Source organism: Flavobacterium pectinovorum, assembly GCF_022802975.1.
GTDB classification, from domain to species: domain Bacteria; phylum Bacteroidota; class Bacteroidia; order Flavobacteriales; family Flavobacteriaceae; genus Flavobacterium; species Flavobacterium pectinovorum_B.
The window spans coordinates 1-44,989 of the sequence record NZ_JAFEVZ010000019.1; the positions used below are offsets into that span (position 1 = coordinate 1).

Annotated in this window: 36 protein-coding genes, 1 tRNA gene, 1 other RNA gene and 1 pseudogene; 18 read left to right on the top strand and 21 right to left on the bottom strand. The window is 33.4% G+C overall.

Translation table 11 applies throughout. The annotated features are described in order from the left end of the window. A pseudogene (locus FLV_RS20060) lies at positions 1–111 on the top strand (IS982 family transposase); the annotation flags it as partial. 306 nt (positions 112–417) lie between these two features. Here the strand turns inward: FLV_RS20060 and FLV_RS18960 are convergent. Continuing rightward, entirely contained in the window at positions 418–1,068 is a 651-nt protein-coding gene (locus tag FLV_RS18960; RefSeq protein ID WP_243236289.1) for a sugar-binding protein, read from the bottom strand. A gap of 366 nt (positions 1,069–1,434) precedes the next feature. Here FLV_RS18960 and glmM point away from each other — a divergent pair, with 366 nt between their 5' ends. The 6 genes from glmM to FLV_RS18990 all read left to right on the top strand — a co-directional run bounded on the left by glmM (position 1,435) and on the right by FLV_RS18990 (position 10,600). Then, on the top strand, positions 1,435–2,808 hold the full coding sequence (glmM, locus tag FLV_RS18965) for a phosphoglucosamine mutase (RefSeq protein ID WP_243236290.1): 1,374 nt from the start codon (positions 1,435–1,437) through the stop codon (positions 2,806–2,808). Positions 2,809–3,269: 461 nt separating this feature from the next. Next, on the top strand, positions 3,270–3,947 hold the full coding sequence (locus tag FLV_RS18970) for a response regulator transcription factor (protein WP_243236291.1): 678 nt from the start codon (positions 3,270–3,272) through the stop codon (positions 3,945–3,947). After that, positions 3,940–5,205, top strand: coding sequence for a sensor histidine kinase (locus tag FLV_RS18975; RefSeq protein ID WP_243236292.1), 1,266 nt, complete (start codon positions 3,940–3,942; stop codon positions 5,203–5,205). The genes FLV_RS18970 and FLV_RS18975 overlap by 8 nt, the downstream gene beginning before the upstream one ends. Before the next feature lie 69 nt (positions 5,206–5,274). Continuing rightward, positions 5,275–7,686 (top strand): TonB-dependent receptor domain-containing protein, encoded by a 2,412-nt coding sequence (locus tag FLV_RS18980; RefSeq protein ID WP_243236293.1) that lies wholly within the window; start codon positions 5,275–5,277, stop codon positions 7,684–7,686. A 74-nt stretch (positions 7,687–7,760) separates the two neighbouring features. Next, a complete protein-coding gene (locus FLV_RS18985) occupies positions 7,761–9,719 on the top strand; it encodes an LTA synthase family protein (RefSeq protein ID WP_243236294.1) in 1,959 nt (652 codons plus the stop codon). Between the two features lie 2 nt (positions 9,720–9,721). Then, positions 9,722–10,600 carry a diacylglycerol/lipid kinase family protein gene (locus tag FLV_RS18990; protein ID WP_243236295.1) on the top strand — a complete coding sequence of 293 codons (879 nt, stop codon included), beginning with the start codon at positions 9,722–9,724 and terminating at the stop codon, positions 10,598–10,600. Positions 10,601–10,802: 202 nt separating this feature from the next. Here FLV_RS18990 and FLV_RS18995 read toward each other — a convergent pair whose 3' ends face one another. After that, positions 10,803–11,558 carry a phosphatase PAP2 family protein gene (locus FLV_RS18995; protein WP_243236296.1) on the bottom strand — a complete coding sequence of 252 codons (756 nt, stop codon included), beginning with the start codon at positions 11,556–11,558 and terminating at the stop codon, positions 10,803–10,805. A 610-nt stretch (positions 11,559–12,168) separates the two neighbouring features. Here FLV_RS18995 and FLV_RS19000 point away from each other — a divergent pair. Next, positions 12,169–12,240, top strand: a tRNA-Glu gene (locus FLV_RS19000). A 223-nt stretch (positions 12,241–12,463) separates the two neighbouring features. On the opposite strand, the gene FLV_RS19005 is transcribed toward FLV_RS19000, so the two are convergent. The 5 genes from FLV_RS19005 to FLV_RS19025 form a co-directional block, all read right to left on the bottom strand. Then, positions 12,464–13,303, bottom strand: a complete 840-nt coding sequence (locus FLV_RS19005; RefSeq protein WP_243236297.1) for a DUF4249 domain-containing protein — start codon at positions 13,301–13,303, stop codon at positions 12,464–12,466. Positions 13,304–13,307: 4 nt separating this feature from the next. After that, a complete protein-coding gene (locus FLV_RS19010) occupies positions 13,308–15,926 on the bottom strand; it encodes a TonB-dependent receptor (RefSeq protein WP_243236298.1) in 2,619 nt (872 codons plus the stop codon). Between the two features lie 102 nt (positions 15,927–16,028). Further along, positions 16,029–16,871 carry a FecR family protein gene (locus FLV_RS19015; RefSeq protein ID WP_243236299.1) on the bottom strand — a complete coding sequence of 281 codons (843 nt, stop codon included), beginning with the start codon at positions 16,869–16,871 and terminating at the stop codon, positions 16,029–16,031. Positions 16,872–16,877: 6 nt separating this feature from the next. Further along, the gene (locus FLV_RS19020) at positions 16,878–17,093 is read right to left on the bottom strand and encodes a hypothetical protein (RefSeq protein ID WP_243236300.1); all 216 of its coding nucleotides are present in this window, start codon (positions 17,091–17,093) and stop codon (positions 16,878–16,880) included. A 46-nt stretch (positions 17,094–17,139) separates the two neighbouring features. After that, complete coding sequence (locus tag FLV_RS19025) at positions 17,140–17,661, bottom strand: RNA polymerase sigma factor (RefSeq protein ID WP_243236302.1); 522 nt, start codon at positions 17,659–17,661, stop codon at positions 17,140–17,142. Between the two features lie 1,167 nt (positions 17,662–18,828). Between FLV_RS19025 and FLV_RS19030 the strand changes: the two genes are divergently transcribed. The 3 genes from FLV_RS19030 to FLV_RS19040 all read left to right on the top strand — a co-directional run bounded on the left by FLV_RS19030 (position 18,829) and on the right by FLV_RS19040 (position 25,197). Then, the gene (locus FLV_RS19030; protein WP_243236305.1) at positions 18,829–19,557 is read left to right on the top strand and encodes a TIGR00730 family Rossman fold protein; all 729 of its coding nucleotides are present in this window, start codon (positions 18,829–18,831) and stop codon (positions 19,555–19,557) included. A 289-nt stretch (positions 19,558–19,846) separates the two neighbouring features. Then, entirely contained in the window at positions 19,847–22,597 is a 2,751-nt protein-coding gene (locus FLV_RS19035) for an aminopeptidase (protein ID WP_243236346.1), read from the top strand. Positions 22,598–22,785: 188 nt separating this feature from the next. Continuing rightward, positions 22,786–25,197, top strand: a complete 2,412-nt coding sequence (locus tag FLV_RS19040) for a thiamine pyrophosphate-dependent enzyme (protein WP_243236309.1) — start codon at positions 22,786–22,788, stop codon at positions 25,195–25,197. 146 nt (positions 25,198–25,343) lie between these two features. Here the strand turns inward: FLV_RS19040 and kdsB are convergent, their stop codons facing one another. The 4 genes from kdsB to FLV_RS19060 all read right to left on the bottom strand — a co-directional run bounded on the left by kdsB (position 25,344) and on the right by FLV_RS19060 (position 29,234). Continuing rightward, on the bottom strand, positions 25,344–26,078 hold the full coding sequence (kdsB, locus tag FLV_RS19045) for a 3-deoxy-manno-octulosonate cytidylyltransferase (RefSeq protein ID WP_243236310.1): 735 nt from the start codon (positions 26,076–26,078) through the stop codon (positions 25,344–25,346). Between the two features lie 81 nt (positions 26,079–26,159). Next, on the bottom strand, positions 26,160–26,723 hold the full coding sequence (locus FLV_RS19050; RefSeq protein WP_243236313.1) for a helix-turn-helix domain-containing protein: 564 nt from the start codon (positions 26,721–26,723) through the stop codon (positions 26,160–26,162). A gap of 194 nt (positions 26,724–26,917) precedes the next feature. Next, positions 26,918–27,748, bottom strand: a complete 831-nt coding sequence (ygiD, locus tag FLV_RS19055) for a 4,5-DOPA dioxygenase extradiol (RefSeq protein WP_243236314.1) — start codon at positions 27,746–27,748, stop codon at positions 26,918–26,920. 76 nt (positions 27,749–27,824) lie between these two features. Continuing rightward, positions 27,825–29,234: an ATP-dependent RecD-like DNA helicase gene (locus FLV_RS19060; RefSeq protein ID WP_243236315.1), complete on the bottom strand. Its 1,410-nt coding sequence runs from the start codon at positions 29,232–29,234 to the stop codon at positions 27,825–27,827. Between the two features lie 364 nt (positions 29,235–29,598). Between FLV_RS19060 and FLV_RS19065 the strand changes: the two genes are divergently transcribed. Together FLV_RS19065 and FLV_RS19070 are read left to right on the top strand one after the other, a co-directional pair. Beyond that, positions 29,599–30,420 (top strand): DUF3822 family protein, encoded by an 822-nt coding sequence (locus FLV_RS19065; RefSeq protein WP_243236316.1) that lies wholly within the window; start codon positions 29,599–29,601, stop codon positions 30,418–30,420. Next, positions 30,417–31,022 carry an RsmD family RNA methyltransferase gene (locus tag FLV_RS19070; RefSeq protein ID WP_243236317.1) on the top strand — a complete coding sequence of 202 codons (606 nt, stop codon included), beginning with the start codon at positions 30,417–30,419 and terminating at the stop codon, positions 31,020–31,022. The genes FLV_RS19065 and FLV_RS19070 overlap by 4 nt, the downstream gene beginning before the upstream one ends. A gap of 54 nt (positions 31,023–31,076) precedes the next feature. Here the strand turns inward: FLV_RS19070 and FLV_RS19075 are convergent, their stop codons facing one another. Then, positions 31,077–31,619 carry a DUF3575 domain-containing protein gene (locus FLV_RS19075; RefSeq protein ID WP_243236318.1) on the bottom strand — a complete coding sequence of 181 codons (543 nt, stop codon included), beginning with the start codon at positions 31,617–31,619 and terminating at the stop codon, positions 31,077–31,079. A gap of 122 nt (positions 31,620–31,741) precedes the next feature. Next, positions 31,742–32,069: RNase P RNA component class A (gene rnpB / locus FLV_RS19080), an RNA gene on the bottom strand. Positions 32,070–32,193: 124 nt separating this feature from the next. On the opposite strand from rnpB, the gene FLV_RS19085 reads away from it, so the two are divergent. After that, on the top strand, positions 32,194–32,487 hold the full coding sequence (locus FLV_RS19085) for a hypothetical protein (protein ID WP_243236319.1): 294 nt from the start codon (positions 32,194–32,196) through the stop codon (positions 32,485–32,487). 241 nt (positions 32,488–32,728) lie between these two features. On the opposite strand, the gene FLV_RS19090 is transcribed toward FLV_RS19085, so the two are convergent. Beyond that, positions 32,729–33,178: a nuclear transport factor 2 family protein gene (locus tag FLV_RS19090; protein WP_243236320.1), complete on the bottom strand. Its 450-nt coding sequence runs from the start codon at positions 33,176–33,178 to the stop codon at positions 32,729–32,731. Between the two features lie 10 nt (positions 33,179–33,188). Further along, positions 33,189–33,674 carry a hypothetical protein gene (locus FLV_RS19095; RefSeq protein ID WP_243236321.1) on the bottom strand — a complete coding sequence of 162 codons (486 nt, stop codon included), beginning with the start codon at positions 33,672–33,674 and terminating at the stop codon, positions 33,189–33,191. A gap of 151 nt (positions 33,675–33,825) precedes the next feature. Here FLV_RS19095 and FLV_RS19100 point away from each other — a divergent pair, with 151 nt between their 5' ends. The 3 genes from FLV_RS19100 to FLV_RS19110 all read left to right on the top strand — a co-directional run bounded on the left by FLV_RS19100 (position 33,826) and on the right by FLV_RS19110 (position 36,366). Next, positions 33,826–34,485, top strand: coding sequence for a hypothetical protein (locus tag FLV_RS19100; protein WP_243236322.1), 660 nt, complete (start codon positions 33,826–33,828; stop codon positions 34,483–34,485). Positions 34,486–34,627: 142 nt separating this feature from the next. Beyond that, a complete protein-coding gene (gene dnaX / locus FLV_RS19105; RefSeq protein WP_243236326.1) occupies positions 34,628–35,713 on the top strand; it encodes a DNA polymerase III subunit gamma/tau in 1,086 nt (361 codons plus the stop codon). A 239-nt stretch (positions 35,714–35,952) separates the two neighbouring features. Continuing rightward, the gene (locus FLV_RS19110; protein WP_243236328.1) at positions 35,953–36,366 is read left to right on the top strand and encodes a DNA polymerase III subunit gamma/tau; all 414 of its coding nucleotides are present in this window, start codon (positions 35,953–35,955) and stop codon (positions 36,364–36,366) included. Positions 36,367–36,414: 48 nt separating this feature from the next. Here FLV_RS19110 and FLV_RS19115 read toward each other — a convergent pair whose 3' ends face one another. The 6 genes from FLV_RS19115 to FLV_RS19140 form a co-directional block, all read right to left on the bottom strand. Further along, the gene (locus FLV_RS19115) at positions 36,415–36,993 is read right to left on the bottom strand and encodes an NAD(P)H-dependent oxidoreductase (protein ID WP_243236330.1); all 579 of its coding nucleotides are present in this window, start codon (positions 36,991–36,993) and stop codon (positions 36,415–36,417) included. A 470-nt stretch (positions 36,994–37,463) separates the two neighbouring features. After that, entirely contained in the window at positions 37,464–38,024 is a 561-nt protein-coding gene (locus FLV_RS19120; protein ID WP_243236331.1) for a Crp/Fnr family transcriptional regulator, read from the bottom strand. A 10-nt stretch (positions 38,025–38,034) separates the two neighbouring features. Beyond that, complete coding sequence (locus FLV_RS19125; RefSeq protein WP_243236335.1) at positions 38,035–38,616, bottom strand: TMEM175 family protein; 582 nt, start codon at positions 38,614–38,616, stop codon at positions 38,035–38,037. Between the two features lie 15 nt (positions 38,617–38,631). Continuing rightward, positions 38,632–39,522 carry a Ppx/GppA phosphatase family protein gene (locus tag FLV_RS19130; RefSeq protein ID WP_243236337.1) on the bottom strand — a complete coding sequence of 297 codons (891 nt, stop codon included), beginning with the start codon at positions 39,520–39,522 and terminating at the stop codon, positions 38,632–38,634. A gap of 203 nt (positions 39,523–39,725) precedes the next feature. Beyond that, positions 39,726–41,807 carry a polyphosphate kinase 1 gene (ppk1, locus tag FLV_RS19135; protein WP_243236339.1) on the bottom strand — a complete coding sequence of 694 codons (2,082 nt, stop codon included), beginning with the start codon at positions 41,805–41,807 and terminating at the stop codon, positions 39,726–39,728. A 5-nt stretch (positions 41,808–41,812) separates the two neighbouring features. After that, complete coding sequence (locus tag FLV_RS19140; protein ID WP_243236345.1) at positions 41,813–42,298, bottom strand: SixA phosphatase family protein; 486 nt, start codon at positions 42,296–42,298, stop codon at positions 41,813–41,815. Positions 42,299–42,881: 583 nt separating this feature from the next. Here FLV_RS19140 and FLV_RS19145 point away from each other — a divergent pair. Further along, on the top strand, positions 42,882–44,989 hold a 2,108-nt coding region (locus FLV_RS19145), incomplete at its 3' end, for an Ig-like domain-containing protein (RefSeq protein WP_317235682.1).

The following is a 44,989-nucleotide window of genomic DNA, read 5'->3' on the forward strand; positions in this document are numbered from 1 at the left end:
GACATCAAGAAAATGTTTCCAAGAACAATACACGCAGTTACAATTCAAGGTTTTCTAATAAAGCTAACTTTATTTGTATTTGGGCTACAATTAAATAAATCCATTAACTAGCAACTTGAATTAATTAGTTTTTGATGATCATTTTTCGTCAGTTCGAGGTTTAATTTTTTTAGAAAAAAAGCAATATAAAATGACGTTGCAACCTCTCGTCAGTTCGAGTGAATTTTCTGAAAATGCAATAGCTTTTTCAGAAAATTTGTATCGAGAACTATTTTTTAATAAAAACGTCATAGGTAGTGATCCCGATTTTCATCGGGATTGTATCGAGAACAGAAAAATTATCATTAAAAACGGTTCTCGATACATTTTTTGTTCCGTTTCTCTGCACAAAAAAAACTCGAACTGACGTTTTTATTATTAGTCCTTTAGATGGAATACCCCAAAAGAAGATGCTGTATGAAAATTTGGGGTTTCCGTTTCAGGATTAACCCAGGTAATCCAGACAGGTTCAAAATTGACATTATCTTTAGAATTGTATTTTGCCCTAAAAACACCTGCTTCTATTTTATTTCCTTTAATCAAATTTAATTTGTTTAAAGAATCCAGACTGATAGCTCCTTCTACAGTAAAACTGCTATCATTTTTTGATGATTTGATCCTAATATCATCCTTTGGCCAATTCCAGTTAAAATCGAAATTTTTATTTGGATACGCTATAAAATCCATTATTCTTGCCTGAGTATCTATTTCTAAACAGTAGTAGGGATTTAATGCATCATCTGGTCTGAAAAAAAGTTCAACTCGGTCTGAGTTATTAATACTGTCTGCTGTATCATCTGTTGTATCAATATGAATTTCTGAGTCAAAAACAGTAAAGCAAAAAAAGAAATTAGCTCCATCATATAATGCCCTAAATTCAATTTTTGAAGGTTCCTCTGAATCCCATGGCGAAATAAACCGGCTTAAAACTTCTGATTTCCTCCAGACATCACTCTCCCCTTTTCCGGTGATTTTTAATTCTTCTTTATTAATCAGATTGACTTTATAAATATTATTTTCATTTTCCATAATGCGCAATTTATTCTAGAATATTTGTCCGGATTTATTTTTTACAAATATAGTGTGCTCGAGAACATTTTTAATACAATTGCTTGTTTTTTTTATAGTGTATCGCTACTTTTGTCACATAAAAGCTTATAAAAATCAATAATTAAAAAAACAAATAATTTATTATCAGTTATTTACATTTAATTATTTGGTTTCAAATTTTATTTCAAACTCTTGTTTTTGTTTATAAAATTTAAAATTTGCTCTCATGTTTAAATTCAGCTTTAAACCATGAAAAATATTAAAAACAGGATCATCTTATCATCGAAACAACTACACCAATAATCAGCAAAAACACAATTATTTTAATACAAAAAAATATTAATTATGACTTTAATAAAATCCATCTCGGGAATAAGAGGAACCATTGGCGGAGCTGCAGGAAATGGCTTTACACCAAACGACATTGTATCTTTTACAGCCGCTTTTGGGTATTGGCTAAAAACAAAAGACACTGCAACTAAAAAAATAGTAATTGGCCGTGATGCCCGAATTTCGGGAGAAACAGTTTCTAAAATTGTAAGCGGTACTTTGCATCTGATGGGACTGGATGTTGTTGATTTAGGATTATCCACAACACCAACAGTAGAAATGGCGGTGGTTGCCGAAAAAGCTTTGGGTGGAATTATTTTAACCGCCAGTCATAATCCTAAGGAATGGAATGCCTTAAAATTATTGAACGAAAAAGGCGAATTTATTTCTGCCAAAGACATAACTGTTATTTTAGAAAGCATTGAAGCTGAAAATTACCAATATACCGATGTAGACAATTTGGGAAGTTACAGCCTAAATAATGATTATTTTAACTATCATATTGAAGCAATTAAAGCCTTGCCTTTGATTAACACTGAAGCCATCAGTAAAAGAAAATTTAAAATTGCTGTTGATGCGGTCAATTCGACCGGAGGAATTGCAGTTCCTTTATTACTGAATAATCTCGGGATTGATCAGATTGAACTTTTACATTGTGAACCAACAGGTAAATTTGCCCACAATCCTGAACCGTTAACAGAAAACTTAGGAGATTTAATCAAAAAAATGAAGGAAGGCAATTTTGATATTGGCATTGCCGTAGATCCTGATGTTGACAGGTTGGTTGTAATCTGTGAAAACGGAGAACCTTTTAATGAGGAATATACTTTAGTGGCCGTTTCAGATTATGTGTTATCACACCAAAAAGGAAATACGGTTTCTAACTTATCCTCTACCCGTGCACTAAAAGATATTACAGAAGCAAGAGGTGGAAAATATTACAGCGCTGCCGTAGGAGAAGTAAATGTTGTCGAAAAAATGAAGGAAGTGAATGCCATAATTGGCGGAGAAGGAAACGGTGGCGTAATCTATCCTGAACTGCATTATGGCAGGGATGCATTAGTTGGAATCGGATTTTTATTAAGCTATATGGCTGAATCAGGTCTTTCATTGTCAGCATTGAAAGAACAATTTCCATTGTATTTTATGTACAAACACAAAATCGATCTTCCGGACAATTTATCTATGGAAACCATTTTGAAAAAAGTATTAGATAGATACTCCAATTACACAATCAACACAATAGACGGTATCAAAATCGAAATGGATAACAGCTGGGTTCATCTGAGAAAATCCAACACAGAAGCCATTTTACGTGTTTATTCGGAAGCTGGTACTTATGAGCAGGCAAAAGCAATTGCATTAGAAATTAGCAATTTAGCAATTTAAATGGTGGTTTAAATTAATCACAAACTCCTAACTTATTCAACTGTGACTTCTTAGATTCTATAAAAGTATTTAAGTTTGGATTTTAAGTCTCAGTAACTGAATGTTTTTAGAACCCTGAAAATTAATTTATTTGTACATTCAATATCTTCAAATCATCCATAAAATGGTTGGAGAATTCAACCTTACTCACAAATTAACAAATCAAAAGTCTTGGAAATTTAAATTTCTAAGACTTTTTTTTAAAACAAAAACAAACAATATTTTCAAATATTTGGTTCCGAATTGTCTTAGGGCAAAAAAATTAATAAAACACTTCGATATTTAAAAATTCAAATCAGGTAAATCTTCAAAATTCTAATTTCCTGAATATCTGAATTTTTCTAAAAAAATTATTCCCGGAACATTTTAAGGTTTAAACAAATATTCAGATTTTCTTCAAAATTCATTTGTAAATTAGCCTTATGAAAATCTTAATTATCGAAGATGAGCAAGAAATTGCTCAAAGCATTAAAAATTATTTTAAAACAAACGGAGTTCAGTGTGAAACCGCCGAAAACTACGATTTGGCTTTAAATAAAATTGACAACTACGATTATGACTGCATCTTGTTAGATCTTATGCTGCCCGATGGGGATGGTTTTGATATATTAAGAGAACTAAAAAGAAAAAACAAAACCGAAGGCGTAATTGTTATATCTGCCAAAGAAACTTTAGAAACCCGTATTGAAGGTTTTAATCTTGGCGCAGATGATTATCTTACCAAGCCGTTTCATTTAGCCGAACTTTTGGTACGAATGCAGGCATTGATTCGACGTAAAAATTTCAAAGGCAACAACAGCATTATTTTCAATGAAATTGTAATTGATATTTTCTCTAAAACCGTTACCGTAAACAATCAGAAATTAGACATTACCAAAAAAGAAATTGATTTATTATTATTTTTAATAGGTAACAAAGATAAAGTTTTATCAAAAGCTGCAATCGCGGAACATCTATCAGGAGATATGGCCGATATGCTCGATAATCATGATTTTATATATGCGCATATTAAAAATCTTAAAAAGAAATTAAGCCAGGCCGGCGGCGGAGATTATATTAAAACTGTATATGGACTAGGATATAAATGGGAAAATGAATAATAAAAAACTGCTTCATAAAACCACCAACAGCTTTCTTACCTATGCTGTTATCATATTGCTGACAGCGGCACCTGCATTTTATTATACCTGTCAATGGCTTTACATTTATGAAACTGATGAAGTACTGCTTTTTCATAAGGGTGATTTTGTTAAAGATAGCCACCAAAATTACACTGCCAATGATATTGCCGCATGGAATAAATACAACCCCAATATCAGGATTGTTGCTGATATGGGAGTAAAAAAAGACTCAATCGTTGGCAAAATGATCTTTGAACCTGTAGCCAATGAAAAAGAACCCTTTAGAGTTTTATACGCCCCTGTCGAAATCAACGGAAAAAAATATACCTACATAGAAAAACGCAATCTGGTAGAAATGGAAGGAATGGTTTTTAGTGTAGCCATTATGTTTCTGTTTATCATTATCATTTTATTGATTGGAATCATTTGGATTTCAAAAAGATTAACTAAAAAATTATGGAAACCTTTTTATAATACACTAAATCAAATTCACGATTTTGAAATTGATAAAAATAAACCACCACATTTTATCTCCACAGATATAGATGAATTTGACCGACTTAATAAAAGTCTTGAACAGCTTATTGAAAAAAATACAGCCATATATAAAAGCCAAAGAGAATTTATAGAAAATGCCGCCCATGAACTACAAACACCATTAGCGCTTTTTCAGACTAAAATAGATACTTTATTACAGTTAGAATTAAACAAGGAACAATCTCATCTTGTCGACTCATTAAGCAAAGATGTTTCGAGATTAAACCGGCTAAATAAAAACCTATTACTGCTTTCTAAAATTGACAATGAAACTTATCTTGAAAAAAATACCATTTTGCTTAACGATTATATCAAAAAGCATCTGGATTTTTTTACCGAACAGGCCAAAGCAAAAAACCTTACGATTATAACCGAATTTATTTCAAATCTTTCTATTAACGGGAATCCTGCTTTGACAGAAGTATTAATTAATAATTTGTTTCTTAATGCCATCCGTCACAATGAAAAAAATGGAAAAATAATCATCAGCACACATGATAACGTGCTTACTTTTCTCAATACAGGTCAGCCAAAACCATTGGTAATTGACAAGTTATTTAATCGCTTTTCAAAACTAAATCCTTCCTCTCAGGGTAACGGATTAGGTTTGGCAATTATTAAAAAAATTGCTGATTTGAACGACTGGGAAATCAGTTACTCCTTTTATAATGATTTGCACTGTTTTAGTGTCAAATTTTAAAAATTCAGACTTCCTACAGAATCACTTTTAAACTTTGTACTGCATTTTATTTATTAAAAACACCGTACAATGAAATTAAAAATGATTCTAATGCTTTCACTTCTTACAATGAAAGCTTTCATCATAACAGCACAAAACCATTCAGCAGCAGTCTCGGGACTTGTAAAAGACAAAAACACAAAACAGACTGTTTTATATGCCAATATTGTTTTAAAATCTGCCACAAATCAAAAATTTATTTCAGGAACAGTTACCAATGAAGAAGGTCGTTTTACGCTTCCTAATACCGCTTCCGGAAACTATTTACTTGAAATTACTTTTACTGGTTATAAAACAAAAACACAAAAAGTATTTGTAGGTACATTGTCTGAATATCTGGATTTAAATACTATCGAAATTGAAGAAGATATTAATGCGCTATCAGAAGTTATAGTAAATTCAAAAGCTGCTGAGGTAAGTTCAAAAATGGATAAAAAAGTATTTTCTGTTGCTGATAATATTACCCAGAGCGGCGGATCGGTTTTGCAATCTATGCAGAGTCTTCCGGGAGTTACTTTAAATGACGGGAAAGTTCAGTTAAGAGGAAATGATAAAGTCATGATCCTGATTGACGGAAAGCAAACTGCCTTAACCGGTTTTGGAAATCAATCCGGTTTGGATAATATTCCGGCATCTGCTATCGAAAAAATCGAAATCATTAACAATCCTTCTTCCAAATTTGATGCTAACGGAAATGCCGGAATCATCAATATTATTTATAAAAAAAACAAACAGGAAGGACTGAATGGTAAAGTGGGAATCAGTTCAGGATACGGCGCACTTTGGGAGCGAAAATCAAACCTCCCAACAATTCGTCCTCAATACCAGATGACACCAAAAATGAATCCGTCATTTTCATTAAACTATCGCAAAAACAAAATAAATACTTATGTTCAGGCAGATTATCTTTATACAGAAACACTCAATAAAAATGAGTTTGTAACACGTACTTATGACGATGGAACCATCATTAACCAACAAACAGTACGCAATCGTAATACCCATTTTACGACTCTAAAAACCGGAGTAGACTGGAATTACAACGACCATAATACATTTGCTTTTTCCGGACTTTTTGGAAGCGAAAAAATTATCGATAACGGAGATGAGCCGTTCTTTAATCAGGATTATTCTGATCGTCTGCGCCTTTGGCAGTTTCTCGAAGATGAGCTTAAAACAACCGTTATGGCAAGTGCTTCTTATGAACACAAGTTTAAGGAAGCTGGTCATAAATTAAATGCCGGAATCAATTATACCTATCACAGAGAAGATGAAAAATATTTCTTCACGAATATTATGCCTTCTTTTACCGGAAAAGATTCTTTTAAATTACTTTCAGACGAAAAAGTAATTGATGTGAATTTTGATTATGTCGAACCTTTAAAATATGGCCGTTTTGAAGCTGGTTTTAAATTCAGAAACAGAGAAATTCCAACCAACATGCAATTCTTTCCCGGACAAAACTCCCCTATTGATGCCAATGCCGGAGGATGGGCCAATTACAAGGAAATAATCCCTGCTTTGTATTCTAATTACATCTACGAAACCAATAAAATCGAAGCAGAAGTTGGACTTCGTTATGAGTATGTCAAATTACAATATGATGTAAATCCAAATCATCCTACTTATAAAAGTAATGGTTATCATTATACTGAACCTTTTCCAAGTGTTCGTTTTGGATATAAAATAGACGACCAAAATAAAATAACAGCCTTTTATAACCGAAGAGTTGACAGACCAAGTGAAGTTGATATTCGTATTTTTCCGAAGTATGATGATGCCGAAATCATAAAAGTTGGAAATCCCGGACTTCGGCCTCAATTTACCAGTGCTTTTGAAGTGGGCTATAAAAAAAATCTTGAAAAGGGATATTTTACCTCTTCCTTTTATTACAGAGTCATAAACGGAACCATTATACGTATCGCTACGACTGTTCCCGGCAGTACACTTATTTATAATGTATTTCAAAATGCAGACGAAAGCAGTTCTTTCGGAATTGAAGCTGTTTATTCTAAAGAAATTACTTCTTGGTATTCTTTCAATATAAATGGGAATCTGTATAAAAACACCATAGATGCTTTTACAGTAACCAATTTATATCCAACTCCAAGTACTTATCATGGAGAAGAACAAGAGATTGTATCCGGAAACTTAAAATGGAACAATACGCTCCAGCTGAACAAAAATCTAAAAGGACAATTATCGATACTACATCTGGCTCCGGACATTATTCCGCAGGGAAAAGTAAATTCGAGATTTTCAGTTGATTTGGGATTAAAAAAGACTGTTCAAAAAGGAAAAGGTGAAGTGTTTTTAAATGCTACAGATATTTTTAATACATTAGTATTACAAAAAAAAATAAAAGGAATAGAATTTAACTACAAAACTAAAGATTATTATGAAACACAGGTAATTAGATTTGGCTACAACTATAAATTTTAATTTTCTTAATAAAGCCAAAATTCAGATTTAATTCAGAATTAGATTATAAAATTTGCGAACTTATTTTAATTATTATGATTACATTACCTCCAAAATTCGGCAGATATTCGTTGTTGTTTCACTTTATAATATGGTTTTTACTCCTGTCGCAATTCTTAAGATTATGCTTTTTTGTCTGGCAATATGACGAAGTTTCCTGGAATATAATTGATTTATTCAGAACATTTTTTACCGGTTTATTCTTTGACATTGGAACCATTACTTTTATTTCTCTAGCAGGAATAGTATATCATGTAATCATACCCAACAGATGGATTGGCTCTTTATTTGATAAAATATTTGTTTGCTTTTTTACAGCACTGACCACCTTTATATTGGTGTTTACATTTTTTGCAGAACTAACTTTCTGGGACGAATTTAAAAACCGATTTAATTTTATTGCTGTTGATTATCTAATTTACACCCATGAGGTAGCCGCTAATATTCAGCAGTCTTATCCTTTGCCTTTATTGATTTCCGGTGTATTGTTTCTGACTTTTTTCTTTCTTTTTATATTTTATAAAAGAAATGCCTTCAAGGATACTTTTACTTATAAAACTTGTCCAAAAGCAAGAATAAAAATTCTTTCTGTTGCAGCTGCCATTGCACTTTTTTTCGGATTTTTTATCCATAACTATCAGGCAGAATGGTCTTCAAACCGTTATAATTCTGAAATTTCAAAATCAGGTATTTATTCTTTCTTTGCTGCCTTTAGAAACAACCAGATGAAATATGTTGATTTCTATACTTCTATTGATAAAGAGAAAGCCTTTGGTATTATTAAAAGTAAATTGGCAGATTCCAACTCAAAATTCAATTCAAAAGGATATTCTATTCACAGAACCATTACGGATAGTACAGCATCCTTAAAAAACAAAAATGTTGTTTTTATACTTGTGGAAAGTCTCAGCGGAAGCTTTCTTAAAGAATTTGGAAATAAAGAAAATATCACCCCTTTTATGGACAGTTTGGCGCAGAAAAGTATTTTTTTCAATAATCTTTATGCTACAGGAACAAGGACTGTTAGAGGTATGGAAGCCGTGACGCTTTGCATTCCGCCAACACCAGGACAATCTATTGTAAAAAGACCTGAAAATCAAAATCTCTATACGGTATGCAGCGTTTTTAAATCACGAAATTATGATTGTAATTTCTTTTATGGAGGCGATGGGTACTTTGACAATATGAATGCTTATTTTGGCGGAAATGGTTTTAACATCTATGACCGCGGGCGTGGAAGCGTTTTAAGCGATCAGATCAAAACAATCCGAAATAATATTAATGACGATGAAGTGACTTTTGAAAATGCATGGGGAATTTGTGATGAAGACATCTTTAACAAAATGCTTAAAGTAGCCGATTTACAATATCAGTCTAAGAAGCCTTTCTTTAATTTTGTAATGACTACTTCTAACCACAGACCCTATACCTATCCTTCAGGAAAAATTGATATTCCTTCTGGAAAGAGCCGTCAGGGAGCTGTAAAATATACCGATTTTGCTTTAAGGGAATTATTCAAAAAAGCAAGTCAGAAGCCTTGGTTTAAAAACACTGTTTTTGTTATCATTGCTGATCATTGTGCGAGCAGTGCCGGAAAAGACGAAATTGATGTTGCTAATTATCATATTCCGGCTTTTATTGTAAACTTACCACAAGAATACAATCAAAAAATAAACAAACAATGTTCTCAGATTGATCTTTGGCCTACTCTGTTTTCGCTTTTCCATTGGAATTACCAATCTGATTTTTTTGGAAAAAATGTATTGGATCCAAAATTTGAAGAACGCACTTTTATGGGAACGTATCGTAAGCTAGTAATGATGAAAAAAGAAAAAGTAATGATTCTCTCAGATCAGAAAAAGCAGGCATTTTACACTTGGAACAAAAAGGATAACAGACTAAAATCAATACCGATGAATCAGCCATTTCTGGAAGAGACTATTTCATGGTATCAGACTGCCGATTACCTTTTTACAAATAAACTTTTAAAATAATAATGACATATATTCATTTTATTATTAATCCCATCTCAGGAAGCGGAAAGCATAATTTATCAGCCTCTTATATTCTTCAGCATTTTCCTTCCGGAGAATTCAAAGTTGAAGTAAATTATACCAAACACAAATCGCATGCTGTTGAATTGACAAAAGCGGCGATAGCCAATAAACCTGACTATATTATTGCCTGTGGTGGAGATGGTACTATTAATGAAGTGGCGTCCTGCTTAGTAAATACAACTATTATTTTGGGAATAATTCCTGTAGGATCAGGAAATGGTTTGGCATCAAATCTAAATATCCCAAGAGATTTTAAAAAAGCAATTGCTATTATTAAACAGGGAAAAACAACTTCTATTGATGTTGGAAAAATAAACCAACAATATTTTTTCAGTAATATGGGAATTGGTATTGATGCTTTAATCATAAAAAAATACGAACGCTCCGGCAACAGAACATTATCTTCTTATGTAAAAGCAGCGCTATCATCAAGTTTTGAATTCAAAGTTCAGCCTGCGATTGTTTCTTTTGGAGATCAAGTACTGAAAGTTAACCCTTTTATGCTGTTTGTATCCAACTCAAATGAGATGGGTTATAACATGAGCCTGACACCAAAAGCAAGCCTTAGCGATGGCGTACTGGATATGGTTATTATACCTGAACTGACGTTTATTGAGAAATTACTTTTGGGATTTAATGTGCTTCGAAATTCAATCGAAAAATTCAAGAAAGCAAAACACTATTTAGTAGATGAACTACACATTGAAATGCCTTTAAAAACATTTACAGATATCCAGATTGACGGAGAGCAGCACAATATAAAATCTAATATAATAACGATTAGTATAATTCCAACTGGATTAAAAGTATTGACTTAATTTTTTTAGAATTTTTAATCTCTAAATAATCCCTTCTGTTGAAGAATTATGGCCCATCGCCTAAAACAGTGGATTTCAAAAAAGACAATTTTCTTAGTGAAACATAAAAAAATCCGCTAAATCCGTAGCTGCCGAAAATTGATTTTCCATTAATTATGATGAAGAACCAGAATTATTTAGAGATTTTATTTTTGAAGATAATTTAAAACTGCACCACCAAGCCACATCCCGCCTGTTTTCCATTATAAAACGGCATAAGCATAGAAGATACTCTGTTTTCTTTTGATGGAAAAATTTTATTTTTTACATAAGGAAAAATCCAGTAAGCAGCCTTAGTGCTTAATATTCCGATACCGGCAGCCGCAACCACATCAGTGAGCCAGTGTCTGTTATTGTACATTCGGAATAATCCGGTTCCTGTGGCTACAAGATACCCGCTTATTCCGTACCAAATTGACTGGTCTTTGTATTCCTGGTATAAAAATTCAGCACCTGCAAACGCATTAGCCGTATGTCCTGATGGGAATGAATTATTAGATGTTCCATCAGGTCTTTCTACTTTGGTAATACTTTTTAAGGCAAAAACCGCTGTACTCATCATTAAATAAGAGCTGGCCAGAATGATGGATCTGTCTTTTAAGTTGTTTTTCCCTTTAATTCCTAAGGCATTCAGTGCATAAACAGAAGCTGCAGGTGTATATTGAGAAAAATCATCAATCGTGATTTTGTGGTCAATATCTTCCTTAACTTCTTCCCTAATATCAGCGTTATAACTTTTTAACTGATCGCTTTCCAAACCTATAAAACCATAGCCAATTAAAACTCCCGGTATTATAAGCTGTTTATAATTAAATTTTAAATTATGCACAGTATCCTGTACAACAACACTGTCATTTACCGCACTTTGTGAATACATCATTGTACCGCCTAAAAAAAATAAGAAGAGTGTTTTTAACATCGTGGAGAAAATTAGAAATTAGTAAAACATTCAATAAAAATAAACGTAGTTTTTCTCCATAGTGAATATGTAATTTGCTTAGAAATTTTAAACAAAGTTGAGTCTCAATTTTGAATAAATTCTGTATTTCGAAGTTTAGAATGAAATTATTTTGAAGTTTTAAAGAATATATGACAAAATTCAACCTGCCCTTAACTCGTTGGATGAAATTGATTAAAAAAAAGATTTGATTATAAAAAGTATAAAATCTGAAGTAAATCATCATTTATAACTTAAGAATTTGATGTCATCCTGAGCGGAGTCGAAGGCTTTTGAAAACGAAAGAGCTTCAACTAAGTTTATCCTGAGCGAAGACGAATGGACTAAGCCTGACATTTATTTTTAATTTCTGCCAACGGTTTACTCTTAAATAACTTTGTTAAAAACACTTCTTTTTAATTTGAAATTAAGCCGAAACTCGATGCGATTGCCACAGAATTATGAACAAACAAGCCTCATTGAAGTTAACTATCTATAAATGTGATGTTTTAAAAATAATTGATTTTTTTTTCAAAAAATCTTTTGTGTATTGCAAAATTAATTGCACTTTTGCACCCGAATTAACAAAGCAGGTCCGTTCGTCTATCGGTTAGGACGCCAGGTTTTCATCCTGGTAAGGGGGGTTCGATTCCCCCACGGACTACTACAAAGAGAACTTATTTGAGTTCTCTTTTTTTATACCCTAAAATCAAGGTTTTACAATACTCTTATATATTTTAGTAGAAGACAAAAACAGGAATATTAACATACACTATCTCCTTCAGAAAATAATGTAGTCAAATGTTAGAACACATTATAAAAGCATACATCTGCCAATAAAATATTTTAATGGCAGATGTAATAACAAATCAAATTTCGACTGAATTCTATTTCATCGTATACGAAACACTATTAGCTTCACAAAGCCTAAAATATCCTAACGCAAAATCTTTTGTATCGTTAGTGTTGACAATATTCCCTCTAATATTACCAGGTGTTGTACCAAAAGGATTTGCACTTGATGCTTCAAAAATTAGATTCATATAGTTATAAACGTTTTTTGAAATTCCACGATGCACGATTTGAACCGTTTTTCCCGGTTTTAAATCTGTATCTGAAAATTCGTCCGTTATTTCGTTTCCGTTATACAAATCATCATTTGACATTAAAGTGTAAGGAATTTTCAAAAAATCGGTTGTAAAATACGAAAGGTAAAAATTTTGCTGATCAGCCGGATCGTCATAAAAGATGGAGAGTACCAATAAGTCCGGACCTGATATGTCTGGTCTGTATTCTTGTTCTATTCTCTTAATTGGTGTTACAGGAGTCATTTTTTCTACAGCAGTAAAACTTTTTCCTTCAGCCTCAACAAAAAGAGTGTACTCCATATTTAGTACCGGGACGAAATCATTACAAACATAAAAACCCGGTTCTGTTTCTGTAAAAGTAAAAACAGTACCTTCACTGTTTTCAACACGTACCTGCGCTCCCGAAACTTTTGGTGTACTGGTATTATAATAAGGAGCCATTTTGCTTATTTTTATGGTTTGTACCTTTCCGTCGGTATCTTTATTCCAAATGATTTCAGCATCAATTACTATTTTAGCTTCGCCTGTTTCAAGATCAAGATTTACCACCTCTTCACAAGAGGATAGCAATAAAATAAAAAGAAAACTGCATAAGAGTAGTACTTTACTTTTAAAATTATTTTTTGCTGCTTTATTCATATTTTTAAAATTTAAAATTATAAGAAACCCCTGGAACTAATCCGTAAATTGATAGTTTTTTGGTTTCATTTTGTCCTGTATCCTCATTTGTGGCAAATGTTATCGAAGCAGCATTTTTTCTATTGTAAATATTGTAAATGCTAAATACCCAATAGCTTTGCCATCCCTTCTTTTTATCTGGTTTAGGCGTATAAGTTGCGGCTAAATCTAAGTGATGGTAAAGAGGAAGCCGATTTCCATTTCGTAATGAAAAATTCGGTACGTTTAACCCAGCAAAGTCATAATATCCATTAGCATAGGTAACAGGCTGACCAGATTGTAATGAAAAATTAGCATTATATGACCACTTTGCGCTTCGTTCATAAGTAGCCACAACGTTTAAGTTATGTAATTTATCATACCCTGATAAATACCAATTGCCGTTTGCAATTCCTGGCTCTTCAGGAGTTCTTCCCGGAGTTTTTTGCTCTGCTCTTGACAAAGTATAAGAAACCCAGCCATTAAAGCGGCCAGTATTTTTTCTGAACAATAATTCCATACCATACGATCTGGCTTTACCACTCAGGATTACCTGCTCTATATTATTATTAGCCAGCAAATTGGCTCCGTCAACATAATCAATACGATTTTGATTTTTTTTATAAAACAATTCACCTTCAAAAGAATAATCACGATCTTTTATATTCTGAAAATATCCTATCGCATATTGATCCAGTAATTGTGGTTTCATAAAAGGACCGCTGGGTGTCCAGAGATTCATTGGCAAAGGCGATTGCGTGTTGGATAACATATGAATGTATTGTGCCATTCTGTTATAACTTGCTTTTACAGATGCTTCTTCGGTAAAAGCGTATGACAACGCAGCCCTTGGTTCAAAATTGTCAAATTTACTTATGGTTTCGCCACTTTTATAAGATATGGTTCCCGTTGGAGTACCTTCCTCATAGATATTGTATTTTGGATTGTATACTACTGATTGCCCATCAGTATAAGTACTTATTTCTTCGCTACCCAAGCGATAGAATAAACTGTAGCGAAGTCCGTATCGCAGATTCAATTTCTCGGTAATCTGATGTTCAAAGTCCAGGTAAGCAGCAGATTCAAAAGAATATTTTTTATCCAACTGTTGGTAATTATACTGTGAATCTGAACTGGTAGGCTGCACTGTTCCGGGATTAAAATTATAATAAGTACCTTCAAGTCCGTAATTCAGTTTAAAGTTTTGAGTAACCGACTGATTCCAATTGTATTTTAAACCATAAGTTTGAACAGTGTTCTTCCATTTGAACTCCTGAAAATCCAGGTTAAGGTTAAACTTGTAATCACTGTAGAAAACGGATAAGTTGGTATTTAAATCATCTGAGAATTTATGCTTCCAGTTAACAATTCCCATCGTATTTCCAAATTGAATGTCTACCAGATTATTTAGGCGAATAACGTCATTTCCTAAATAACCAGAAAAACTAACTGTATTGTTTTCATTAAGGCGATAATTAAATTTAGCATTTAGATCATAAAAACTAATACCAGCCTTGAGATCGGTTAATTTTAAAAACATATTTACATATGTTGTACGACCACCAATTATAAAAGAACCTTTGCCTTTTTTTATAGGTCCCTGTACCAAAAGGCGACTTGAAATTAAGCCTATTCCTCCATTTACCTTATAATTTTCAAGATCTCCTGTTTGTTGGTTTACATCAAGAACAGAAGAAACCCTTCCTCCAAATTTAGAAGGAATACCTCCTTTGTATAAATCTAAACTACTCATCATGTCGGCATTAAAAACAGAGAAAAAACCAAACATATGCGAATCTCCAAAAACGGGTGCACCGTCCAGTAAAATCAGGTTCTGATCAGCTGCTCCACCACGGACATTAAAGCCAGACGAAGCTTCGCCTGCATTGGTAACACCGGGCAGTGTCAGTAGTGATTTTAAGGGATCCGGCTCGCCCATTGCAGCCGGAATCTTCTTAATATCTTCCATGTTAAGCTTATTAACACTCATCTGAGTATTTCTCACATCAACTGCTTTGGTGTTGGTAATAATTACCTGTTCCAGCTGCTGGCTATCGGCATCCATAACAAAGTTTATTCTTTCATCATCAGAAATTGTTATTAGTTTTTCTCCATTTTTAAAACCAACATAACTAACGATAATTGTATAAGTCCCTTTATTCAATTCTATTGAAAACTTTCCGTCTGCGTCAGTCGTAACACCTCTTTCCAGTTCTTTGATAAAAATATTGGCACCAATAACAGGCTCTTTGTTCTCGTCTAAAACCTGACCGGTTAACTTACTTTTTTTTTTGGCTGTAGCTGCTTTAGCGTTTTTCTGCTTTACGAAAATATTATTTCCGACAATTGAAAACTGAATCGAAGTGTTCTTGTTAAGCTCATTGATAAGTGCTTTTATTTCGATATTTTTATAAGTGTTATTTTGATTAAAATACTTTTGACTTGTATTAATCTGATCCGTAAAGGCAAACTTAAAATCTGTTTGACCCTCAATTTGCTTAAACACTTCTTTTAGTGTCATGTTTTGATCTACAGTTACAGTCACATTTTGAGAGAATATACATAAACTGAATAAAAAAAAGCATGCTGAAATTATATGCTTCATGAAATTTTGTATTTTTGAATTATTATTAAACGGGATAGTGCTATACTACCCTGACTCTGAGAAGGATGTTTAGTTTCGCGGCTAGTGCATCCTTTTTCTTTTCTATCGAAAAGTAATCTGTTTTAAAGCTTCATTTATTTCAAAGTTTAGGTTATACATTTCTGATATTAATTGCACAATTGTTTTTAAATCTTCTTTTTTATTGATTCGGATTGTAATACGCTGATGATCGTATTCCTTTGGGATAGTCATTTTGTACCCATAATTAGCCATAATATAATCACTAACAACACTCAGTTTTTCATTTTCAAAATCAGTAAACCTGTTAAATTCGGCTACCTCGGCAATGTTGTTTCCGTACATAAATTTTTCACCCGGTTTTAGTATCCATTTTTTATCCTGGGCTTTTACATTCATTTGGACACTTCCTTCGTAAAGAGCAACGGTCACTCCTTTTTGTACATTTCCCTGAACCGTAAAACTAGTCCCTAACACAGTAGTTGTCGTTTCATTGCAAAAAACCTGAAAAGGATGTTTTTTGTCTTTTTTTACCTTAAAACAAGCTTCACCATCAATTTCAATTTTTCTGTTGTTTTCAAAATTATTGGCATAAGTAATTTTAGATTTCGGACTTAATTCTACTTTAGAACTGTCTGGCAAGAAAACAGTTTTTACTGTTAAAGTTCTATTTTCAATTACATTTGAAGTAAGATAAAATTTATCCTGTAATGGGCTTCTGTTAAAATAAATACCAGTTCCTATCAGCATAAAAATAAGAACAGCTGCGGCTGATACGTAGCGCCAAATTTTAAACTTTGGCTTTTTAACAGCAAAGGTTTTAGTTTGAAATTGTTTCCACGAAGCTTCTTTTTCGCTGTCTGAATGCAAAAGTGGAATTTCGTTCCATAATTTTTCAAATTCCTTGTCCAGTTTTTCTTTATCCATGACCTTTTATGGGTTAAGTTTTTTACAATAAAATCCTTGTTTAGAAAAAACACCGTACACCATTTCCTGAATATCTCTGTTGGTTTCGATCTTAAGAATTCTTTCGCGGTTTTTAAAATCAAAATTGATGATACAATCAGAAATGATGAATTGCAAAAGAGTTACAAGCAGGCTTGCATCTTTCTTTGTTCTCACATTCGTTTTATACGCTTCGATATGCATTTTTTGTTCTCGTTTTTATATATAACAAACGAGGATAAAAAAGTTCCTAATCGTTTTCGACTTTTTTTCGAATAAATTTACTGGCGAGGTAAATATGATTGGCAATTGTCTTTTCGGAAAGATCCGTAATTGCTGCAATCTCCTTATAGCTAAGATTTTCCAGTTTATGTAAAGTAAAAATTTTTTGCTGCTGCTCAGGAAGCTGATTTATGAAATTTTGTAGTTTTTCCTGTCTTTCTTCAAAAATTCCTGTTTCCGTATCTTCCTGTTCAGGCTGAAATTGTGAAGGATCGAGCTGTATAATTTTATTTTCGCGGTTAACATGATTAATTATGATGTTCTTGCATATTGTAAACAATTGTTTATCAAACAAAACATCTTCATTAAGCAATTCTTTTTTATTATAAAGTCTTAAAAAAGTTTCCTGAACAAAATCCTGGGGCGTGAGAACTGTAAAATTAAATCGTTTAGCAATGTTTATCAGTTTATCATAATAATTTAAATAAGCCTGCTTAAACGAATCCTCATCGCCTTTTTTTAAACTTAAAATAAACTTTCTGTTGTCCATAACGTAAACATGATAATAAAACCTAACTCAATGTCTAAAATAATATTGCACGCTACTATTTAAGGTTCCTGTAATTTTTCTAAAGCAGCTTAAAACACAATACAAAGAACAGAAAATTATTCTGAAATATTTATACGAAAATTATTTTTCGGATATTGAAAATACAAGACTTACAAGTAATACTTCAGGCGAGCTATAGCTTTTCTTAGATAAAACTTATTTTTTATTAAAAATTAAAAATAAAAATCTTACATTTTAATATTTTTTTTTAAAATTTAATCCTAAATTTGAAACTGTTTTCAAAAACTAAAAAGTATGTTCAAACGTATATACAAGAAAACGATAATCTTTAATGAGAGAAATTCAATTCACTGGAAACGTTTTTGGAAAAACATTGAATCCTATCTTATTACTGATTGTCGTTTATTCTTTTTCATTCAAAATCAACTCAAAAAAATCTCCTTAATCTAAAATCTAAACTTGTAATAACAATAAATTTCCAATTTAGAATTAATAACCCAAAATGATATTTATATTTACTTAATACGTTTGGTGAAATTAAAAATAAGTGTCAGGATAAGCCACTTCGGCTTCGCTCAGGATAAACTTAGTTGAAGCCCTTTCGTGTTCAAAACCCTTCTAATCCGCTCAGGATGACATCAATTCCTTAAGTTGCAAATGATGTTTCACTCCTGATTTTTATACTTTTATAATCAAATCCATTTTTTTAATCAATTAAACAAAATGCATAATAGCGCATTTTAAATTGATACCTTTATAATTCAAAATTTAACCATCTAAATAATATAGGTGTTTTTCTACACTTCCTTTTTTCTAAACCTTTTATTCGTCTCCTACGTAATATCTGACAGTAGGCTTTTTTTAAACGAAATTGACTTTTAAGAAAAAAAACTCTTGAAAAAACAATCAAAAATATCAGTTTATTTTTTTCATAAAACCATAAAAACAAAACAGTTAGAAAGAACAGATTTATATTTAAAGGAATAAACACTCGATTTTTATAACAATTTTAAAAAAAAGAGTTAATTTAGTACAACAGCTTTGTCAATGTTCTGAAACATGTCAAAGCTGTTGTTTTCTAATATAACACCGTAAAAAATCTAAACTTTTACATTGAAATAATAAAATTTAAAATAAAAAAGCAAAATGAGATTAGAAGATTTTGATAATGATGAGGATAAAGTAATTCAGGATCGTTTGAAACAAAAAACGTGGAATGAAATCAGAACCAATGACAGTTGGGCAATTTTTAAAATCATGGCCGAATTTGTAAACGGATACGAAAGCATGGGGCGTATTGGTCCGTGTGTATCTATTTTTGGATCAGCAAGGACAAAACCGGATGACAAATATTACTTACTGGCCGAAAAAATTGCCTATAAAATTAGTAAAGCAGGTTACGGCGTCATTACAGGCGGAGGCCCCGGAATTATGGAAGCCGGAAATAAAGGTGCGCATTTAGGCGGAGGAACTTCTGTTGGTTTAAATATCGAATTACCATTTGAGCAGCATTTCAATCCGTATATCGATCATGATAAAAACCTGAATTTTGATTACTTCTTTGTCCGAAAAGTAATGTTTGTAAAATATTCGCAAGGATTCGTAGTAATGCCGGGAGGATTTGGAACTTTAGACGAAATGTTTGAAGCCATTACCCTGATTCAGACTAAAAAAATTGGCAAATTCCCAATTATATTAGTAGGTGTTGAATTTTGGTCAGGATTAATCGAATGGGTAAAAACAGTTCTGGTTGAGAAAATGCAAACGGTAAGCCCTGATGACTTAAACTTATTCAAGATCGTAGACACTGAGGATGAAGTGGTTGACGCTCTTGACAAATTCTACAAGAAATACGATTTAAGTCCGAACTTTTAATATTTTTCTACCATATAAGTAATATAAGTTCATTTAAATGTGAACCTTGTAAAGTAAAAAAACTTATATTTTCTTAAATCACTTATATGGTGAAATTACAAAAAATGAGAGCTGTTTTTTAAACAGCTTTTTTTATACTATTTTTACAATAAAACCAATATAGTCATATATCCGTAACTTAAGTCATATCTTAAATTTAAAGCCATCATTGAAATCGTTTTTTAAAATTATTCTCTTCGTTTTTGTTTTAATGTGCTCATTAAAACAATATGCACAACATCAGTCTAAGATGGAGGTGGCGGTTAATGCTGAACTAAAAACCCTGCATGTAAAACAGGATATTATTTATCACAATACTTCAAACGATTCTTTGGATTCTATTGTTTTAAATGACTGGAATAATGCTTTCTCTGATAAAAACACACCACTGGCACTTCGCTTTTCAGATGAATTTTACAAAGGTTTTCATCTGGCCAAACCCGAAGAACGCGGAAATACAACAGTTCTTGAACTCACAGATGCTCAGTTTATGGCTCTGGAATGGCAAAGAACCAGTGACAATCCTGATTTTATTGTAATCAAACTAAAAAACAAACTACCACCTAACAGTAAAATTGATTTACATCTTACTTATATTTCTAAAATTCCAAGCGATAAATTTACTCGTTACGGTTATACTCAAAATGGCGGAATGACTTTAAGAAACTGGTTCTTGAGTCCTGCCCGTTTTGAAAATCATCATTTTATAAAACACCATAATTACAATCTGGATGATATTGCAAATGCTGTAACTGATTATGAATTACAAATTAAAATTCCAAATTCATATACCATTACCACAGATTTGGATTCTGTTTCTAAAGACACTTCTTCTCCAGCATTCAGCACTTATCTTTTTTCAGGAAGCAGCAGAACCGATTTTAATGTATTTATTGAAAAACAAAACACCTTCAACAGTTATAATAACGGAGAACTGGAAGTGCTTTCAAACTTAAAAAACAAAAGGCTGAACGAGATACAAAAAGCCTTAATTATCAACAGGGTAATCACTTTTTCTAATGATTTCATTGGAAAATACCCGCATAAAAAAATTACCGTTTCTCAGGCAGATTATGACCGGAATCCTTTTTACGGTCTTAATCAGCTGCCATCGTTTATCAGTCCGTTTTCGGATGAGTTCCTGTTTGAAATTACTTTCTTAAAAACCTATTTAAACAATTATCTTCAATATAGCCTTCGCCTGGATCCGCGAAAAGACAACTGGATTTATGACGGAATCCAGATCTATACGATGATGAAATTCATGGAAGAAAACCATAAAGATCAAAAGATGCTGGGCAGGCTTTCGGAAATGAAACTCTTTAAAAGTTTCAACATTACCAATCTGACATTTAACGAACAATACAGCTATTACTATATGCTGATGGCCCGAAAAAACCTGGATCAGCCTTTGGGAGAACCCAAAAACGCACTTATAAAATTTAACGAACAGATTGCCAGTAAATATCGAGCAGGTTTAAGTCTGAGTTATCTGGATAATTATTTGAACCATAATATCATGCCCGAAAGTGTTCAGGAATTTTATAAGCTAAACAAAACACAACAAACTGACCGAAATGATTTTGAAGAAATAATAACTAAAAACAGTCCGAAAAAAATTGACTGGTTTTTTAAAACGATTATTGATTCCAGAGATATTATCGATTACAAATTTTCTGATGTTTCAAAAACCAAAGACAGCATACAGTTTTCTATAAAAAACAAAACAGAAACTTTTGTCCCTGTTTCTGTTTACGGACTCAAAAAGAACAACATCGTTTTTAAACAATGGATTGAGCCTAAAAACAATGATTCTGTATATATTTTCGAAAGAAAAAATGCGGATAAAATTGTTTTGAATTACGATAACGAAGTTCCGGAATACAATCAGCGCAACAACTGGAAATCATTAAAAAGTCTGGTAATTACAAATCGCCCTGTCAAATTTAATTTTGCTAAAGATTTAGAAGATCCATATTACAATCAAATATTATATGTCCCAACTGTTGCTTATAATTATTATGACGGGTTTGCTCCCGGCATTCGTTTTCATAACAAAACAATATTAGACAAACCGTTTACATTTGATATCAACCCTTCTTATTCTATTAAGGCCGGAACCTTTTCGAGCTCATCCGCTTTTTCCTTAAATCATTATTTTCGTGACAGCAGACTATATAACATCAGATATTCTATAAGTCAGAATTATTTTCATTATGCACCGGATGCCACCTATTTCAGACTAAACCCGATGGTACAGTTTCGAATTCGGGAAGAAGATTTTCGAGACAACCGAAAACAATTTATCATTGCACGTCAGGTAATTGTAAATCGGGAAGCAAGTACATACATAACCGACAATTCCAGTCCAAATTATTCTGTGTTTAATCTTCGGTACATGAATACCAAAACCGAATTGATTAACCATTTTAATTTTATGACTGATGTGCAGTTTTCAGGAGATTTTGGAAAACTGGCCGGAGAAATTGAATACAGAAGGCTGTTTGAAAATAATCGTAAATTAAATTTGAGATTATTTATTGGAAGTTTTTTATACAACACAACAGATTCAGATTATTTTAGCTTTGGTTTAGATCGTCCTACCGATTATTTATTTGACTACAATTTTTACGGAAGATCAGAAAGTACAGGTTTTTTCAGCCAGCAATACGTGATTGCTGAAGGAGGATTTAAATCTATGCTTGAACCAAGATATGCCAATCAATGGATGACTACTTTTAATGCAAGTTATTCGATATGGAACTGGATTGAAGCCTATGGGGATCTTGGTTTTACCAAAAACAAACATCAAAAGGAACATTTTGTATATGACAGCGGTATCCGATTAAATCTTGTACCGGACTATTTTGAAGTTTATTTTCCTGTTTATTCGAATAACGGATGGGAATTTTCTCAAAATAAATACAATGAAAAAGTTAGATTTGTTATCACATTGTCTCCCAAAACATTAGTCAATCTTTTCACCCGAAAATGGTTCTAATCATTCGTTTTTTAAACAAAAACATAAACTATTACCAATAAAATGTCATTTTTAATAAAAATTACTCAAAAAAAATACGTAGTTTTTAGATTTTAACTACAAATAATTAAATTATATTTATTTTAATGAATTATGATTATTGGTAGATTTTGAGTAATTTCGCAACCTAAACATGACCCTTCCAGATTATGATTACAGAAAAAAGCAATACTACATTAACCTTCGAGGATTTTAAAACTGAAGTATTAAATGACTATAAAATTGCAGTTACCAGTCGGGAATGCAGTCTTTTAGGGCGTAAAGAAGTATTGACAGGAAAAGCCAAATTTGGAATATTTGGTGACGGAAAAGAAGTACCGCAGCTTGCCATGGCAAAAGCTTTCAAAAACGGCGATTTCCGTTCAGGATACTATCGTGACCAGACTTTTATGATGGCTATTGGCGAATTTACACCTAAACAATTTTTCGCAGGTTTATACGGTCATACCGATTTGGACTTTGACCCAATGTCAGCCGGAAGACAAATGGGCGGACACTTTGTAACACACAGTTTAAACGAAGATGGTTCCTGGAAAGACTTAACAAAACAAAAAAATTCAAGTTCAGATATTTCACCTACCGCAGGACAAATGCCAAGATTACTGGGATTAGCTCAGGCATCAAAAATTTACAGAAATGTTGACGGAATCGAAATTAAAGATAAATTTTCTGTAAACGGAAATGAAGTTGCGTGGGGAACCATAGGGAACGCAAGCACTTCTGAAGGTTTGTTTTTTGAAACCATCAATGCTGCCGGAGTTTTACAAGTTCCGATGGTGATGAGCGTTTGGGATGATGAATACGGAATTTCGGTACACGCCAGACATCAGACCACTAAAGAAAATATATCTGAAATACTAAAAGGATACCAACGCGATGAGGATGCTGAAGGATATGAAATTTTCAGAGTAAAAGGCTGGGATTATGCCGAACTGGTTTCAACTTATGAAAGAGCCGGTGCTATTGCACGTGAACAGCATGTTCCGGTTTTAATTCACGTAAACGAGCTGACACAGCCTCAGGGACATTCAACATCCGGATCCCACGAACGCTATAAAAACGGAGAAAGACTTGCCTGGGAAAAAAATTACGATTGTATCCGCCAGATGCGTTTGTGGATGATCGCTATTAATATTGCCTCGCCTGAAGAACTGGATGAAATTGATGCTCAATTGAAAAAAGAAGTTCTGGAAGCTAAAAAAGAAGCCTGGAACCTTTTTATCAATCCAATTATTGAAGATCAAAAAAATCTTTTGGCTTTATTGGAGCAAATTGCAGAAGCAAGTATCAACCATAAAGACAGAATCAGAAAATATATATCCGAATTAAGTGCCATAAAAGCTCCTTTAAAAAAGGAAATGCTTTCTATAGCCCGAAAAATATTACGCTTTATTGAAGTTCCAAACAGTAAATTGTTATTGTCTCAATGGATTACGAATTATATCGGAATTACGCAGAAAAAATTCAGCAGTAACCTACATTCAGAATCTGTACAAAATGTTTTTTCAGTTGAAAAAGTACTTCCTGAATATGCCGAGAATGCCAAAGCCGACTTAGATGGTCGAATGATCCTTCGTGATAACTTTGACGCTTTGTTTACCAAATATCCTGAAACTTTGATTTTTGGTGAAGATGTTGGAAACATTGGCGATGTAAATCAGGGACTTGAAGGTATGCAGGAAAAATACGGTGAACTTCGTGTTGCCGATGTCGGGATTCGTGAAGCCACTATTATTGGTCAGGGAATTGGTATGGCTTTGAGAGGCCTGCGTCCAATTGCAGAAATTCAGTATTTAGACTATTTATTGTACGCCATTCAGATCATGAGTGATGATTTGGCTACATTACAATACAGAACCGTTGGAAAACAAAAAGCACCGTTAATCATCAGAACCCGTGGACACCGTCTGGAAGGTATCTGGCACTCCGGTTCTCCAATGGGAATGATTATCAACGCAATTCGTGGCATTCACGTTTTGGTTCCGAGAGATATGACTCAGGCAGCAGGTTTTTACAATACGCTTTTAGAATGTGATGAACCGGCTTTAGTCATCGAATGTTTGAATGGCTACCGTTTAAAAGAAAAAACACCTTTAAACTTTGGTGAATTTAAAACACCAATTGGAGTGGTTGAAACCTTAAAAGAAGGTGCTGATATTACTTTAGTTTCTTACGGATCAACTCTAAGACTCGTTCAACAGGCAGCTACCGAACTTTTAGATTTAGGAATTGATTGTGAGGTAATTGATATTCAGTCATTGCTTCCGTTTGATGTGAATAAAGATATTGTAAAAAGTATCGCCAAAACAAACCGTCTTTTAGTAATTGACGAAGACGTTCCGGGAGGAGCTTCTGCATTCATTTTACAGCAAATTCTGGAAGAACAGGATGCTTACAAATATTTAGACAGCAAACCGCAGACTCTTGCCGCAAAAGCACACAGACCTGCTTACGGAACTGATGGAGATTATTTCTCAAAACCTTCAGCAGAAGATATTTTTGAGAAAGTGTATGATATGATGCATGAAGTTAATCCGGCTAAGTTTCCAAGCTTATACTAAGATTAGTTTTTTAGATATTAAGAAACGCTCCTATTTTGGAGCGTTTTTGTTTTCTACACATAAAGGGGACATTACGAGGAACGAAGCAATCGCACTACTAATTGCGACAGACTCAGCAAGTGTGATTGCTTCGTTCCTCGCAATGACTATCGTGAAGCCAAAACACTCCTCGCCTTCTCCAAATCCTCAGCCGTATCAATCCCGATTCCAACATGGGTTGTTTCTACCATTTTTATTTTTTTACCAAATTCCAAATAACGAAGCTGTTCCAGTTTTTCAGAAGCTTCCAGGGATTTCATTGGAAGGTTGTAAAAGTCTAATAACGCCTGTTTCCTAAATGCATAAATTCCGATATGCTGAAAATAGCGCACACCAGTATCTTTATCTCTTGGATACGGAATTACAGAACGTGAAAAATACAACGCAAACTGCGACTGGTCTACCACCACTTTTACATTATTCGGATTATTAATTTCGTCTTCATTTGTGATTTCACGCATTAGCGAAGCCAAATCAATCTTTTTCTCTTCATCATTTTTAAAAACAGACAAAACCTGCTCTAAGGGTCCGGCTTCTGTAAAAGGCTCATCTCCCTGAACATTAACCACGATATCAACGTCAAGATTTGCGACAGCTTCTGCAATTCGGTCACTTCCTGATTCATGCTCTTTGATGCTCATAATGGCTTTTCCTCCATTCGAAACAATTTCATCAAATATCAAATCAGAATCGGTTACGACAAATACATCATTAAACAATTTTGTAGAAACTGCCGCTTCATACGTTCTTAAAATTACAGTTTTACCTCCAAGATCCTGCATCAGTTTTGCAGGAAAACGGGTTGATGCATATCGTGCCGGAATTACAGCTATTATTTTCATTTAAATTTATTTTTTTATCGTCAAGCAAATGTAAGTATTCAAAACTTAGATAAAAATATAATTATCCTATGATGTCTTAAATTACTTTACGATTTTAATTAGGTTTGGATACAGACTTTCGGTCTTTCCCTGATTCATTTTAACTGCAAAAAGTATTGGCAAAATCACATTCAGTACATAGAGGGCAATAAATGCATAAAACAAAATTTCATATTGACCGTAATGCAAAATTTTACATAAGGCGAAAGCAGTTATCGTAACAAAAGCAAATACTGTCCAGATTATTTGAAAATTCAGGAGATTTGCTCCAATTTCTTTCAGCCCTATAATTTTATCTTTTTTGGTTAGCCATAGAATTAAAGGCAGAATAATGTTCCCTAACGGAATGACTAAAAATGCGATTACTGAAAGATGAAAAATAACCAGATAACTTTTATCAGACTGTTTTCCGTAATCTAAAATATCTTCAGCATTTAAATCCAAAACTTCGCAAATCAGGTTCAGTGTTTTTCCTCTTGGTTCACTTTCATTGTTTTCAATACGCTGAATTGTTCTTAAATTTACTTTTGAAGATTCTGCCAGTTCTTCCTGAGACAAACCTTTTTTCTTTCTTACTTCTCTAATTTTTTCTCCAATTGCGTTCATAATTAATTTTGATTTATTGTTTCGACAAAACTACTTATGAAGCTGCCTTTTGATAACGGTTTATTTACGGCATTTTAACGACATTCTTGTCAATGCGTTGATTTTGTTCAGGTTTTAATTTCTTCCTTTGGGTATTCTTATGCAATTCATACCACAGAGATTCACAAAGATTTCATGAAGAGTCTCAAAGTTTATTACATGATTTTTACAGAAGTCATACTCAGTGAACCGGCTAATAACTTATCATTGAATAAATCTAATTCATCTGTTTTGTCTTTTAACCCTAAAGTATAAAGCAACGGAAGATAATGTTCCGGAGTTGGAACTGCCAACTGAACTGCTTTATTCATTTTCTCGAAGTCTATTAAGGGCTGGAAATTGCCGTCCAACAGATAATTATTAACCGTCTCTCGTGCTTCGATTGCCCAGTCGTAACCGTAATTATCTTTATCAAAATTCCTGAAATCTACCAATCTTAAGTTGTGAACGATATTTCCGCTCCCGATGATCAGAACGCCTTTATAGCGGAGCGACTGCAGTTTCTTTGCCAGTTCAAAATGGTACTGACCCGATTTGGTGTAATCAATACTCAACTGAATTACCGGAACATCTGCATTTGGATATAAATGTTTAATGACACTCCATGCACCATGATCCAAACCCCAGTGTTCGTCTAAATCTACCAAAACAGGATCTAATATTTTTTGCGTTTCCAAAGCCAGTTCAGGACTTCCTTTTGCAGGATATTGCACATCAAAAAGTGCCTGCGGAAAACCTCCAAAATCATGGATTGTTCTTGGCATTTGCATTGAAGTCACTTTTGTGCCTTTTGTAAACCAATGCGCCGAAATACATAAAATAGCATTAGGCTGAGGCAGCGTTTTAGCCAGATTACGAAAACCGGTCACAAACTGATTTTCTTCAATGGCATTCATCGGGCTGCCATGTCCAAGAAACAGAACCGGCATTTTATCGGTATTCGAAAACGCAGATGAAATCGAATGTAAGTCGTTTAGTGTTGTCATTGCAAAAATTATTAAACACTAATTTCACAAATTACTTTGTAAAATCCATTCGAGCTAATTCGTGAAATTGGTGTTTTTATTCTTCAAAACTCTCGTCTTTAAAACCTATCAAATATAGCTTATTTTTAGCACGTGTCATTGCCGTATAAAGCCATCTGATATAATCGCGGTCAATACCGTTTGGCAGATATGGCTGTTCTATAAAAACGGTATTCCATTGTCCTCCCTGTGATTTGTGGCAAGTTATGGCGTAAGAGAATTTAACCTGCAAACCATTAAAATATTCGTTATTTTTTACCTTTTGAAATTTCTTATATTTCGTAGTTTCATCTTCATAATCTTTCATCACTTCTTCATACAAACGATTAGATTCTTCGTACGTTAAAGACGGAGATTCACTTTTTATGGTATCCAACAGCAAAACCGTTTCAAATGGTTTCTGATCCGGATAATCGACCATTCTTATTTTTACTTTCGCAAAAGTAAAGCCGTATAATTCTTTAATTCCGAAAAGTTCTAAAACTTCAATAATATCTCCGTTGGCAATAAATCCGGCTTCATCAGTTTCTTTTAGCCAAAAATAATTGTTCTTTACCACCATCAGAAAATCTCCGACTGAAAGTTCGCTTTCTTTAAACAATATTCTGGTTCGAATCTGTTCATTGTATTGGTTTGCCCTTTTATTCGAACGCACAATAAAAGCCGTATCCTCAATACTATAATTGCTGTAAGCCGTATTTATAGCATCCTGAATATCATAACCATCGGTCAGGCGAACAATGTCTTTGAATTTTTTTACATTAAACCTAAATTCGGTTATAAACGATTCTTTCAGCAATTCACGCAATTCGGTAGCATTAAATAAAATACCTGAATTTTCTTCCTGACGCATTACTTCGTCCAGTTCGATATGTTCAATTTCTTTATCATAATGAATTCCCAAAGTCTGAATATCCAGCGCCGGGCTAATATCTAAATTTACGGGCGGCAGCTGAGCAGTATCTCCCAAAAGAATCATTTTACAATTGGTTCCGGAATACACATAATGAATCAAATCGTCCAAAAGAGAAGCACTATCCAAAGTACTATCTGAAATCATCGAAGCCTCATCGACGATAAAAATGGTATTTTTATGTTTATTGACCTGTTTAGTAAAAGCTATTCCTCCACCCGATGACTTCTTTGGAAAATATATTTTCTTATGAATCGTAAAAGCCGGTGTATTCGAATAATTGGCAATTACTTTTGCGGCACGACCCGTTGGCGCCAGCAAAACAAACTTTTTATTAATATCTCCAAGATTATTTACAATGGTCGAAATCACAGTTGTTTTTCCCGTTCCGGCATACCCTTTTAATACAAAGATCGTATCGTTTTGAGGTTCGGTTAAAAAAATGGCAATTTTTTGAAAAAAAATATCCTGTTTGTAAGTGGGTGCAAAGGGAAATCTTTTTTGCAAAACGCCATAAAATAATGCTGAATTCATAGGGTATAATTGAGAGACAAAGTTCGGCTTTTTAAATGGCAATTACAATGGCAATTACAATGGCAAAAATCAATGACAATGGTAATGGCAATTTCAATACTCAATTTAAGATCAATGGTAGCTTTAAATGTAAAACAATTAATATCCTAATCTCAAATTATTACAATTGAAGTCATTTACAAGGTATTTATTTGATTAGCATTACATTTTCAATTGATTTTTTCTAAACATAGATTTTGCCATTGACATTCAAATTGAAATTGACTTTTGATATTGTCATTGATATTGTTATTTATTTGTAAGTTTGTGTTCGAATTAAATTCTTTCCTGACGCTACAACAGGTAATGAATTGTAAATCAAAATATGGCATTGCAAAACACTAATATCACATCAAAAATTTACAAAAAACTTTCTATTCAGGTTTCGCTGACAGGGTTTTCTTTTTGTTGTTTCGATACGCTGAACAACAGGATTACTTCGTTCAGTGAAGTTCAGTTTGACACTTCAAAAAAGACAACTAAAATAGAAAATCATTTCGCAGAAGCTTTTAAAAAATATCCGGAATTAAAAGATACTTATGATGAAATCATGGTTATTCATAATAACAATCTTTCAACTTTTGTTCCTACGGCTCTTTTCGATGAAAATTATCTTGGCAGTTATTTACAATACACCACAAAAGTTTTTGAAACAGATTTTTTTACCTATGATGAGATTTCCAATTACGAGATGAATGCTGTTTATATTCCGTATATAAACATCAACAACTTTCTAATTGACAATGTAGGAACTTTTGATTATAAACATGTTAACAGCATTTTGGTCGAAAAAATCCTTGAAGCTTCAAAAAATAATGACGCCAAAAAAATGATTGTCAATTTTAATCCGGAGTATTTTGAAATAATCGTAGTTGAAAATCAAAAACTGCTATTATTTAATTCTTTTGAATATCAAACCCCGGAAGATTTTATTTATTATTTACTTTTTACAGCCGAGCAATTGAGTTTAAATCCGGAAGTTTTTCCACTCGAATTATTAGGTACAATTAATAAAAATGACCCGTTTTATGCCATTGCGTACAAATACATTCGCAATGTATCCTTTTTGGATGTAAGCACTTTACAGCAAAAAAACAGCTTCACAACTGCCGAGAATCAAAAACATTATATCTTATTTCAATCATGAGAATCATTTCTGGAAAATACAAAGGACGCCGCATTTTTCCGCCAAAAAACCTTCCTGTAAGACCTACGACCGACATGAGTAAAGAAGCATTATTTAATGTTTTGAACAATCATTTTAGTTTTGACGGCTTAAAGGTTTTAGACCTGTTTTCAGGTACAGGAAATATCAGTTATGAATTCGCTTCACGCGGAAGTGCCCCAATTACCTCTGTTGATGGCGATTTTGGGTGTGTAAAATTTATCAAACAGATTTCATCAGAATATGATTTTGATATCGCAGCAACTAAAAGCGACGTTTATAAATTTCTTGAAAACTGCAAAACCTCTTACGATATTATTTTTGCAGATCCTCCTTATGGATTAGATCAGACAGCATTTGAAAAAATTGTGCTGACCGTTTTCGAAAAAGAATTACTTCATGAAGACGGAATGATGATTATAGAACACTCAAAGTACACCAAAATGGATCATTTGAGTAATTTCTCTTTTCAGAAAAGTTATGGTGGTTCCTTTTTTAGTTTCTTCGAATTGAATTCGACTGATGACGATGAAGAGCTTCCTGGCGATTTGCCAACAAAAATTACTGACGAAGACGAAGGTTAATATTCCAAATACACAAAACCCCTTGTGTTTCAAGGGGTTTTGTGTATTTATAAATCACTTCCCAATAACCCATCCCAAAGTAAAGTTTCCAACAGGAACAAATTCAGTTTCATATTTATCAAAACTAACACCAGGACCAATATTAAATTCAAGATTGAAACGGCCTTTATAGGTACGCTGCAATCCCCAGAGTGCTCCAACTGTAAATGAAGGCACTGCTTCTCTGTAATCCTTATTTGTAGAAATAGATTCAAAATTATAAATGGCATTAAAAGCTAAATAATTTCCTGAATTACGCGCAGTTCTTTTACCTTTTGCCGCTCTTTTTTCAAGATTATAATAATGACGAAATTGCTCATTTATATTAGGAAAAAAAGCAAAATTGGAATTATTGGAATTAGATGAAAACCCTAATCCAATACTCACCTCTGAATACAATGTGTTTTTTGTATCAAAACCATGTTCGTAAACAAAACCTGGCAGCAATAAATTGATTTTAAATTGATTTTTTGCTACAGCAACCGGAGCTTCATCCTGTGCCTGAACAACGTTTGTAAAAAGAACTGAAAACAGTACAAACAAATAAGCTTTTCTCATTTTGATTTTAATTAATTGGCGCAAAAATAGTATTTTAAAACCTAAAAAATACTATTATTTTCTTACAATTAAACTTGTAATTATCTCCCTTAAAATCATAATGTGAGAACACTTAAAAATATAAAAAAAGCAGACCTGTAAGCCGGATTCTGTTCTTGTCCCGTTCTGCAACGGAACAATACCTTATCATTTATCTAGATTTCGAATTACTCCGAAACTCAAGCTACCTACCCTTCAACAACGGACGAGAAGCCCTTAAATGCTGATATACTTGGTATTTCACCGCATAGAGTTTACCTGGTTTCACTACAGCATTACCTGTACATACTTTCTGTTGCACTTGTCCTTGCGCCATTTCTAACGCCGACGGGTGTTACCCGCTATGCTTCTCTGTGGTGTCCGGACTTTCCTCCCTCCGCAAAAGCGAACGACGATAAGGCGGTCTGCAGCGCAAAAGTAGCGATTTATAAGCGAAGAAACGAGGGTTTAAATTTCAGATTTTTAAAAAACTTTCTTAACGTTTTAATTTTAAATTGGTTATCTTTAAAATCCTTAATTTTTAAATTCATTTATTATGGCTAAAATGTATCATTACGCAACTGTTTCAAAAGCTTTAGATCAATTGAATGAAAAAGGATTTACCTGTGATTTTAATCGTAACTCGGACATGATTAAAAAGAATCCTGAGAAATTTGAAATTGTTCATGTGTATCGATACGAAGGGGATTCAGACCCGGGCGATGAGGCAGTTGTTTACGGAATTAAATCAAATTCAGGTAAAAAAGGGGTTTACGTAGCAGGTTTTTCTGCCGATTCAGATCAGGAAACCGCAAAGTTTTTATTTGATTTAAGCATTAGGGGAAGATAATTTTCAGCAGCCGGGAACCTGCTGTACACTGTATCTTTTGCGGCGAACACCGCCACAAAAGGATGCCGTTTCCATCAGGGCTAGGGCTTTAGGTTTCAAAAGAAAGTTATGCTTTTCAAAATCAAAAGAAACAACAAAAATTTTATAACCTATGTCATTTCTTTAAACGTAATCAAAATAGGTACTTTTAAAGAAATGACATAAAATACAAATCTTAACATCTTTGCGTTAAATTTCCAACTTATTCATGCTGTGACACATCATTATACTGCCAAAGCACATTTATAATTTTCCATTCGCCATTTTCTTTCACAATATGCATATAATCAATCCAGGCATCAGCCAGTAATTTAATCGAAGCCGTTTTAGCCGAAACATCCAGTAATTTAACTTCTTTTCTTGGGCTTTTCGGAAACTTGTCTCCTTTTACGTTATACGTTTCAGCAAGGATCACCATGTTTTCGGCAAAGTATTCTGAAACATAATCTTTCTTCGCTGCCTTACTTCTAAAAACTGATCTTTTCACCATTCTCGGATGCAGTGCGCCTTCCATCAATTTGGGATTTGGAATGTGCTGTGCTTCGATGTAGGCCAAAGCTACTCGCTTTATGGCAGCTGAATCTTGCGCAGTTTGGGCATGAAATTTAAACGAACAAAATACGATTACCATAAAAACCGAGTACTTTTTCATAAAGTAAATTTTAAGAGTTAATAACTGGTTTCAAAACGACCAATAATGCTTCCAGCTCCTTCATTGGCATTTTTATAACCGATTCGATCTGAGATTCTTTAGAAGTAATAACCAAAACACCTTCATTATCTTCCTCATATCCTGCTGGTTTAAAAGAATATTCCGGAACTATTATTGTCATTTCTTTTTTTCCATCTTTAAACCATCCATAATTTGCCTCATAAATAATCTTATTTTCTAATATTTCAATAGTTTCTTCACCATAAGTATTCCATAACGAAACCCGAAGCAGATAAAATCCTATCAGAGAAAATATTCCTATTGCAACAAAATAACCAAATTGTAATCCATTTCCAGTCAAAATTCCAACAAGAGTTCCTAATACAGGAAATACAAAAAAAGAAAAAGCTAATCCGAACATTACTGCTCGAACTAAGATTGGAGATTTTTTTACTTTTAGATTTAGGATATTATTTTTAAAATTATATTGTTGCATAAACGTTTAATCAAATTTTAGGAAATTAATTTTTCCATTTTGTTTCAATATTGGCAGTTAATTATAGTGCTAATTAATACGAAAATAATACTTTTTTATGTACAAAATAAAGCAAGTAAAAATGATTATTATTGTAGTAAAATTTTCTTTTATGAAATTAAAATACATTTTCGCTTTAATTTTCTTTTTCAATTATAGTAATTCCTTTTCATGCGATTGCAAAATCCTGGATAAAGAAACGATGATAAATAAAGCATTGAAATACTCTGATATTGTTTTTTACGGAGAAGTGATAAAATTTAATCCAATAACTGGAACTTATTCTTTTAAAATTATAGAATTATTTAAGGGAGAAACTAATGCTGTACTTGTTAAAGGAACAAACTCTACTAGCTGCTCAATTACACCAACAAAAAAAGATCTTTGGATTGTATATGCCAATTTTAATAACGATAAAACAATTAGCATAAGTCAATGTTCGCCAAGCATGGGATTAGAATCCCATACAGGTTCATATCCTCCTCCACCTCAAAAGGAGGAATATTTTAATATAAAAAATAAAGACATTAAATCCTTATATAGAAAAGTGATCGAATTAGAATATGAAAAAGAAAATCTAACAAATTGGATTAATCAGTTAGAAAGATTACGAATCTACAAATCTGATCAAAATACAATTTCTGAAAAAGAAAAAGCAGATCTAAAAATAGAAACCTATGCTAAATACATTATTATTTCTTTGATTATAACTACCGTCTTGCTCTTAGTTTTAATTTTCGTTGTTTTGATGAAGAAAAAATCAAAATCATGATTTAATTTTTGTTAATTTCCTGAGGGTAAAATAGTAAAACTAACAGCTGTTTAAACACTTCAAATCCTATTTCAGTTTTATTAATTTCAGATTTGTGATTTGGTAATTTTCGGCCTATATTTGCTATCGAATAAAACAGAATATGGAACAATTTGTAGTATCGGCCCGTAAATACCGCCCGCAGACCTTTAAGGATGTTGTGGGTCAAAAAGCCATTACCAACACGTTGCTAAATGCCATAGAAAGCAATCACCTTGCTTCTGCCCTTTTATTTACCGGACCGCGTGGAGTTGGAAAAACAACCTGTGCGCGTATTCTGGCCCGTAAAATAAACCAGCCCGGATATGACGATCCAAATGAAGATTTTGCTTTTAACGTTTTTGAGTTAGATGCCGCATCCAACAACTCGGTAGATGACATTCGAAGTCTGATTGATCAGGTTCGAATTCCGCCGCAAACCGGACAATACAAAGTTTATATTATTGACGAGGTTCACATGTTGTCTTCGGCTGCTTTTAATGCTTTTTTGAAAACATTGGAAGAACCACCAAAACATGCAATTTTCATTTTAGCAACAACAGAAAAGCACAAAATCATTCCAACGATTTTATCACGCTGTCAGATTTTTGATTTCAAAAGAATTACAGTAAAAGATGCCAAAGAACATTTGGCTGAAGTTGCAGCAAGTCAGGGAATCAATTTTGAAGACGATGCATTGCATATTATTGCTCAAAAAGCAGATGGTGCCATGCGTGATGCTTTATCCATTTTTGACCGTGTGGTTTCGTATTGCGGAACCAACTTAACACGCCAGGCCGTAACCGAAAACCTAAACGTTTTAGATTACGAAACCTACATCAGCATTACCGACTTACTTTTAGAAAATAAGATTCCGGATCTTTTAATCGCTTACAACGAAATTCTTTCAAAAGGTTTTGACGGGCATCATTTTATTGCCGGTTTAGCTTCACATTTCAGGGATTTATTGGTTAGTAAAACACCTGCAACTTTAAGTTTGCTTGAAGTGGGAGAACAAGCACAACAAATGTATGGTGTACAGGCTCAAAAATGTTCTCAGGATTTTTTATTAAAAGGAATTGACATTGCCAACGATTGCGATTTAAAATATAAATTAAGCCAAAATCAGCGTCTTTTGGTCGAACTATGTTTGATGCAATTAGCCTCTATCAACTTTGATGGAGAAAAAAAAAAGCTGAGCAATTCATAATTCCGCCTGTTTACTTTAAAAATAGTGGGTACTCTATAGTCGAAAGTCCAAAGTCTAAAGTTCAAAGTTATCCCGTAGAAGTTGAAAATTCAAAAACTATAACGGAAGGCGTAACACCGCAAAAAGAAGAAACAGATACAACTTCACAAGCTCAAACTCCTGTTGCTCCAAAACCTGAAGCAAGTAATGAACCTAAAGTTTCTGCTTTTTCTTTAGCAAGTATCCGCAAGAAAAAAGAATTGGAAGCCAATGCTAAATCTTATGTAAAACCTACATCAGTTTTGCTTACAGAAGAATTTACTGAAACCGACATGCTTTTGTACTGGAACAAATATGCGCAACGCTTAGGAGAAAAAGGTTTCAAAATCATGGAATCGTTATTATTGATAAACGACCCAAAATTAAACGGAACAGTAATTACTCTTGAATTGCCAAATGAAGGTTCTAAATTAGATTTTGAAAGCCAGATTAACGGAATTTTAGGATATTTAAAAGGTCATTTACACAATCACGACATCACTATTGAAGTAATTGTAAATGAAACCATAGAAACTAAAAGAAGTTTTAACGATCAGGACCGATACAATCGTTTATTAGAAATCAACCCAAATATTGAACTTTTACGTTCTACATTTGGATTGGATATACCTTAGTACGGTTATATTTAATTATTATTTTTTATTCTCTCATTCCGCAAATAGCTATTTATTTCTTAATCCGAAATCGTAAACTTTCTGCAACCATTTTTCTCTTTGTGCTTTATCAGCGGTTTTTACAATTCCGACATAACTTACTTTTACCGGTTTTACACCACAGAATTCTAACGTACATTTTTTTAATTGATTCACACTTGGTCTTCCATAAGCCAATCGGTAATACCAGCCGGGCTGATCTAAAGTTGTAATAATATGTGCGGTTTTTCCTTTTAGGAGTTTATCCCACCAAACTGAATTTTCACGGTATTCAAATGCCATTCCCGGCAGAAACAAACGATCGATAAAACCTTTTGTAATCGCAGGCAGACCTCCCCACCAAACAGGATGGATCCAAACCAAATGATTGGCTGTTTGAATTTTATTCCAGGCGTTTACCAAATCCGGTTCTAAATCGGTTCGCTTTTGATATCCAAATTGTAAATTCGGATTAAATTGTAGTTCAGAGATTGTAATGATATCAACTGCAGTACCAGATTCGATTACTCCTTTTTTATACGTCTCTGCAATCGCAAAATTGAAACTTTCAGGATTTGGATGTCCGTTTATAATCAGTATTTTTTTCATATTGGTCTTTTTGTTAAAAATACGATTGAAGTTTTATCTTTTACCGGACAAATGTCCTGAAAAAAATGTAAATTGGGTATTCTGGCTATTTTTATTCTCTCTCAGATTATGCAGATCAGGCAGATTCGAACTCATAAGCCTTCGACTCCGCTCAGGATGGCATCGATTCCTTAAATTGTCTAACATGTTTTACTTATAACCTAAGTTCGATTAATCCAATACAAAATTATTTACAAATTAATGATGTTGATTAATATTCCTTCAAGGTCTTTTTCGAGACCTTGAAGGTATTCGATCATTAGCATTAATACCTACAAGGTTTTGAAAACCTTGCAGGATAAACAATACAAGGTGTTTTTTTGAATAATCGATCTCAGGTTTATAATTTTTTAAATCAATTTTCTTAAACCAGTTACGTTTATATCAATAAAATAAAATCTGTAAAATCTGCGAGAAACAAAACTTTAAAATCAGACAACAGCTTTACGAATACGGCTTAAATGTCTGGGAGTAATTCCTAAATAAGAAGCTAAATATTGAAGCGGAATTAACTGCAGGTATTTTTGGTGATTCTGAAAAAGTTCTTCGTAGCGTTGTGCGCCTGATAATTTTTGAAATGAAATCATTCTTTTATTCAGGTTTACGAATTCTATTTCCGTTAATTTTCTTCCGGTTTCCTGCCAGTTATAACCTGACTGGTACAGCTTTTCCAAACTTTCCCGACTTAAAACCTGAACTTCTGTATCTGTTAATGCCTGAATGTTTTCTTCTGCTATTTCTTTGGTTATAAAACTGGCAAATGACGCCATAAATTCATTTTCAAAAGCAAAACAATTTGTAATCTCATCTCCTTTATGATTAAAGAAAAAAGAACGCAGAATTCCTTTTTCGATAAAAACAATTTCATTGCAGACCTCATTTTCCATCAATAAAAAATCTCCTTTTTTTAGTTTTCGAAATGTAATTAAACCATCTAAAAGATTTAACTCCTCCGGAGAAAGATTCTGAATAGACTGAAAAACTGCTTTCATCAAATTCTAATTAATTTTTTGAAGCAAAAACTTTTTCAATCCTTTTATCCGGAATAAGCCATAACATTGCTACAATGAAATAAGCAGCACCTGAAATCCATTCACTGTAAAAAGAAAAAACGACTCCAAGAATATATAAAACAGCAGAAACTATTCCTTTGACTTCATAACCTATTGCTTTTGCCAGCACTGAATTTTTTCCTTCAGCAATGATTATAACCCGCTCCAGAATATAATAAGCTATCGCACACAAAAACAAAATAGTGCCATATAAGGCCATAGCGTTTTTTGCAAAATTATGTTCTCCCATCCATCCTGTAACCACCGGAATTAACGAAAGCCAAAAAAGCAGATACATATTTGCCCAAAGAATTTTTCCGTTTACTTTAGACAAGCCATGAAATAAGTAATTATGATTATTCCAATAAATCCCCACGTAAATAAAACTAAGTATGTAACTCAAAAATTTAGGGATAAGCGGTTTTAAGTCGGCAAACTCATGTCCGTGAGGCACTTTAATTTCTAAAACCATAATGGTGATAATAATAGCTAAAACGCCATCACTGAAAGCTTCAAGTCTTGTTTTATTCATCTAGTAAATCCTAAATTAAATTTTACCGTAATACATTGCTTTTACGATTCCGTCAGAAAGTCCAATTTTTGGAACATATATCTGGCGTGCCCCACTCCATTTCATCGCATTCAGATAAATACGGGTTGCATGGATGATTACATCGGCACGGTCAGAATTCAGCCCTAATTCGGCAATCCTCTGCTCGTAGGTCAAAGAATTTAAAAAAGCATATTGTGAATTGATATAAATATACGAAAGCGGTTTTTCCTGTTGTTTTCCGGACATCTTAAATAATTTATTGATGTTTCCTCCGGAACCAATAAGCGTCACTTCTTCATAATCTTTGGTATTGGCTTTGATCCATTTTTCAATTTCATCCCAAACCACATCATGAACCATATTATTCAGCAAACGAACCGTTCCTGCTTTGAATGATCTTGAGTTAATCATTTTCCCATCAGAGAAGAGAGTAAATTCGGTACTTCCACCACCAACGTCTACAAAAAGATACGTTTGATCTGTTCTAAGCAAATGATGCAAATCTGTTGAAGCAATAATTGCCGCTTCTTTTTTTCCATCGATAATTTCAATTTTTATGTCTGCTTTTTTCTTAATCAAATCCACAACCTCCTTCGCATTGTATGCCTCACGCATAGCCGAAGTTGCAAAAGCCATATACCTTTCTACTTTATGAACTTTCATTAAAAGGTTGAATGCTTTCATTGCATCCACCATTCTTTCTATATTTTCTGTCGAAATTTCACCAACTGTAAAGGCATCCTGCCCCAAACGTATTGGCACACGAACAAGTGAACTTTTATTAAATTGCGGATCTTTGCCTTCTTGCTCAACAACATTGGATATCAAGAGCCTCATGGCATTTGAACCGATATCTATTGCTGCGTATTTTTTTATTTTAATCATGCTCACTTTATGATTTGAAATTTAAAATTTTGTATTGAAGTGATTTAGACTTTTTGCGTTTAAGCGAAAATTAAGGATTTTGTGCCCAATTTCAGTCTTTTTTAAGATGCATAGCAGGGCTACGGAACGAAAAAAAGACTGAAATTGGGTGCAAAAGACAATTTTTTTAGCAAATGGAAAAAGTCTAAATCACTTCATTGTTATTAATTTGTTTTTTGAACCGCTACTTCGGCTATTTCGACTTTATGCTGATAATATTTATAAGTCTCAAATTGCGCCCTGAAAGGAGCATGATGATTTCTTGGTTTATACTTATTGTCTAATTTATAAGAATGATATCTCACCTTTACATTCCCTTTCCAGGCAATATTAAAATTATCTATTAACTCTTTTTTAATGGACAAATCATAAATTGGACAGGTAACTTCTACTCTTCCATCAAGATTTCTGGTCATAAAATCTGCTGAAGAAATATACACTTCGGTTAAACCGGCGTTTCCAAAAATATAAACCCTTGAATGCTCCAGATAATTATCAACAATACTAATTGCTTCAATGTTCTCACTCATGCCCGGAATTCCCGGAATCAAAGAACAAATTCCTCTTACCTGAAGCTGAATCTTAACTCCCGCGTTACTTGCCTCATACAACTTATCGATCATTTTAAAGTCGGACAAGCTATTCATTTTAAGTTTTATATGTGTTTTTCTACCTGCCAAAGCATGTAAAATTTCGCGGTCAATGAGTTTAATAAACTTAGAGCGTGTATAATGTGGTGACACAATTAAATGTTTGTATCTGTGCACTCTGTAATTGATATCAAAAAATTCGAATATTTTTGAAATGTCTTTTAAGATTCCCTGATTGCAGGTAAAAAGTGTTACATCTGTATAAATTTTAGCTGTGGCTTCATTAAAATTTCCAGTCGAAATAAAGCCGTAGCGGCGTGTTTTTTCGTCTTCAACCCTTTCAATAACACAAATTTTACTATGTACTTTTAGTCCTTTAATTCCAAAAATAAGTTCGATCCCTTCTGTTTGCATTTGCTCTGCATACGAAATATTACTGGCCTCATCAAAACGTGCCTGAAGTTCGATTTGAACCGTTACTTTTTTACCATTTTTGGCAGCGTTAATCAAAGAACTGATAATTTGCGAATTCTTAGCCAGACGATATAACGTAATTTTTATACTGGTCACTTTTGGATCTAAAGCAGCTTCACGCAAAAACTTTGTCAGGTACGAAAACGACTGATAAGGAGCATGCAGTAAATAATCTTTTTTACTGATTTTCTCCAAAATACTTCCTCCTAAACTTAAGCCCGGAATTGGTAATGGTTCATTAGGTTTATAAAGTAAATCATATCTTCCTAAATTAGGAAAACTCATATAATCACGACGATTATGATATCTTCCACCCGGAATTATACTATCCGTTTCTACGATTTTCATTTTATCCAAAAAGAAATGTAGCGTATCATCCTCAATCTGACTGTCGTAAATGAAACGAACAGGCTCTCCAATACGTCTGTCTTTAACCGAAGTTGCAATTTTTTCGAGCATGCTTTTACTCAAATCACTGTCTATATCCAACTGTGCATCACGCGTGATTTTAATCATGTGGGCGGAAACACTTTTACAATCGAAAATGTTAAAAATATTTTTAAGATTATACCTAATAACATCGTCAATTAAAATGACGTATTGCTTATCATCATTTGAAGGCAATACAACGAACCTGTTAATGGTCTTTGGAATTTCAATGACAGCATAACGAATTTCGTCATTTTCATTCATTTCCAGACGAACAGCCAAATAGCCTAAAGTATCTTTAAGAACAGGAAATTCTGCCAGATCATTTAATATAATAGTAACAAGTTCAGGGCTTAATTTTTGAGTAAAAAAGTCTTTTAAATAATTTTCCTGCTCCTTTTTAATTTCATCTTCTGTGATGATAAAAATATTCTCAGCCTCTAATTCAGCTTCAATATTACTTAAAATACGCAAACTTTCAGACTGTTGCTGAATCACGATTTCGGTAATATCTTTAATCAGCTGTTGAGCAGAAACACCACCCAAATATTTTTCGCCTGAAATTCCGGAAAGGCTCAATCTTCGAATTGCGGCATAACGAACCCTGAAAAATTCGTCTAAATTATTTGAAAAAATTCCAACAAAACGAAGTCTGTCTAATAATGGAACCGTATTATCTGCCGCTTCCTGAAGTACTCTTGCATTAAACGCTAACCAACTTTTTTCTCTGTCTATATATTTCTGTTCGTGCACGTTGTTTATTTTAAATCTTTGGGGAAAATTGTTTTATGGGTTTTGCCTTTATGTATGGTATCCCAGCTTTCTGTATCAAATTGCAGTGATACGAAACCAGAAGTTGGGACATTTTCTATAAAAACATCCCCAAATTTATTAACAAAATTTGTAATAGCCTCGTTATGCCCAAAAAGAATAACGCTTTCTAAACTATTATCACATGATTTGATAACTTTTTCAAGATGCCTGTCATCAAAAGTGTACAATTCGTCTTTGAATAAAATACTTTCTAATGGATATGACAAATTTTGGGCAAAAATTATAGCGGTTTCTGAAGCTCGTGCAGCTGTACTGCTCCAGATTATATAGGTTTTTGGAAGAAATTTTGAAATGGCACCTGAAACGCTGTGGGCATCTAAAATACCTCTTTTCATTAAAGGTCTGTCAAAATCTTTTAAAGGGGCTTCCCAACTAGATTTTGCATGTCGTATTAAAATTAAATTTTTCATAAAACGATATTTTTTTTAGGATAAATACCCAAGACAGGAATTCAATCCTAATTTACAAAAGAAATTCCAATAGCCTATGTTTTTTTTATTCTGTTAACACTTCGGAATAATTTTTAACAAAAAGTAAAAAAATAAAATACAAATCAATTAGAAAAAAGCGCTGTTCATCTATTAAACATATCACTTAATCGATAGTATTCAAATACAAAAAAACAACACTCAAAACATTGAATAACAACGTGTTAAAATTACATTTAACTTAAAAAACATATTCAAAAAATGTGAAAAATATTTTTTTACCTGTTATAATTTCATTAAAAAGAAATAATTTAAGATAGTTATTTAACAAAAAAATAGCACTTAAACGATTTTTCAGGTTAGTTACGGATAAAAAAAACATAATTAAACCAATCTATATAATTTTGATTCATAGATTTTATGTTAAAATTTTGAGATAATCAAAACTCTACATTCTTTCAAATTCATAAATCTCAATAGTCTCTTAACTGAATAACCCCAAAAATTCATTAAAAGACAAGAAGTCCAAAAACATTTTAATCCTAACTTAATAAAATTAGAGATTATGGAAATCATTACTTATTTTTTTAAAAATATTAATATTAAAAGCGTTTTGATAACGTTCCTTTTAATATTTATTACAAGTGGCTACTCTCAAGGTACATATGATGGAGATTACTGCCCAGGTCCCAATACAGCTGGTGATGAATATGCAACTGGCACTGTTTATAGCAAAGTGCTATTAGCCAGTCCTTCTTCAACGTGCCAAATTGGAACGATTCACGCTAAAGTTGACACTCAAAATCAAGTATTGAGATTAGGGATGGACATTGGTAATGGTGGTTCAGCACTTTTTAGACTGTATTTAGATACCAATAATAATCCTTTAACCGGATTAACATCAGACTCCTTTGGAGGTACCATTAGTGTAGCTGGTGCTGAATATATCTTAGAAATCAATTCTAACGGAAATGGTTTTACTTTATATACAGGAAATGGAAGTGTTAAAACTCAAACTAACGTTATCCCTCCTGGTCTTGCTGTACAGGCTGGTAATGCCAATTGTAATTCTGGTAATACATTTTTAGAGTTTAATATTCCTTTTGGAAGTTTGGGAATTAATATTTGTGATCCAAATAACCCTGGTGTAATCAATATTACAAAATTAGCATCTGTTAGCGGTAACTCTCCTAGTTCAAATCAATGTCTTAATACTCCACTTACATTTGGAATTCCACTAAAAGGAACCGTTGGACCAAACACCACTATTTGTTCAGGAGCTAGTAGCGCTTTAACAATAACCGGTCTCAATGCTAATTCTACTGTAAGTAAGTGGCAATCATCTGTTGCTCCATTTTCAGTGTGGGTAGATATCCCTAATACTGCGGGTTTAACAGCCTATAATACAGCTAATTTAACAGAAACTACATTATTTAGAGCAATATTTTCAAATTCAGGTTTATGTTCTGGAAATGATATTGCCACAAGTCAAGCAACCGTAACGGTAAATGCTCCTATTGGTTGTTCCATTACTGGTGCTTCTGGTCCTGTATGTTTGTCTTCTTCTAATGTTTATATGGCTCCAGCCAATATGACTACTTACGCGTGGTCTTTGCCTTCAGCAACTGCAAATGGTGCTACAATCACATCTGCTACAAATGCACAAAGCGTAACTGTTTTAGCTGGCTCTACTTGCAATACAACATTTAAATTATTATTAACAACTACTTCAAATGGATGCAGTTCTACTTGTGAAAAAATAGTTACTGTTAACGACACAACAGCACCAACATGGACAACTACTGCTAATGCCTTGAATGTGACTTTACAATGCAGTGATCTTTCCGGTTTAGCAACCGCTCAGGCTCAGGCTCCTGTAGCAACTGATAATTGTGGCGGAGCTGTAACCTACACCAAAATAAGCGGAAACTTTGCACAAGGCTCTTGTGTAAACTCTGGAACTTATACTAACACCTGGGAAGCCAAAGACGTTTGTAACAACACCTCAAGTGTTTTCACTCAGGTAATCACCATTCAGGACGACACAGCGCCAATGTGGACAACTACTGCTAACGCTTTGAATGTTACTTTACAATGCAGTGATCTTTCCGGTTTGGCAACCGCTCAGGCTCAGGCTCCTGTAGCAACTGATAATTGTGGCGGAGCTGTAACCTACACCAAAATAAGCGGAAACTTTGCACAAGGCTCTTGTGTAAACTCTGGAACTTATACCAACACCTGGGAAGCCAAAGACGTTTGTAACAACACCTCAAGTGTTTTCACTCAGGTAATCACCATTCAGGACAACACAGCGCCAATATGGACAACTACTGCTAACGCTTTGAATGTGACTTTACAATGTAGTGACCTTTCTGGTTTGGCAACCGCTCAGACTCAGGCTCCTGTAGCAACTGATAATTGTGGCGGAATTGTAACCTACACCAAAATAAGCGGAAACTTCGCACAAGGCTCTTGCGTAAACTCTGGAACTTATACCAATACCTGGGAAGCCAAAGATGTTTGTAACAACACCTCAACTACTTTTACTCAGGTAATTACCATTCAGGACAACACAGCACCAACATGGACAACTGCAGCCACTTCTCTAAATGTGACTTTACAATGCAGTGATCTTTCAGGTTTGGCAACCGCTCAAGCTCAGGCTCCCGTAGC

Excerpts from the sequence above, each read along its gene's own strand:
- FLV_RS18960 (WP_243236289.1), bottom strand. The coding sequence starts at position 1,068 with ATGGAAAATGAAAATAATATTTATAAAGTCAATCTGATTAATAAAGAA.
- glmM (WP_243236290.1), top strand. The coding sequence starts at position 1,435 with ATGACTTTAATAAAATCCATCTCGGGAATAAGAGGAACCATTGGCGGA.
- FLV_RS18970 (WP_243236291.1), top strand. The coding sequence starts at position 3,270 with ATGAAAATCTTAATTATCGAAGATGAGCAAGAAATTGCTCAAAGCATT.
- FLV_RS18975 (WP_243236292.1), top strand. The coding sequence starts at position 3,940 with ATGAATAATAAAAAACTGCTTCATAAAACCACCAACAGCTTTCTTACC.
- FLV_RS18980 (WP_243236293.1), top strand. The coding sequence starts at position 5,275 with ATGAAATTAAAAATGATTCTAATGCTTTCACTTCTTACAATGAAAGCT.
- FLV_RS18985 (WP_243236294.1), top strand. The coding sequence starts at position 7,761 with ATGATTACATTACCTCCAAAATTCGGCAGATATTCGTTGTTGTTTCAC.
- FLV_RS18990 (WP_243236295.1), top strand. The coding sequence starts at position 9,722 with ATGACATATATTCATTTTATTATTAATCCCATCTCAGGAAGCGGAAAG.
- FLV_RS18995 (WP_243236296.1), bottom strand. The coding sequence starts at position 11,558 with ATGTTAAAAACACTCTTCTTATTTTTTTTAGGCGGTACAATGATGTAT.
- FLV_RS19005 (WP_243236297.1), bottom strand. The coding sequence starts at position 13,303 with ATGAATAAAGCAGCAAAAAATAATTTTAAAAGTAAAGTACTACTCTTA.
- FLV_RS19010 (WP_243236298.1), bottom strand. The coding sequence starts at position 15,926 with ATGAAGCATATAATTTCAGCATGCTTTTTTTTATTCAGTTTATGTATA.
- FLV_RS19015 (WP_243236299.1), bottom strand. The coding sequence starts at position 16,871 with ATGGATAAAGAAAAACTGGACAAGGAATTTGAAAAATTATGGAACGAA.
- FLV_RS19020 (WP_243236300.1), bottom strand. The coding sequence starts at position 17,093 with ATGCATATCGAAGCGTATAAAACGAATGTGAGAACAAAGAAAGATGCA.
- FLV_RS19025 (WP_243236302.1), bottom strand. The coding sequence starts at position 17,661 with ATGGACAACAGAAAGTTTATTTTAAGTTTAAAAAAAGGCGATGAGGAT.
- FLV_RS19030 (WP_243236305.1), top strand. The coding sequence starts at position 18,829 with ATGAGATTAGAAGATTTTGATAATGATGAGGATAAAGTAATTCAGGAT.
- FLV_RS19035 (WP_243236346.1), top strand. The coding sequence starts at position 19,847 with ATGGAGGTGGCGGTTAATGCTGAACTAAAAACCCTGCATGTAAAACAG.
- FLV_RS19040 (WP_243236309.1), top strand. The coding sequence starts at position 22,786 with ATGATTACAGAAAAAAGCAATACTACATTAACCTTCGAGGATTTTAAA.
- kdsB (WP_243236310.1), bottom strand. The coding sequence starts at position 26,078 with ATGAAAATAATAGCTGTAATTCCGGCACGATATGCATCAACCCGTTTT.
- FLV_RS19050 (WP_243236313.1), bottom strand. The coding sequence starts at position 26,723 with ATGAACGCAATTGGAGAAAAAATTAGAGAAGTAAGAAAGAAAAAAGGT.
- ygiD (WP_243236314.1), bottom strand. The coding sequence starts at position 27,748 with ATGACAACACTAAACGACTTACATTCGATTTCATCTGCGTTTTCGAAT.
- FLV_RS19060 (WP_243236315.1), bottom strand. The coding sequence starts at position 29,234 with ATGAATTCAGCATTATTTTATGGCGTTTTGCAAAAAAGATTTCCCTTT.
- FLV_RS19065 (WP_243236316.1), top strand. The coding sequence starts at position 29,599 with ATGGCATTGCAAAACACTAATATCACATCAAAAATTTACAAAAAACTT.
- FLV_RS19070 (WP_243236317.1), top strand. The coding sequence starts at position 30,417 with ATGAGAATCATTTCTGGAAAATACAAAGGACGCCGCATTTTTCCGCCA.
- FLV_RS19075 (WP_243236318.1), bottom strand. The coding sequence starts at position 31,619 with ATGAGAAAAGCTTATTTGTTTGTACTGTTTTCAGTTCTTTTTACAAAC.
- FLV_RS19085 (WP_243236319.1), top strand. The coding sequence starts at position 32,194 with ATGGCTAAAATGTATCATTACGCAACTGTTTCAAAAGCTTTAGATCAA.
- FLV_RS19090 (WP_243236320.1), bottom strand. The coding sequence starts at position 33,178 with ATGAAAAAGTACTCGGTTTTTATGGTAATCGTATTTTGTTCGTTTAAA.
- FLV_RS19095 (WP_243236321.1), bottom strand. The coding sequence starts at position 33,674 with ATGCAACAATATAATTTTAAAAATAATATCCTAAATCTAAAAGTAAAA.
- FLV_RS19100 (WP_243236322.1), top strand. The coding sequence starts at position 33,826 with ATGAAATTAAAATACATTTTCGCTTTAATTTTCTTTTTCAATTATAGT.
- dnaX (WP_243236326.1), top strand. The coding sequence starts at position 34,628 with ATGGAACAATTTGTAGTATCGGCCCGTAAATACCGCCCGCAGACCTTT.
- FLV_RS19115 (WP_243236330.1), bottom strand. The coding sequence starts at position 36,993 with ATGAAAAAAATACTGATTATAAACGGACATCCAAATCCTGAAAGTTTC.
- FLV_RS19120 (WP_243236331.1), bottom strand. The coding sequence starts at position 38,024 with ATGAAAGCAGTTTTTCAGTCTATTCAGAATCTTTCTCCGGAGGAGTTA.
- FLV_RS19125 (WP_243236335.1), bottom strand. The coding sequence starts at position 38,616 with ATGAATAAAACAAGACTTGAAGCTTTCAGTGATGGCGTTTTAGCTATT.
- FLV_RS19130 (WP_243236337.1), bottom strand. The coding sequence starts at position 39,522 with ATGATTAAAATAAAAAAATACGCAGCAATAGATATCGGTTCAAATGCC.
- FLV_RS19140 (WP_243236345.1), bottom strand. The coding sequence starts at position 42,298 with ATGAAAAATTTAATTTTAATACGACATGCAAAATCTAGTTGGGAAGCC.